Raw genomic sequence first — 57671 nt, forward strand, 5'->3', positions numbered from 1 at the left:
CCCTTACGGCCAGACGTCTGGGTATCAAAGCATCTAAAGAGAACCAGAAGCTCAACCGAATTCTGCTTGCTGTTGCTGCGCGTAGCGGTATTGAGGGGCAAGATCTGAAGCAGCTCTATTATGCCTGGCAACTACGCCAGATCGGAAAACTCAGTTTTAATGATGAGCTTCTGCAAATCCCATTTCTCCAGTTAGAACCAGAAAAACAGCGTGAATTTCAGGTGCACCCCGTTTTAGCGCAAGCGGCATGCCTGATGGTTAAACCGCTCTATCCGGCTGGACAGATCATCCTTCAGCACAAAGAGTACCTTGATGGCAGTGGCTACCCAAAAGGTTTAAAAGCGGATCAGATACAGCGCAGGGCAAAGATCCTTTGTATAGTTAATGACTACGTCGAGTTGATTACCGGTCTTTATGATGTACGCCAGTTTAGTACGCTAGAGGCGATCAACTTTATGCAATCTACTGCACCTGAGCGTTATGACCAGAGCGTGGTGAGTCTGCTGGCGGAGGTGGTCGAGCGTCTCTCAAAAGATGGTGAAACGCTTAAAGATACTCATCTATCCAGTGAACAACTACGTAAAGGGATGAAACTGAGCCGCGATCTGATCAGTGATGAAGGGATTCTATTACTCAGCTCGGAACAGGTACTCGATGAAACATCGATCGAACGAATTCGTGAGATGGAATTCAATCTGGAAGAAACACTAGAGATCTATATCGCGCAGTAATCCCCCCAATCACAAACCGGAGATGATGGATGCAGGTTGATGTGCTGTTAATAGATGATGAAAAGCATATTCTAACCGCTTTGACCCGGGTGATGAGGCAGGCAGATGTAACTGTGTCGTCGGTTTCATCGGGGGAAGAGGCGCTCGTCTGGTTGAATGAAAACAGCGCAACGCTCATTCTTTCAGATTACAAAATGCCGGGTATGACCGGTACGGAACTACTTGCGAAAGTTGAAGCGAGTTGGCCTGATACCGTCAGGATTATTCTTAGTGGACATTCAGATTTTGAGACTGTCTTGCAGGCAGTTCACACCGGTGTCGTACATAAATTTCTGGCAAAACCCTGGTCCAATCAGGAGTTAATTGAGCATATCCGGACCTCTCTTGCGAGTAAGCAGCCTAAGTTAATATCTGATCAAGAGCAGAAACCTGAAGCAGAGGAGATGCCACCCCCCCAATCCGCTGACAGTGACGTACAGCTTCAGGTCGTGCTTGATACACTAATGGATGGGATCGTAACGATCACCCAGCAGGGTGTTATCCTCTCTGTTAACGCCGCTGTAACACGTATATTTGGCTATTCCCCCAATGATCTGATCGGTAAAAATGTTTCACATCTGATGCCTGAGCCTTACAGAAGCCAGCATGACCACTATCTAAGCCAATATCAAAGCCCCGGTGCAAAAGGGATACTCGGGCATCAGAGGCGCTTAGTAGGATTACGCAAAAACGGTGAAGTATTTCCTATCGAATTAAGCGTCAACAGCATGCAGATCGCGGGAGATACACAGTTTCTCGGGGTGATCCGGGATATCAGTCGACGCATCAGTGCAGAACGACAAAATCAGCTATTGCTGGATGCACTTGAGATCGCGCAGGATGGCGTTGCGCTGTTTGGTGTCGGAGATCGGTTGGTCCACTGTAATCAGCAGTTCAGAAACTTATATCTCAGTACGGGTGTTGAGATCGAAGTAGGTGACACTTACCACTGCTTTTTCCGGCGCTGTCTTGAGCATGGATTGTTTCCAGAGGCCGGCACTAACCCTGAAGCCTGGTTGGAAAAGCAGCTTGAGTTACACACCCAGCTTCCTGTAACGCAAGAGTATGAACTTCAGCCTGGTCAATGGATAGAGATCCATGAAACGCAGGCTGAAAATGGATCGGTGATAGTTTCCCACCTTGATATAAGCAAACAGAAACAGACCCAAGCTTCGTTAGAGCAGGCAGTCTCGGATGCTGAACTGGCAAACAGTGCTCGTGGTCGCTTCCTGGCGATGATGAGCCATGAGATCCGTACACCACTGAATGGAGTTTTAGGGCTTTTACAGCTACTCCAGGAAACTCCGCTGTCCTCCGAGCAGAAACAGTTTGTCACCAGCGCTCTCAGCTCAGGGCGCGGTCTGTTAACCATCATCTCTGATATTCTGGACTTCTCCAAGATCGATGCAGACAAGATGCAGTTGAGCCCAGCTCCCTGCGACCTTAAAGCTTTGCTGGCTGAGCTTGAGCAGCTGTTTAAACTGCGGGTTGAGGAGAAATCGATCCAGCTTAACATTGAGTTAGCCGCATCCGTTCCTACATCGGTCTACCTGGACGGCCAACGCTTACGGCAGGTTCTGATCAACCTGATTGGCAATGCGATAAAATTTACGGAGCAGGGGGAAGTGTCGCTACGCCTTTCAACACAGAGTGAGACACTCTGTTTTTCAGTTGCAGATACCGGAATCGGTATTCCGGAAGTAGATCAACCGAAGATCTTCTCTGAATTTACCACGATTGATCAAACCAATGACCGACGCCTCTATGAAGGGACCGGCTTAGGGCTTTCTATCTGCCATAAACTGGTCAACCTGATGGGTGGAGAGATCGAGTTTAGCAGCCAGTTAGGCGTTGGTAGCTGTTTCAGCTTTCAACTACCACTGCAAATAGCGCACCCCGATGAAACGACGAAAAGACAGAGCTTCAGCCAGTTAAAGGGGCGCCTGTTGGTAGTCGATGACAGTACAACCAATCGTCTGGTTGCCAGAACGATGTTGCAAGGGTTTGGATTGCATGTGAGTTGTGCTGCAGATGGCTATGAAGCCCTGAAACTGTATCAATCCAATAATTTTGATCTGATTCTGATGGATATATTGATGCCGGGTTTGAACGGAGTAGAAACCTATCAACGTTTATCTCAACTGCCTGAGTGGCGTAATACACCCGTCATCGCATTTACCGCGTATGCCCAGAATGAGGACAAGCAACGATTCGACCATATCGGGATGCAGGGGTATCTGGAGAAACCACTGGAGAAAACAGTCCTTTTCCAGACAATCGCGCCCTATCTTGCGGAGGTGGGGCATCAGCAGTGTCCTGCATTTACAGAAAGCTGCTCTGACAATGTTTCTGCGCTACATGCACTAATGGATACCCGCAGGATAGATCAGCTTGCACGAGACACCTCAGAGGAGGTTCTGCCAGAACTCGCTGCTGTATTCATCACTGACGCTCATACACGGCTAGCACAAATACAGGCAGGCTCATTGCAGCTCAGTGACACCGAACGACATCTGCATACACTCGGGAGCAGTGCAGCGCTATATGGCTTACAGCCTATGTCAGAGCAGGCAAGGCTGTTGGAGGTCCAATGCCGGAGTGGGGATAGGGTAGATGAGAGTCTGGACTCGTTTTCAGCACTGGTTGATGCCAGCCTGCAGGCGTTGCAGGCTCATATTGAAAGCCGGAGTGGTTGAACACCTAATCCTGCTGTTCCTTCCAACTGTTTCGCTTGCGATAAATGGTAGCAGCACTGATCTGAAGATAGTGTGCGGCTGTAGGAATGTTACCGCCGCACAGGTCTATTGCGCGTTCAATCATCTCACGTTCAACCTCAGCCATCGGTCGAATAATCTGGGATAGCTGATTGCCCATGGTCGCTGATGCCGTGGGTGAGGGTGTGACCGGCTGCTGTACTTGAGCAGACGTTGCCATCGATGTCGTAACATTGGCAGGCTGGCTGAAATTATCGAGTGGTGCAGGGAGCATGTTCTGGGTCACCCACTCACCATTATGTAAAACGACAATATTACGGATCACATTCTGTAATTGACGAACATTACCCGGCCAGTCGTAATTTCCCAGGATCAACTCACAATCAAGGTCGAACCCGTTGAAATCTTTACCTTCCTCTTTTGCATACTGCTGAAGAAAGTTGCGCGCGATCTCGACTACATCATTTTCACGCTCGCGCAACGGGGGCAGATGGATCGGCAGTACATGCAGTCGATAATAGAGATCTTCACGGAAGTTACCCGCCTGAACTTCAGCCAGTGGATCTTTATTACTGGCACAGATAATTCGGACATCTACTTTTTCAGTTTTATCACTGCCGACCTTTTGCAAAGTGCCTGTTTGCAGGAACCTCAATAGCTTCGATTGCAGTGCCAGTTCCATCTCACAGATCTCATCAAGGAAAAGTGTACCTCCCTGAGCGGCACTTGCAGCACCATCACGATCTTTGACGGCACCGGTAAACGACCCTTTAACATGGCCGAAGATCTCGCTTTCAATCAGATCTTTGGGGATAGCACCACAGTTCAGAGCGATAAAAGGGGCTCCGTTACGCTCGCTGCGTTGATGCACCGCTTCAGCACACACCTCCTTACCCGTTCCACTCTCGCCAGTGATAAAGATTGTGGCTTTAGAACTGGCAGCACTATCAATCACCTGATAGACGCGCTGCATCGGCAGAGATGAGCCAATAAAACCACAGAAATTATGTCGGTCAATCTCTTCACGATATGTTTCAACTATCCGCTTTAACTTCTGGTTTTCAAAGGTATTATTGAGTGTGGTTAGCAAGCGATCCTTACTGAAAGGTTTAACCAGATAGTCCCGCGCACCAAGCTGCATGGCTTCAATGGCTGTGGTCATTGAGCAATCACCGGTTGTGACAATCACCTCAACCTGCATCTCCTCACGGTTTACTTTCTCTAAGATCTCCAGACCGTTCATATCAGGTAATGTCAGGTCGAGAAGAATGCCATCAAAAGATTCTCTGTCCAGCGCTGTAAGAGCACCCTGACCGGTTTCTTCATGATGGATCTGATAGGCTAATCCGGTCAAATAGCTACGATAGACAGCTGCCATAGAGACATCATCTTCAATCAGCAGAATTCGGTTTACCGTGGGTACGGCCATAGGACATCCTCTCCAGCCAAAATGCTTCCCTTTAGCCTATGCTACAGGGTAGGGTGTGACAAGTAAGTTGTTAAGAATTAGTCAGTTACAACGGTGGATTTGATGTTGCAGCGTTTAGCCGAATGGCACCTTAAACCGGAACTGAGTGAAGCCAGACGAGTCAGAGAAGCGCTAAGTCAGGCACTTAATAAAGCGGGTGCTGCACACATTAATGCGTTTCAACTGGCATCTGCTGAGCTGATTGTGAATCTTAGCCGCTATCCGGAGCCTAAACCGACCGAGATAATTCTGAGTCTGAGTAAAGACACACAATATTGGTGGTTGGAGCTACGGGATAATGGTCCCAGCTTTAACAACTTTAGCCAGCTGATTAATGATCCAAACCCTTTAGAGGCTGCTGAGAGTGGTATGGGCTTAAAGCTGTTAGCACAGATGTTCCCGGATATTCGTTATGTGCCCGCCTGTTATCGGGAAGATGCCTGTAATCTGATGCTGCTACGCTATCCTGTCAGTGATGCGATACCACTGAAGAAAACCCTGTTAATCGTTGATGATGATCCGAGCTACCGCGCTGTGATATCAGCTTATCTCTGTGACGAATACGCTGTCGTTGAGGCTGACAGCGTGCAGCAGGCGTTCTCTCAGGTCATTAGGTATCACCCCGATCTGGTGATCTGTGATATACAGATGCCCGGTCAGGATGGGCCTGCACTTTTTGATCAGATCGCGCATATCCCTGATGTAGCTGATACTGCTTTTATCTATCTATCAGGCAGTAAGGATCAGCAGAAGATCAGTCGGGCGCTGTCACGCCCGATCGATGATTTCCTTGCGAAGCCTGTCAGCCGTGACCAACTGGTTAATGCAATAGAAAGGGTCATTCAGCGGCGCAGTTACCTTAATCAACAGATCAAACATGAGCTTGAGCAGAAGATTAGCCTGGGTTTGCAACCGAGTCTGCCAGACCGGATTCCTGGCTATAACCTGCAACTGAGGACGATCAATCCCGAACCCGGCGGTGGGGATCTGGTACAACTTCAGCAGCAAGGCGGACAAAGCATGATCCTCATGGCTGATCTGATGGGACATGGACTCAGTGCCAAAGGGTTCAGCTATGCTTTGGCAGGCTATTTAAGGGGCCTAAGTTCCGCAGCCTGCAGTCATCAGTTTGACCTTGAGGCGTTGTTTACGCTGCTCTCTCAGGGGTTTAATCAGGATTCACTGCTTAAAGAGACCTTAGCTACACTCCTGGCTGTACAGCTAACAGAACAGGGAGAGCTGAACTGGGTAAACGCGGGCCAACCTTTCCCGCTAGAGATCACAGAAAACAGTATCAAATCGATCAGGGTGCAGGGTGCACTTCCCGGTTTAGGCGTGGAGAGTTACACAACCCTCAAGACCCACCTGAAATCAGGGCAGCGGGTGTTAATCTATTCAGATGGTTTTCAGGATGCGGCTGAACCTTTAGACCATCCACTGCAGTTGGCACTAGAACAAACTCGCTCGATGCCTCTCTCTGCAGCGGCTGATTTTCTGCTATCAGCCAGGCTCAAAATGGGCAGGGCGGATGATGATCTCACTCTGATACTGATTGAAAAGGATTAAAGCTCCTGATTCAGAAGGACCATCTTCTCTAGCCGGAAACGAAGGTGCCGCATCAGTGTTGGCATAAATCGTTGTAATCGGTAGGTCTCTCGAATCAACTCCTGTTTAAGCCCTGGTGCATAACGATCATTCATGATGACCCCCTTCAGGCTTGCGCCACTTTGAAAGAGAATGTCCCGAGCTTCGTCAACCTGGGATTCAGTGGTTTTTCCGGTTTCTATGTTCAGCAGCGTTGCTTCGCTGGCCGCACAGATTACATCTACCGGCAAGCTATCATCCATCTCCTGATCAAAACAGGCTTTATCTGTCGCTTGTGCCGATAATAGAAGAGGCTCGGTATCACAGATCACCAGATCAAATCGCTCAAGACAGTTGAAAAAAAACAGTTTGAGCGTCTCCTGATCCCGGAACTCAACACAGTGGCTGGATTTCTCCGGACAGTTAAGCACCATCAGACCCGGATTTTCACTCTCCTGGGCAGCATGCTCCCAGTTGCCAGTCAGAGGTAACCACTCATTCGCACTCATTCCAAGATACTGCGCTAATATCGGACTTCTGCGGTTCAATTCAAGTAACAGTACCCGCTTCCCCGACTCGGCAGCCCGTTGCGCCAGAGAGTAGGCGATCGTGCTATTACCCGCTTGATGATGGATACTGCAAATACTGAATTGACGCAGTCCCAGGCGCAATATCCGAGCATAGATCGTTTCTAAGGCTGAACTACTCTTGAGTGATCTCATTGCTAACTCCTTACAGTGTCAAATTACAAGCCAACCAGACGTGCAAACGAGAACACTGTGAGTGATTCCTGCAGTGTATTAACCACGCGGTACCAGGTACTTTGCTCCTTGCCCGGTACGTAAACTGTATCGCCGGCTCGCAAAACGGGTAGGCGGCTAAAATCACCGCTTTTGGCAAAATCGACCAGATCAAACAGACGCGAGTGAGCCTCCCCATCAATACGGTTGATCACCATTATCCGATCCTGCAGGGCAGTGTTTTGTGGTCCTCCTGCTTCTGCTAACAGATCAAGAACAGTCATATGGCTATCAAAGCTGTAACGACCAGGGCGGGCGACTGCCCCCAAAACTCGCACCACAGTCTCTTTCGGTTTCTCCAGCCAGGCACGGTCACGTTTAGGGATAAAGATCACATCTTCATTTCTAACCAGAGGGAGCATCGCCTCGTCACCGGTCTCGAAATAGGTGTGCAGATTCAGATGGCTGACCTCTGTCTTACCCTCCTGACGGTGGGTGATACGTACGCTGGAGAGATCTGCCAGACCTGTAGGCCCTTGTGCAGCTGAAAGGATGTCGAGAAAGTTGAGCTCATTGTTAAATGCATAGCGTCCCGGCGCACCGACCTCACCGAAGATGTAGATAGAGCGTTCGCTAGACTGGCGTACCCACTGAGAGCGGTTATCGTTCGGATCTTTTGGCAGCTCGGGGATCACAACGGTATCACCCGCACGCAGATGTGGAATTTTACGGATATCGCCACCATGATCCAGAAATGCTTTGAGATCAAAACTGACCGAGTCAGTCTGGCCGTTACCCCGCAGCTGGAGTATCTGCAGGTGAGCCGTATCAGCGCTGGCAATAGGCCCCCCGGCATGTGCAATCAGATCCATCAGTGTCATCTCAGATGCCCACTCGTACCGGCCTGGACGATTAACCGCGCCGATAATTCGGATTGCACGATTGGGATGAACCTTAAGCCAGCTTTTTTCATTCATATCGGTTTTTTCCGGGACCAGAATCGCATCACCTGGTTGGATATCCGGCATAGTGCCGCGCCCCTGACTGTCGACATAGCTCTGTAGATCAAAAGGCTGTACCTTGCCATCTGCACGAATGATTCGGATCTGTCGGGTCTCGGCAAAGCGGGTGGGACCACCCGCTGTCGCCAGCAGATCATAGAATCCACTGCCTTCACCCATCTCCATAGCTCCGGGTTTAAAGACCTCACCCATGACATAGACCGTACGCGAACCACTTTTAACCTGTTCGGTAGCCTGCGGAATAAATATCAGATCACCCTGATGAACCTTAGGCATCAGCGCCGGGTTACCTGTATCCAGATATTCACGCATATTGAAGGGAAATGGTTTACCGTTATGGATCACCCGGATCTGCTCGATCCCCGCATAGCGCGTGACACCACCGGCACGCATGATAAGATCCATCACATTGGCATCATCCTTATAGGCAAAGGTACCGGGTCGATGCACCTCACCAAACACCTTCACCGCTTCGCCCCCTTCACCGGCATCTCCCGAGGCCGTGAGCGTCTGCGCATCAAATTCCACCTGTACATTCCCGATCAGTGGAGAGGCGGGAACAAAGATCACATCCATCGGTTGTAGCTTAGGTAAAGAGGAAGGGTTGCCGCTGTCCAGGTAATGTTTGTAATCAAACTCGATCAAACTTGAGTCTCGACGAATCTGAAGTTTATCGAGTTGTGCTCCCTGCGCTAAACCACCGGCACGATTGATCGCCATCTGTACGTTAGCGCGTACCGGTAAGTCAACCGGACCTGGCTGCTTTACATAACCAAGCACGGTGACTGACAAACGACGCTCTTTTAGAAAGAGATCAAATTTACTCAGATCTTTGTAGGCATTGCGCATCTTCGTTTTTAACAGATCACGTGCTTCAGTCAGACTGAGGCCACTCAGACGTACGCTACCGATTTCGGGCAGGGTAATCATCCCCTCATGGTTCAGCTGAAAGCTTTTTTCAAACGCCTGCTCACCAGGGAATTTTATCTGTAAGCGATCACCAGGACGTAGGTTATCTGCCTGTACTAACAGAGGAAGCAGCAACAGACAGAGAATTTGAATGATAGTTTTCATAAGCACACCTCCTGAGAAGGCTTTTGGTGGCAAAGCTGTGATGCGGCTCTCAGATGAAAACCCTGCTGCATCAGATAGAGCAGTTGCTCAACAGGTTCCAATACTAATACTGCTTGCTGGGTGAACTCTGCGTTTAAAAGGCGGCGACTTTCGATCAACTGCATCTCGACCTCCCTGTAGAGAGCTGGATATGACCCACGGCTGCTTTGCAGCTGTAGTTCAGTCAATACTGTTTCAGATCGATCTATCCGTTCAGAAAGTGTGAATGGACGTTCAGGGATCGGAAAACGTTCAGCTACGCCGCCTTTACCTTCAGGTACCAGATAGAAACAACCACCGAGTGAGAGAAGGGGGCAAAGCATAAAGATCCGTATCAGTACCATGGGTATCACCTTAGCTATTCACCTGAATCGACTGATCGATCCGCAGATGCTTGAGTAGCTCTAGGGGTTGCCCATGCACACCGATCAAACTCAGCGTCCGATTTATGCTCCGCAGGCGTTTGAAAAGGAACACGATGGCACCGATACCGGAAGAGTCGATAAATTCAATCAGATGCATATCGATCACCACATCTGATTCATCCTGGATCAGTGCATCAAATCGTGGACGTAAAATCTCCACTGCGAGTGCATCCAGTGAACCCTCAATTTCAAGATAAAGATCTGCTTCAACTTTGGCCGCAATAGACATAACAACACTCCTGTATGGATCATAATTCTATTTAGAAGTGATACAGCAAAGCCTATGCCATTGGATTATCTATCTGAAAATAAAGAAGATTATTATAATTTTCTGTAAGGATGGGGTATGCAAATTTAAACCTGTTCTCATTTTGAGAATCAGGATGAGAGTATAGGGGGCAAATCACGCTGGTTCAGTATAACTCGCATTCACCCCTTAGAATCACGCCATCGGTGCCAAGGCGGGTAAAGAGATCTAACTGCGGTTTGTATGTAACGTCACTACGGTTTTTCCGGTTTGATTTCACTGAGCAAAACATGAACGATCACTTAGCAATTAGATCTTCACGAATTTCTGCGATTGATTAGCCATGATAAAAAGCTGAACAGCACTATTCCGATTAGGCTGGCTGCATAATCGACCAGATCAACTGTACGACTGGGGAAAAATGACTGACTCATCTCCTCCAGGGTCACAAAGACCCATACCGATAGGGTGCCTAAGTAACAGGACCCGTTGTAAATGGCTAAGGTTTTACATCGGGTCGATAAATTTAGCAGCAAGGTAAAAAAACCAAACAGGGTGATATGGCTGATCTTGTCTCCATGAGGCAGGTTACGTGCAAGGCTGAAGAACAGTGTGTCCTGATCCGTATTCGCCATATAAAGTATCCAGGCGATAAAGCCGCCGCAGCTGATAGTCATTGCAATAAGAGCACGGTGCAGGGTTACCCCTGCTGTTTGTTGAACCTTTGACTTAACGATCATCCTATTGCCCACGACCGCAAATCATCACCAAAACGGTTCTCATCATGATGTTCAGATCTGCGCGAATCCAGGTGAGCAAACTGCCTAAACTCAGCGCATAGGCGTGATCAAAACCAACCTTATTGCGTACATCTTCAATATCACGATCATAGCCCTGATTTACCTGTGCAAGTCCGGTAATACCCGGTTTCAATCCCCAGGTACGCTCGGAAAAGTAGGGAATAGCGTGTTCCAGTTTCTGATAAAACCCAGGGCGTTCTGGCCGTGGGCCGATCAGGGACATATCGCCTCGCAGTACATTGAACAGCTGCGGCAACTCGTCTAATCGGGTCTTGCGAAGAAACAACCCGACCCTGGTGATTCGCGGATCGGCTGATTGTGCCCAGACTGCACCCGTTTTCGCTTCGGCATCCAGATGCATGGTACGGAATTTATACATCCAGAAGATATCTGTTTTTTGTAGATCTGCATGTCCGATCCGCATCTGTTTAAACAGAATAGGGCCAGGTGAATTAAGATAGATGGCTGCCGCAATAAAGGGCAATAGACAGAGGCAGAGCATCAGACCTAGCAGAGAGAGCAGGATATCCATGCCACGTTTTGCCAACAGTACCGGTGTAGGGATATAGCTATTCATGATTGTGTACCTCAAAAAATACAGTGGAACGGGTTCAGGATTTAGAGACCGATTGCCAGTGACCACGATCCAACCCTAGTAAGTAGCGAAGGGTTCCTATCAGGCTGCTGTAGTAACCGTTGATCAGATAGAAAACGATCTTGATGGGTTTCAGAAACCTATACCTGTTAAGGAGTCTCTCTGGTAATAAAAGGCTGAGACGAGCAAGCACAATCCCCGTCAATTGCAGAATCGTCAGAATAAGAAATGCTTCTGAATCCAATGCCAGCAGGGCAGAGACGATTAGCTGTGTCAGTAGAATCAGTGGCATCAACGCTCTAAGCGCCTTACCCGAAAGAAAGCTGAATGCAGTGCCTCCCAGCATGGGCGAGAGCAACTTCGGTAATCGCAGCAGTTGCTGGAGGTTTCCAGCTGCAATCCGGGTACGTCGCTGTGAATCCATATTAAGGCTCGCCTTTTCCAGCTCGAGTGCAACCAGATTGCAGTCATAACGTGCCTCATATCCCCGACAGACGATCTCCATCGGTAGGATAAAGTCGTCATTAATCGTATCTGCGGGCATCGGCTGAAAAAGATGACTACGAAATAGGTAGAGCGCGCCATGTACACCAATGGGGCTCCCGATGGCTGCTTCGCCACGCTTGATGTTGATCTGGTAATCCCAGTATCGCTGCTCACCCTCACTGCCGGGGTTAAGCAGTGTGTAGGTGGCGGCAACTACACCCACTTGAGGGTCTTCAAAATGTTGGTGAGCGAGTTTAAGGGCATCAATAGAGATCAGTGCAGATGCGTCGCTCAGGGCGACTATGTCGGCATTAACCTCCGGGATAAGGCGGTTAAGTAACGCCACTTTGCCATGATTCTCTTTAAACTCAATAATCTGGATGTTCAGATGTTCTGCCTGCCACTCTGCAGCAACCTCTCTTGCTAATGCAGCGGTGTTGTCTTTACAACCATCGCAGGCGATCACCAGTTTGAGTTTATCGCTTGGGTAATCGAGGCTGGCTACATTACGGATCTTATCCGCAATCACACCCGCTTCGTTGTAGGCGGGTACCACGATGGTGACCCTCTTTAATGCTGAGTCCGACGGTGTTTGCGGAGCTCTTTCTACTGCGCGTTGTTGCAGACGAAGCATAATGATCGGATAGATCAGATGATGATAGATAATCAGGCACCAGAGCAGTGCCAGTGAGCAGAGCATCCAGGTCGACATGTTACACCTCCTGAGGAAAAGCCAGTAAGTTGAAGTAAGCGTTGGCAGTCTTTTCCAGATTGCCGGTACTAAGCACAAATTTGCGTGGGTTATGACAAAACGGCGAATAGTGCAGCCGCAGAATCGCGTTGAGCAGGGCCTGGCTGCTGCCTGGTTTGACCACCTCACAGGCATGAGGGCAGACGATACTGCGACAACCTCCCACATCAGTGACGATTACCGGCACACCGCATGCCTGAGCTTCCAGAGGCGAGAGCGGCAACCCCTCATTTAACGAAGGCAGGCAGAACATATCGATAGCGTGGTAGAGGGGTAATGTGTCATCGAGGTGCCCCAGGAAAAAGACACGTTCAGCAATGCCAAGGCGGCAGGCTTCATTCTCAAGATGCTTCCGTAGCGTGCCACTGCCCGCAAGCACCAGGCTGATATCGGTATATGAACGGCTTAATGCTTTGAGTAGAAACTCATGGCCTTTCACAGATTCAAGACGGGCTGCACAACCGATCAGGGTTCCGCTGGCAGGTAATTTTAGATGTTTACGGGCATTCAGCTTCTCCTGCGGAGTAGCCGGAATAAAACGGTGGGTATCAATGCCGTTTAGAATTACCTCAGGTCGACTGAAGGGGAAATGGTGTAGCAGTTCACAGGCAACGGCATCACAATCAGCCACCAGTTTTGGCTTTATGACACGTATCAGCAGATTTTGCAGTCTGCGATTGGCCACTGCATTCAGATGCCAGGCATCATGCTCGGTATGTACATGAGGCAGTTTTAGTAAGCGGGCGGCACCTCCACCATATAGCAAGGGGCCGATATGATGAGTATGCACGGCACTGGCATTTACCTGTGTTAATGCGCGTTTCAACTCAGTGATCAGACTAAAACGTATTCCAGGCTGCTTGTTAAAGAAACGCAGTTGGCTTTGCACCGTTTTAAGCCTTGGCCATTGTTTTAGCGTACTCTGCTCTTCGCCCTCTAGGCTAAAGATATAGACTTTGGCTTTGGAACGGAGCTGCAGGAGCAGATCCAGGGCCATAGTTTCAATGCCCCCGGGGCGCAAGTGTTGTACTACCTGTACGATGACGGGTTTCATGATCGTGGCTCCTCTGCAAGGTCAGATTGATTATTCATAGATGGGATTCGGGCCAGAACCGGGACGTTGAGCATCTCACTCAAAGTGTCTTTGCGGCGGATACTGGTATCTAAAAGCTCAGCGACAACAGCCAGCCCCAACCCCAGCCCGATGCCTGCAACCAGTCCAGCCAAAACAAAGATCGGTATTGGTAAATTGATCGGCGCAAGGGGATCAAACGGCGGATCGATCAGTTTGACCCGCTCACTCTCTTCGTTTTTGCCCAGGGAACGGGTCACACGTGCCATCTCATAGCGCTCAGCCAGCTCCTGATAGATCTTCTGGCGAACCTGTATATCTCGCTCCAACTCTTTGAGTCGACGCTCATGCTGTCCATACCCATTAACTTTATTCTGTAGTTTTGCGATCTCGCTGTTGAGTGAGCTGACCTCCTGGCTAAGGCGCTCTATATGGTCATCCGCCTGCTGCAGGCGTTCCAGTTGTGAAATAAGCAGAGGGTGCTGAGTAGGGCCCTGCTCATTTTCCTGTGTGGTAGTTGCGATCGCCCAAAGACGTTCAAGCCGTGCTTTCTTCAAACCGCCCTGATTAAGCTGTTGCATCTGGGCCAGTATCCGGTTTCGCTCCTTCTCAAGGGATTCCAACCTCGCCAGTACGTTCTGAACCTGACTGTGCTGATCGGTATAGCGGGCCCTTAGCTGGGTTAACTCAGCCATCACGTTAATGATCGATTCTTCAATTTTCCCTACAACCGGATTGGTTTGAGAGAGGCGCATAGCGAGACTCGCTTGAGCTGCTTTAGCCCCCTCTAGTTCGATACGACGCTCCGCCATATAGCTCTGGAGTTCAGACAATCGGGCGACGTTGGCACTGTGTAATCCGGGTAGTTCACTGGCGTAGCGATTTTTATACTCTGCCAGCGCCTGCTCTGATGCTTGCAGATCTATCCGGCGACTTTCGAGTTCTTCAGACAGAAAACTCTCAGACTGAATAATCGAGGAGCGTTGTGGTGCCAGTACACGCTCAACAAAACGCATACTGACCATTGTAAGAGTGTCTTTCATCTCCTGTTTATCTTCCGAACGGTAGGTGATTTTGATCAGGTTATCGCCCACCAGGCGAGCATTGAGTGCGCGGGATAACTCCGAGATGATCCACGCTCTCTGTTTCTCATCCATCTCCTCAGAGATCAATTCTCGTTGCAAAGCAACATCAGCAAGAATGTGGCGACTGTGGAGCAGGGCGTTCAGTGCCTCCATACGGTTACGGAGGTTCGTAGCGATCGCCAGATCTTCGAGAAACGGGTTATGTTCAGACGCCTCCTGAAACAGAATCGTCGTGCTGGTTTCATATTTCTTCGGAGATACGAGCCCAACAGCGAAGCCGACAAAAGGCATCAGCAGTGTAGGAAGTACGATTAGATAGCGGCGGCGCCATGCGGCCCACAACAATGAAGCGATATTTTTAACGAATGCGCTTCTGATCATCATTCACTCCTTGGATCATCCACCAGCAGCATCTGAGCGGTAAAGCCGAACCTGATCAGGTAGCAACTGAGGAGAGAGCATGATCTCACTGCTAAATGAGCGTTCACGTAGAAACTGACTGATCTGCTGACAGCGCCGAACACCGATCGTCGCGGCGGTAAACTGGTCAGGACCAGAGGCGGGTGCACAGGCGAGATAAAGTGTTTCTGGATATTTCCGGGAGAAGCTCAGGATCTGCTGTTTTTCTTCAGGATTGAGTTGATGTCGATCACCTTCAAACTGTAGAAAGAGGTCTGAACGAACGGGTGAAGATGAACTCTGCTGCCGGGCATTTAAAAGCAACTGATCAATACTGATCTTTCCAGGCGGTTGAGCGTCAACCTGATCAGACATGCTCAGATTTATCGGTTTGAGATTGGTAACACAGCCGGTCAACGGCAGCATGCCGCTTATTAGAATCAAAGTCCTGATGGTTTTCAGGTTGGGTGTTTTCATAACAATCTCCAGCAGATCACAACCTATAAGTTTATTGCTGTAGATATTGCATCTATTGGGCCAGTCGCGAGACATCCTGAAATATTAAATGCATTTCAATGGGTTACGAGTGCTACATAAAGTCACGCATTGCTATATTTTTTGTTATGCAGGGGAAGAATGCAGTCTGTGTCGCAAATTGAGAATCGTTATGGTGAGGTGGTGGTGTGGCTTGCAGGGCAGGTCAGCGCCTACCCTGCGGGCTGGTTATAACGCTGCTAAGACCTCTTTCAAATCTTCAGCGCGGTTGTACCAGCTCTCTCTGGCAACACGCTTCTGTCTGATATCACGCAGTAATTTAGCGTGATATTTGCAGTGGTACTGGGCCTCGATTGCCTGTACGAAATACGCAGCACTATTACCCACTCTTATCAGATCCCGATAGCCATCAAGCGATGGAAAATCGGTGCTAACCACCGGGCTTCCCGCGGCCAGGTACTCTCTGAGTTTGAGTGGATTACAGGCGTTAATCTGCTTATTTCGCAAAAACGGAAGCAAGCCGACATCCCAGTGCTGGCTATACCGAGGTAGTTCCTGATGGGGGCGCGGACCAAGCCACACTATATTAGGTTCTGCCAACAGAGCACTGATATCGGTATGAGCCGGGCCAATCAATACAAATTTCCAGTGTGGAAGCAGGCGCGCCGTCTCGATCATTAAATGCTGATCAAACCATCCCGCCAGCGCACCATAAAATCCAGCAACAGGGCCGCTAGGGAGATCTTCTGCGACCACCGCCGGGGTCGAGAACAGTTCATAATCAACACCATGTGGCAGCACCATGGTTTTATGCGCAGGGAATTTTTTCGCCAGCGTAGCACTGGCAGTAATAATCAGTTGGCATTTCGCAGCCAACTCCTGCTCCATCTTTTCAACCGGTTCATGATCAACGCCATCCAGCGCTGAGAAGTCGTCCCCACAGTAGTAGATCGCAGCACGTTCTCCGAGGTTACCGACCAGATCAACAGCAGATGGTAGAGAGGTCCAGAGTAGTGGACGTTGCTTATCTCCGCTGCTGAGCAGTGGGCTGAGTTTACGACTTAATAGGCGCTGATTACACCAGCGTGCTATCGAACTCCCTGGAAGAGGTAGTGTTAGCGGGCTAACCAACTGAGGGGTTTGCGGTTCAGCCTGATCTGCTTTACTTTCGGAGATGAAATAGTCGTGTAGTTTAGTCCAGACCCTTTTGAGATCACGCAAGTTGAGCCGGGGGCGACGTAAACCCAGAGAGTTGACCCAAACCACTTCCTGATCAGTGAGCAGGTGTTTGATCAGGTGCTGTGTGCTACTGGGGTGTTTACCCCAGTCTTCACCAAATACGAGCATATCGATATTCATGCTGCACGCTCCTCAGCAACCTTGAGGCTGGATCGGTTGTCACTGTCTGCCTGACAACTCACTGTATTTGGCAGGGGCTTGATCACCTTAGCTGGGACACCAGCAGCGATTACGAATGCTGGCAGGTCCTGAGTCACCACACTGCCTGCAGAAACGATCGTGCCTTCTCCTATGGTGACACCTTTCAACACTGTCACCCCTGAGCCAAGCCAGACATCGTTTTTCAGCACGATCTCTCCAATCTGATCATCAGTATCTGGTAGCCCTTTTGCCCGGGCAGCCGGGTCAACGGGGTGGCCCGGATACCCTGCAAGAAATCCACGACCCGCGATTCGGACATTGTCTCCAATCACAACCTTACTCCCGACCGCAATTGTCGTTTGCCAGGCGATACCCACGTTATTGCCGATGATCAACTGTGGTGTATCACTGCCGCTCCAGCGACCGGAAAAGGTGGTTTGACCTGAGAGCCTGCAGTTGTCCCCCATGCTGATATCCAGAGCGCCCTGAACCAAAGGCATGCCACCGTATAGGTAGAGGCGCTTACAACGTCGACTAAGCCGGGTTTTAAACATCGGGGTCCAGTAGAGTACCCGCGCGATCGTACTCATTCCGCTCATCACACACTGGTGTGTCAGCCTGAGTGGTTTAAAGACCAGGCTGATGGGTGGAATCTCAAAATGACGTAGCTGATCATGACTGGCTTTTAACGCTTTAGCCATGGGATGATCGGCTGTTTTTACCCACTGTTTTAGCTGCTGTAATCTGTTCATTCTACAGTCACCGATTTTGCCAGGTTACGGGGTTGATCCACATCGGTACCGATCGCCAACGCGGCATGATAAGCGATCAGCTGCACCGCGATCGCATAAAGAATAGGGGTAAGCCGGCTATCGCAATCCGGCAGGGTGATGCTTTCAACATTCTCAGGAAGATGGCGGCAGCTCCGCTGGTCGGCAAGTACAATACAGCGACCACCACGAGCCATAACCTCCTCCAGATTGGAGAGTGTTTTCTCCAGCAACGAATCACTTGGTGCAAGCACAAACACCGGCACGCCTGGTTCAATTAGCGCGATAGGACCATGTTTTAACTCTCCCGCACCAAACCCTTCAGCATGCAGATAACTGATCTCTTTGAGCTTTAGTGCACCCTCCAGTGCAAGCGGGTAGCTGATACCCCGACCAATAAAAAATGCATTGCTACAAGCTTTGAGACTCTCACCTATCGTCTTAAACTGATCCTCCACACCCAGCGTCATATTGATCAGGCCGGGCAGGGTAGAGATCTCCTGCATCAGATGACTGGCATCACTGAAACTCATGGCGTTTCGACTATGGCCCGTATGCAGTGCCAGCTTCGCTAACACAGCTAACTGCGCCGTAAACGCTTTGGTTGATGCAACACCCACTTCTGGACCGGCCTGTGTTTGCAGGCTGAAGTGTGATTCTCTGGCAATCGTACTGCCAGCTACGTTGACGATGCTGAGTATCTTCTGCCCCTGATTTTTTGCATAACGCAAGGCGGCGAGGGTATCTGCTGTTTCACCAGATTGTGAGATAAATATCGAAAGCCCATGAGGGGATAACAGCGGGTCGCGATACCTGAATTCCGATGCGACATCGATATCAACCGGAACCTTTGCTATCTGCTCGAACCAGTACTTCGCAACCATGGCTGCGTAATAGGAGGTACCGCAAGCAACGATACTAATCCTATCAAGTTGCTTAAAGTTGATAGGCAGCTCAGGCACCTGACGCTGGGTGTGATAGAAGGTTTCACGAATCGTGTCTGCTTGTTGATGGATCTCCTTATGCATATAAAACTGGTGACTCTGCTTGCTCTGGCTATCTATCTGATGACTGAAAAGCTTCATCTCACGTTTTATAGGTTGTCCATTTGCATCTATGATGCAGAAATGATCCCTGCTCAGACGGGCTTGCTCTCCCTCTTCAAGATAAAGTACCCGGTCAACCGAGGAGGTGAGGGCCATGGTATCCGAGCCCAGACATAAGCCCAGATCACTCTGCCCGAGCACCAACGGGCTTCCCCGGCGAGCCGCATAGAGGTGTTCAGCATCTCTTCTGAAAAGAACCCCAATCGCAAAAGCACCATCCAGATGTTTAAGCGCAATATTCAACGCTTCCTGGGGAGGTAGTCCCTGCTCCAGAAAGAGGCTGATCAGGTGCGGGATCACCTCTGTATCTGTATCACTCTGGAATCTGAAGCCCTCAGCAGTCAACCAGTTCCGCAGATCGAGATAGTTTTCTATGATGCCGTTATGTACGACAGACACATCATGGTTACTGTGTGGATGAGCATTGGTTTCATTTGGCTTGCCATGAGTTGCCCAGCGAGTGTGGCCAATGCCAGCGTGGCTACTTAAGGGTTTTAGTGAAAGCTCCTGCGCAAGATTCCGAAGCTTACCGGAGCGTTTGATCGTGGTGAGTTCATTATTATTGAGAACCGCAATTCCGGCCGAGTCGTAGCCGCGATACTCAATATTACCGAGTCCTTCAAGTAGGTCAGGTACAATATCGTAGTGGTTAATTGATCCAACTATTCCGCACATTTTTGTTCTCCTCAGTTCATCGCCAGGCGAGATACCAAAGAGAGTGCAGCTAACGTGCCATAGGCAATTCCCCTTTATTATCAAATTTTTATAGAAGCTTTATGATATTAGCTGTTAGCCGATTTCTCATTTTGAGAGGCGTTTTGTTTGAGACGTCGGCACTGAGACAGTGCTATCGCCAGAGAGAGAAGGATGTAAACTGGCCAGGTAAAGCCCATCGTCAGAAAGGTTCCTGAGACACAGAAGCCAGCCAAGCCTGCTTGTACTGATTGCGCACATGCATAAAGTGCAGGTGAATAGTGTCTGCCAGCTTGTGGCTTGAAGAAGGAGACGCTCTGAATAGCGATTCGTAGTATCTGTATGATTAAGGTGACAAATACAATAAACCCCAGCAGCCCCGTCTCAGCCAAAATACCAAACCAGGTACTGTGAACCGCATGATTCCTGCCATCCCAATGGGGACTATATTCAAAATAGTTTGAGATGAAATTGTTAATACCAACCCCGGTTAGAGGGTGATGGATCGCCATACCAAGTGCCGCTTGCCACGCATAGATTCTTCCCATGGCCGATTCATCAATCCCTTCCTCATGGGCGCCCCCGGAGGCTCGATCACTCACGCCTGCAACGACAAACAGAACCCCTAAAGCACACATACCCAGAGTGAGCAGCAGCGCCTTGTTTTCTACCCTGCGCCAGGCAAATACACCACCAACCGCACAGATACCCAGCAATCCACCACGGCTCTGTGTGGCGATGATAGCGCAAGCGACCGTAATGAACCCGATCAGGCCGATCAGTTTCCAGATTTTACCGATGTCAGGTGTCAGCATGGTTGCCAGCGCAAAGGCTGCTGGAAACAGCAACACCAGTGAAAGGTCATTAGGATCACCGAGCATCGAGCCAATACTACGACCAATAGTCACCCGTGTACCCTCGACCAGCTCCAGCCCCATACCTTTGTTATACAGTGCAACTAATCCAACCCCGATGCCGCATAGGATCACACTAACAAGAACCGCCTTAAACTGATGCTCTTCCCGCAACAGCCAACTGATAGCTAAAACCATCACAGCAATTTTGATATAGGTACCGGAGAGCGATTGCATGGCAGCTGCCCGATTGGTTGCTAATAAAGCTCCAATAACCACCAACATGAAAAAACAGAGAAATGTTGTGTGCTCGCGACACCAAAACATCTCAATTCTCTGTGTAATCAGGTTAAAAGCTAACGACCCTAGTGTACCTATGGCTAATAGCTGAGGTATTTTGAGCGGGTACAACGCTGGAAACGCCTCATGTAACCGAAAAAATGAGAATGTGATAAATGCCAGACAGAGTACAAATGGCATACGCAATCCCGCAACAAGCATGAGTGGGAGCAGGGCAAGCGCAGCCACGACTGGGTGCGGGATTTTGTACCAGAGAAGCGCGAGTAGCAAAATGCTGATGAGCGCTAACCCGATCTGTTGCCAACGTTTATAGAGTTGCGCCCGAAACATAGTTACCGACCTATGAAACGCTGCAGAAGCCTAACAGAACGTTGCGGTATTGGCAGTGTGCCCAACAGGATACAACTTGAAATAAAGCAGGCTATTAACCCTATGCTATGTAACACAACATTCAGGCTGAGAGGCTCAGTAGGTATCAATGTCATACAGATCAAGCCCGACGCCCCCATAAGAATCAGACGGCGAGGTCGATACGGCAGGGCGAGGGATTTTTGACTCACCCAATAGGTAGCACATAATCGAAGTGTAAGTGCGATGGAGGTTGCAGTAATTGCTCCCCAAGCCTGATAAAGCGGGATCAATATCAGATAAAGCAGCAGTGCGATGGCTGCAGCAAATCCATCTATCATGGCCGGGCGTACCGTTGTACTTTCACTCATGGCCCCAAATCCAAGCGTAGCATTGGCGTTATGGACTGCGGCCAATGCGGCAAGCCAGGGGATATAGGTAATAGAGTCGTGATAGCTCTGAGGTGTCATCCAGCGCACCATCGCCGGACCCGCAGCGGCAATCAAAAGGGCTGACAGAATCGCAATTGCGACACCCAGTGTTGCGATTTTTGCACAGCGCTGAGGCCCATGTTTTTCCTTGAGGCAGCTGAAACGACGAGGGTGCCACCACAGATCGAAAGGCTGTATCAGAACCGCCGTAATCAGACCAAATTTAGCCGCTAACGCATATTGGGCCATCTCCGCTGTGCCGACCGCATCTGCGAGAATCCAGCGATCAAAGCTCCCCAGAATAAAACCTGATATGCCAACAAAAATCAGTGGCCCACCGTATGCAGAGTACGCTTTAAATCGAGTAAATTCGAAACTTATACCCGTATCCAGCCACTGTGTTCTGATCAGCCATAGACAGAGAAGCGTTGCAGATATCAGGGTTGCACACAGCACACCAGTCACACCAAAGCCGAGAAACAACAGTGGTACGGCAATCGATACTTGTAGCGCCACACGGCCCGCAGTGCCAATAAAATAGCGCCAGGGGTTACCCTGCATTCGCAACCAGGCCAGCGGTACCAGAATGGTTCCCACCATAGAGAGGCTTGCCAGAATTAATCGGGCTTCTGTTTCTGCTACATTACCAGGTAACCATCCGCTGATAACCCCTGCGAGAAGTTGTCCCGCAAGCAGTGCTACAACTCCCAAACAGAGTGCGAGCCCAAAAATATTAGCACTGGCCCGGCGTCTCTCCTGATCATCATCTGCACTCCCGGCAAAACGAAACAGTGTTTCAGCCAACCCCATACCGATAACAATACTCAATAGATCTGCCAACGTTTGCAGCACATCCAAGCGACCATAATCTGCTGGTGTAAGGAAGTGGGTGGCAACAGGCACCATAATCAGGGCCAGTGCCTTGGAAAAAGCCAAAGCTGATGCATAAATGAGACTATGCCTGACTGCGGTTGGTAAACGATCCAAGCGGGTAATCATGGCCTTACTCCTTTTTCGGTGATGCTTTGATAGAAGCCATTTATAGACCAGATTTAATATTTCCCTATATATCAATGAGTTAAATTGGGTTTATGTATGACTCGTCTTAACGATAAGGCCTTTTTTTCGCAAAATGAGATGAATATTGATTTATACAGATCGAATCTCCTGAATGATCTGTTGCCACGGAAGGTTACGTACCTCAAGGCAGGTGCTTGTCACACTCACTCCAACAACAAGCGGATCCTCATAAACCAACCCCAAGAGATTCGAAGCGCGAGAATACAGCCTATCCAACCAGAGTCGGTATGCTGGAAATGTACTGTGCAGGCTATTATTCAATAGATAGAAGCTATCCTGACTTTTAAAACCGGGAGGGGATTCTAGTAGCGTTACCGCTTCAGAGTTATCTGGCATCGGTAATAGATACAGCAGACCTTTACAGGCCTTATCATTCGAACGATGCAGGTAAATTTCTGCCGCATAATGGGGGCTGTTAATTAACCTGTGTTGCCCCAAATATAGAAAATCCATATTCATCAGGGTTTCAGACGGACTTGCCACTCTTACTGAAATTCCAGTGTGTGCGTGTGTATTAAGCGTAACTGTTTTCAGCAATAGGCTGACCCCGATAGCCGCAGACAGCACTAGATTCTTCGTAGTGAAAAGCATTGCGCCCCCCAGAAGGATATGAACAAGACGGAGACAAGCATCAAGACAGACTGCAGGGCATGACTCGTTGTGTTATGTATCAATGCGTAGTTAGATTCATTCATAGACATCAGAGCGAGCCGGGTAACATTAAATAGGATGATGCTGGTGATCACTAATAGTAATGACCACGCTCCCTGCACCGTCAGTCTGGGAGCATAGGTTTTGCTGATTGAATACCAGATCAGGAATGCATAAGAGAGATTGGTAAGTGAAGAACACCCCTTAAGAATGATTAGCCTTACACCCTTATCATCCTGAATCAGGTTGCTATTGTGATAGACCGCTTGATCGAATAGTGAGACCAACACTGAGACCATCCATGTATCTAACGCCAGGATCTCTGTGTTGAAAAGCTGTGACAGGTTGGACAGCAGGGGATCTCTCAGCGCCAGTACCACAAGGATAGAGGCCGCCGAACGAAGGGTATGATCGTCGCTCTGTTGCAGTATCCAGCCTGCTAACACAGCAACCAATATCCACGCTACAGTAGCGCTTGGTACCATCAACCCGATCATCACGATCAAAGGGACGATACCGAATTGAATACGTTGGACGGCTTCACCACAACGATTGAGGTTTATGCTGATCAATCCGATAGAGAACCATACCGCTGCATTCACACCAAAAGAATCCAGTAGCGCATTAACAAATCCGTTTTCAAAGATTGACGCTGCAACTGGACGAATCAATGCGTTTGTAAGACCCGCATAAATAAGCGCACAGATTAGATATTTCTCGCTCCAGTTTGCAGACATGCTGGCGTTACTTTTTGAGATATAAAATAATGGCGCTGACCAGTAAAAAACCGATCATGCCTGAACCGATATCAGGCCCCGGCGCAGCGTAATATACGGTCTCAATGTACTCTTTGCATGCATTGGTTACCCACATTGATGTCTCGTTGTAACAGGCTTGAGGCCAGTCATTGGCGGTACTCCTAGATGATGTGCCCAGCCCTGCAATTATTAAGAGTACTATATTGATATTTCTCATATTCAGCTCCTCAACCCAGATTAGCTTTACGATTAACTTCTGGTCAGATATCACTAAAGACCCGCAAGAAGAGCGCCTTTATGCTGTATCGCTTGCTTGTAAAGGGCAATGATCTTTGGGCAGACAGAATCATCGCTATAGTGCCTCGCAATATGGTGATGGGCCGCAACTGCCATCGCAGCTTTATCTGTTGGGCTCTTCAGTGACCATAACTGGATGGTTTTATTTAACGTAGTCTCATCACGTGGAGGGACTAACCAACCGGTACGTTGATCTTCAATCAGCTCTGGTAAGCCTCCAATGGCATAACTAGCGACAGGGATTCCTCTAACCATCGCTTCCAGTGCAACCAGTGGCAGCCCTTCATAGCTACTGGTGATACATAGCAAGCCGATCTCAGGCCAATGTGTTTGCATATCGACATGACCGAAGAAACGGAGGTGCTTATAAGCGCTTTGCAGTTCATCTCTAAGAGGGCCGTCACCATATACATGGCAGGGGGTTTCCAGATTCAGCGTCGCTCTGGCGAAACTCTCCGGCCCTTTCTCTTCAGAGAGTCGACCAACAAAGGCAACTGCTTTTCCGCGCTGATGAGGCAGCTTCTGGCTGCTGATAAAGTTAACAATCTGTTGCGAACTGACTGGAAGTCGGGCCGATATCTCAGCGCTGACGCTGATCACCCGATCAGCAAATAGGGCAGTGATTTCATCGAGCCAGCTATAGATCCTGAGTTTGCCACGCCCACGGTCACCCGAATGGTAGGTCGAGACCACTGGTGTTCGGTTGAAGCGTCCAACTAACCTGCCTAGGATCCCCGCTTTGTAACCATGAGTGCAGAGGAGGCTGGGGGTATGTGTGACCAAATGGCCTAAATCTGAGTAGCGTTCAAGGCAGCGCCAATGTACCCCTTGAGCTGACAACGCATCTTTAAGCGGATGAGCACCGTGATCCTTAAGGAAAATAACCTCATTTCGGTAGCCATGGTCATTGAGCCAGCATGAGAGGTTTAACACATGGGTTTCAATCCCGCCTGGCCCACGACTGTCTAGTAACTGATAGATAACCCAATCATGAACGGACATAGCAGCCTCCAAATCGATCCCGGTACAGGGTAAGCAGAGCAATAAGCTAGCCAAAGATTGAGGAACATCAGGAAATCAATGAGTTAAGGGGGATTGATAATTGAGATACCTATTGAGTTAAGCCTATTGGGGACTTTATTGATCAAAATTATAAGTCTGAGAGTATTTTTCTCATTCTGAGAATCAATATGACAGATCAGAGGAAACGGTATTACCTAATTCATTGAAAAAATTGAATAAATTTATTGGCCGGATATTTGCCACTACTCCTCTAAGTCATTCCGACTAAGGAGAGAGTAATGAAATATTTGATCACAGGCGGTTGCGGATTTATCGGATCGCATCTGACAGATGCATTAATCGAACGTGGCCATACAGTCAGGGTACTGGATGACCTGTCCACGGGGGTAGTGGATTATCTACCCGATTCAGCAGAATTGATCCTGGGAGATGTGGCAGATGCAGGGATCGTTAAAGGAGCGATGCAAGATATGGATGGCTGTTTCCATCTAGCAGCAGTGGCATCGGTAGAGCGCTCTAAAACAGATTGGACAGGAACACACCGTATTAATCAGCAGGGTAGCGTTAACGTGTTCGATGCGGCAAGAAGCTGCAATAAAACACCCGTGCCTGTGGTATATGCTTCCTCAGCTGCTATCTATGGTGATAACGCAACCATACCTCTGGATGAAACCTCTACCCCAAGGCCGATCAGTGCGTATGGCGCAGATAAGCTTGGAAGTGAGCACCATGCCAGGGTTGCCTGGCTGAATCACAAAGTATCAACGGTAGGGCTGCGGTTTTTTAACGTATATGGGCCACGACAAAATCCATCCTCTCCCTATTCCGGGGTTATATCGATCTTTATCGATAGAATTCTTAAAGGCTTACCACTCAAGGTCTATGGGAACGGCGAACAAACTCGCGATTTTATCTATGTCGGTGATGTTGTTGAGCACCTGTTAAGCGCCATGTTTAACCATCAAAAAGAGGCGTCTGTATTCAATGTATGTACAGGCCTGTCGACCTCTATAGAGCAGTTAGCAAAAACCTTATCGATGGTGGCAGGTGTGGAGGTTGATATCCGCTATGAAACTGCACGGACTGGCGATATCGCAATATCACTGGGGGATCCTGGAAAGGCGATGAACCGCTTTCAGTTAAAACAGCGCGTTGCTCTGGGGGATGGGCTTCAGTTCACGGTGGAAGCACTTAAAGATAAGTTGCAAAGGACAGGTTAAGCGAAGAGGAATCTGGATGATAGACTCCCGCTGATAAGCTTTCGTACAGCGGGAGTTAGATGGGATCGGGCGGCGATGACCGCAGCCTGTAGAGCTACAGAAATTTGGTAATATACCGGGCTGTATCCAGCATTCGATTAGAGAATCCCCATTCGTTATCGTACCAGGCAAACACTTTCACAAGATCGCGATCACACAGGGTCTGGGTAGAATCAAAAATACATGACTCCGAATGGTGGTTGAAATCAACCGAAACCAGTGGCTTATCGTTGTAACCGATAATTCCACGATAATCACCCTCTGAAGCCTGCAGTAGCGATGCATTAATCTCATCAACTGTGCAGCTACGCTCAGGAATAAACGCAAGATCAACCAGAGATACATTGCTGGTTGGAACCCTGACAGCCATGCCAGACAGTTTCCCATCGAGTTCAGGTAACACAATACCCACGGCTGCTGCTGCCCCAGTGCGTGTTGGTATCATTGACGTCGCAGCAGCACGAGCTCTGTATAGGTCACCACTGAAAGCATCGGTTAGATGCTGATCATTAGTGTAGGCGTGGATCGTCGTCATCATCCCGGACCGAATCCCGAAAGCTTGATGAAGTACCTGTGCCATCGGGGCAAGGCAATTTGTGGTACAGGAAGCATTTGAGATGACACTGTCATTAGGGGAGATGGTGTGGTGATTTACACCATAAACAACTGTCGCATCAGCTTTAGATGCTGGCGCAGACACCAAGACCCGTTTTGCACCACGCCTGAGATGAACTTCAGCTGCTTTTTTATTCGTGAACAAACCGGTGCACTCAAACACGATATCGATCTCAAGTGACTGCCAGGGGAGGGCCTCAGGATCTTTTTCATGAAATACCCTGATCACATCATCTCGAATGCATAAAGAGCCTTCATCACTGGTAACACTGTATCTGAACTTGCCGTGCACACTGTCATATTCCGTGAGATGAGCATTTACCTTCGGATCACACAGATCATTAATAGCCACAATTTTTAGGTCATCACACCCTGACTCATACAGAGCACGTAAGATGTTACGCCCGATCCGACCATATCCATTAATCGCAATGCGTGTAGTCATTGAACAACTCCTGCTAGACAAAAACAGCTCACTATCAGCGTAGCCCATAAGGTAGTGATTTGTATGGAAATTACCGTAGACAAAAGGTTGCCAAGCCTTACAAATAAACTATGATATGTATCATACGATACATATTGGATATTATAATGAGCGCAAAATCAGACACGCAGCAGCGAGCAAAGGCAACAGCAGATCAGCTCCTTAAAGAGGGAATAAGACCCACTCAGCAGAACGTACGAGAACGGATGGGTTCCGGGTCAATTACAACGATAAACAAGGCGCTTAATAGCTGGTGGCAGGAGCTGGGCGAAAGAATGAAAGCCAACACATCGCACCCAATGATTCCCGATCCGGTTGCAGAGAGCGCAGCAAAGCTATGGCACCAAGCATTGGCATACGCCGAAAACACCCTCACAGAAAGGCGCGCCACCCTTGAGGCCGAGTTCCGAAAGAAAACCAAAGAAGCCACCTCAGTATCGTCCGAGGATAAGCGCGAGCTGAAAGAGCTCAGAGCGCAGTGCCTGAGACTGTTGCAAGACAACGAGCGAATAGCAGCTGAGCGAAACAGTCTGCAGCACAAGCATCTTAAACTTGAAAACGAATTGATGGAGAGCCAGGCAGCCTGCAGCAATCTCAACAGGCAGCTGAAACAGGCTGAGATCGTCACGCAGGGGAGCGGCAATCTGGATCAATACATAGAGATTCAGGTTACCAACCGAACACTTAAAGAGGAAAATAAACGCCTTAATAAACAGATAGATACCCTGATAAAAGAGAAATCAGATCTGCTTATCAGACTGGCGCGCGCAGAAAGCGCAGAGAATTAGCAGCAAATAACGATGATGAGATGCTTTAAGCGGCAATGAATGTTAACCTTGGTGCGCGCTTTTTAAGCGAACCTGGCTTTATGTTAAACGTATAAAAACCCGGATAACACGCTGAAATGGATATAGTTTTAAAAGAATCAGCCAGCAAGGAAGAGATCGTTGCTGTACTCAAGACCTGCAAGGCTGAAGATGCTATCTGTTGCCAGAGCGAAGCGCTATTCCTGAAAGCAAAAGCGATGCTTATTCAGGAAAAACTCAAAAATATTACAATACAGCTCCTGGACAGTGACGGCTATGCTATCAAGCAGGTAACCAGTAAACCTGCCGATAAAAGCAAAACGCAAGACCACCTCAACGCTCGACAGATCAAGGTAATCAAAGCCTTAGAGAAGGTTTTGCAGCACTGTAAGAAAGAGGGTGTCCAGCTTGTAGGCTATAGCGATGAACTGGTAGCGCTTCCGGCGCATATCCCGATGGAGGATATATCCAGCGCCGGCGCGTTAGATATCAACTGTCACGGCGTCTACAAAGGCGCTGATGCAGTAATATCCAGCGAAGACAGGTAAACCTGCTTTGCAAATATCGTTGCTATCTAACTGAAAACAAAAGCTATATTAAATATTTTTTGGCGTACATACAGCAGAACAACAGGATAAGTAATGAGCAAGCCAATTAGAATTTTACTCGTTGACGACCACCCGCTAGTGCGCGCAGGCTTTCAGCGACTTCTGATCTCCGACGAAACCATCGAGATAATTGGTGAAGCTGATAATGGACAATCTGCCTGTGAAATGTACACCCGCCACCACCCTGATGTGGTCATTATGGACCTGAACATGCCATCAGGTACCTGTGCAGAGGAGGCGGGCAACAACCTCAATGGAGGTCTGGAAGCGATTAGACGGATTATCTCCCACGACCCTAAAGCAAAGGTACTGGTCTTAACTGCAATGGAGATAGACCCGTTTCCTGCGCACGTCGTCAATGCCGGTGCCAAAGGCTTCCTCACCAAACGATGCGCTCCTGACGAGCTTCTGGAGGCCGTTAAGGCTATTTATGAGGGTGAAGAGTACATAACCGAAGAGATTCGCTCCAGAATCGCTGGAGGCGGCACCTCTGCAGAAGGCGTATCACTCAATAGCCTAACCAAGCGCGAACTGCAGATTTTCTCACTCCTGGCTGAAGGCCGTACCGTTTCACAAGTGGCGGAATTTATGTTCCTCAGCCCTAAAACCGTGCATGCTCATCGTACAAATATCTTCAGAAAACTAAAGATTTCTAATAATTCTGAACTGGTTCACCTCGCAATTCGGCACGAAATCGTCCAAGCTTAAGGTATATCATCCAGCAAGAGGTCGTTGTCATGGCTGTTTTGGATTTTACCGAACTACACCTGGAAACCGAATTGCTTTGGAATGAAATCTCCGTTGGCGACTGCGTCATGCTGGACGCCGACCTCTACGAATCCAATACCTTCAAGCTCCACAAATACCAACCTTATGAGGTGCTCGCCAAGGTGCATTGCATGGCACCAGAGCCTTCGCGATTGATCGTTGAATCTGATATCACGGGTGAGTTTATTAACCTTCATCCAGCACTACTGTGTAGCTATCAATCGTCACCACATCCAGTTTCACACTCATAACTAAGTAAGCTCTTACTATTGCTATAAGAGCTGTAATGTCGATATCTGGATATTCGCATAATATATGTTATGTTAAATAGGATAATTATCTATCTGTGAAAATTGATAGGTGTATTGACAGCAAAGCGACACCCTACTGTTTAGATCTTTAGGGATTCAACTGCTAAGCAGATCAATAGCATTACACAGGGAGATCAACGTAACGCTCCCGCTAAGAGATGGTTGCCTAGAGCTAAGAAGAATGAATCACGGTTTAGGTAGTTATTACACTCTGCACTACCGTGCGGACAGTGCTCAGAAATATAAATTTGTGGGTAGTACTGCCAACAGGAGAACTCTCCGTGCATCCTTTTTATGGCAGATAGTTGGCCAGCTTCTCTTTTATAAGTGTGATGAGTTCTGGTGCGTTATATTGAAATCTATCCTCTATATTGAGGTTGATGATTTTTCCTGTGTACTCTCCAGCCGTATGCTGCTCAATTCTTTCTGCGTGCATCTTTTCAAAGGTAAATACGATATCTGCCCAATCAAGCAATGCGACGGTACAGAGAGTGCTGTTATTACGACTGCACTCTTTTTTACTGACGCCGGCTGACTTGAATGAATGGCATGGATATAACCGAGCACAGAGATGTTCGGCAGTTAAGGATCGCTGGATGTTTGCAGTGCAGACAAAGAGAATATTCATTATCCGTTTTATTAAGTCCTTACAGATTGATAACAGGTTGCCTGTGATAGCATCTCAATGGCAAATAGATAGAGTATAAACACATACTCTCAATTACCAGTAGTAGACACTACTGGTAATTAATTCTGCCGAATCCTATACTGGCTCTCAGTTTCTAATACTTTCTCAAGGTTTGTTATCTGTGTCGCATAAATCCTTTCCTGGTATTCCCCTGTTTGATTCTGCCAAGTTCTTTAATCAGATACCCAGGAATGCCACATTCCCCGATCAATCACCCGCTGTTGAGGCTTTTGTCCTCAGCCTTGATGTTAAAGGTGCTCTTGATGATTACCGCTACACCAAGGATTTCCTCACCAGTTACAGCAAAAAGAGTCAGGATACCTATGATAAGTTTCGTGGAGACGCTGAGCGCTTGCTGCTTTGGTCCTGGCTGATCAAACATAGATCGGTTACAGACCTGCGGCGTCGTGATCTGGAGGAATATACTGATTTCGTAGCTAAGCCTGATCCTAACTGGCAGGCAGCTAACACAGAACGACGTTTCCTAACGGTTAATGCCATTCGACAACCAAATGAGCGCTGGCGTCCTTTCCGAGCTGCTGGCGCAGGCAAAGGTCGCCTGAATACCAAATCCTGGCAAGGTCTGTTTTCTAATCTGAGTGTGTATTTCAACTATCTGATGGCAGAAGATTACGCACCGGGTAACCATATCCCTATCGTTAAGAAAAACTGCCCTTACCTTCGTCAGGAAACCGGTATCAGTACCGCAAAGCGACTCTCTGAATTGCAGTGGGAATACCTTTTGAGTACTGCAACTTCGATGGCCGATGCAGATCCGCAGCATGAAAGGACGCTGTTTGTTATTGCCACATTGAAGTCACTCAAGTTACGTATCTCTGAGCTGTCTGAACGCCCCAACTGGTTACCGGTTATGTCGCATTTTCACCGAGACCATGAAGGTAACTGGTGGTATCGCACCTATGGTAAAGGCTCCAAGGAGCGGGATGTTTCAATCTCTAACGAATACCTGCAGTTTCTAAAGCGCTATAGAGAGCACAGAGGCCTGGCTCCCCTGCCCTCTAAAGACTCTTCAGAACCCGTCATCCAATCCCGTATACGTAATCGCGGAATCGGTAGTAGGCAGCTGCGCAATATCGTAGAGGCAGCCTTTAACGAAAGCTGTGATTCACTATTAAGGGATGGCTTTGAGGTTGAGGCTTCTGAGCTACGAGCAGCGACAACGCACTGGTTAAGACACACCGGCGCATCGATGGAGGTTGCCAGTGGTCGGGAACTCGCACATGTTCAGGCAGATCTGGGTCATGGCAGTATCAGAACCACCGATGAGCTTTATGTCGATTCAGATAATATGGAGCGGGCATCCAGTGCTAAGAATCAGGAAGTTTAACCTTGCTGTCGAGTGCAACTACGACAACGTCCTATTAATGAACCGGCTGGCCGCAGGCTAATAATCGGCTAAGTTAAAAAGCGAGTAATAGTGTGAACACACTGATTCCGCCGCAACTGTACGCTACCATCGGGTTTAGTCATCAGTGACGATTTCATGTGTCACATTGTCCACTATTACAGGTGTATCCAGGTATTCAACTGAGGGTTCAGAACCGTATTTATCCCGGACAAAACTCTTCCAGCTCTCTGTGTAGATCGCTTCAGCATGAGCACGGGATTCCCAGAGATAAATCCCCCCGACCGTATTTCCATCTTCAGACACGAAATAACTCTTTCGGTAAAGACCAGGTAGATCTTGATATTTCGGTGCCGTACTCAGGAAAATATCTCTCGCTTCGTTCCGAGTGATCGATTCTGAAAGCTTAAACTTTGTAATGGTAGTGATCATTGCGACGCTCCCTAATGCTTAGGCACATAACACCATTTTCTGGCTCACAAAGCTATCCGTAAGAATAACCATCATTAAGAATAAAATTTAAATTACCTAAATAACAATCAGTTACCTTCGATTGTATAACTAAACTATTAGATCACTTTTGCGGTTTTAGAGAGAGCAAAGCTAATGCCCAAAGCGCGAAAACGCGTGGAACATTTACCGATTATGTTGTGTTACCGATACTAACCATTATCCTCATATTCTCTACAGACTAACTCAACTTCGACCTCTGCAAGAGGCTCCTGGGTTAGGTTACAGAAGAACCCTCCATCGCTCAGTTTGGCATTGTATTTACAAGATTTACACACGCCAAACGCCTTCATTTCGTTTATCCGCTGCATTGCGAGCAACAACTTCTGAAGCGCCTCTACAATTTCCTGGTTAGTATGATCACCGAGTTCTTCACAAGCGCTAATCAACTTGGAGGGAGGAACGGATCTTTCGAGTAATGATCGACCATCACCCGTTATCTCCAGGTGTGTCACTCGTTTGTCGTTCTTATCTTGAAGCTTTGATATCAGTCCTTTTTTCTCAAGCACTTTAAGGGTTTGCGAGACAGTTCCCTTTGTCTGCCCCAAATACTCTGTAACCCCCATTGGGGTATCTGAATAACGATTGCAGATGGAAAGATAATACAGTGCTTCAAGCTGAACAGGTTGTAGCCCCCATTCAGCACCATCACTTCGCATCTCATTTCGAATCAAATTGGCCAAACGTTCGATGTATCTAAATATTTTATCTTCTCTCATATCCACATAGTAGCGACTCAATACGTTATTGACAACGGCAATATCTGCTCTTAGGATTATAGTATCGGGTCGATACGGTAGTAATTTTAACTAACTTTAGGATTCACCCATGAAACTTACACTCACAGTTATCAGCATTTGCAGCGCACTTACATTCTCTACGTTAAGTAACGCAGGCAACACCCAAGTACCTTACCCCGATGGCTATCGGAATTGGACGCATATTAAGTCAATGGTGATTGAACCGGGGCATGCACTAGCAACACCCTTCCAAGGTATTCATCATATCTATGGAAATAAGAAAGCTATGCAAGGGCAAATAACAGGCAAGTATCAAGACGGAAGTGTACTCGTATTTGATTTACTTAATTACACTAAGAATGACGACACCATTCAGGAAGCTGATCGAAAACTGATTGGTGTTATGCACAAAGACTCAACCAAGTACACAAATACCGGCGGTTGGGGATTTGAGGGATTTTCAGCCAATAGCAAAACGGAACGCCTGACCTCAGATGGAGGCGCCGGCTGTTTTTCATGTCATATGCCCAAGGAAGAAAATGACTACGTCTACTCTAAATTCAGAAAATAACTATGTCGTGTGAGCTGGTGACAATTTTTACCGGCTCACACTTCGTCAGTTGGTGAAGTATAACGCGGCAGCTTAGTGGCGGAGCCACGCTTTAAGCTCTGTTTGAGCGACACCAGCTCCGTAAGGAAGTAGATCGTACCCCATCCTCTGAAGAGGATAAGCGATAGCATCTAGGCCATTCTTTGGCGTTTTCTTTTTTAGGAATCCGAACATTATTTTCCTTGCGCATAACGCTCAGCTAAGTGGCGCGCAAAGCACGTCATTACTTAAACGCCTTGTTAGGCTTTGCTCCTGCAAACAAAGCTCCTATAAAAATTGAAGGTATGAAAAGAAGCATAGGTAACCATTTATACATGGCCTCCAAATCATACCCTAATGCTAAAACTACTAGTCCGTACGGAATCATTGCAGCACCACTGACTAATGCTGAGCTGAAAAATCCTGCCTGCTCATAAGTACGTGCTGAAAAATAACCGGCGACCAAAGGGGCTAATATGATTATTAACAAATATAAATTTGTAGCGGTCACTTTAAGGCCAAACACAGAAAGCAGCTTATTTGAGTACCAAACTATATATAAAACCATCGGGAGAGCGGGAAAAATCACATAAAAGCCTCGGCCAAACGCTGCAGGACCAGAAGGCAGAACCTTGCTTGAGGATCTTTTCCAGAATTGCCATAGGAATAATGTAAAAAGCACTACAGCGATGCTTTGGAGTATGAAGATTAAAACTGTTTGAAGAAAGAGCTCAAATTGATATGCCAAAGTAACGTTCCATGTTTATTTGATGCCTAACGCCCAACATAAAGGGCCGCAGCGCAGCTGCGGTCCAAGCCCGTAGGGCGACTTTTGATGTTTTTGTTATGTGCTTTCATGTTTTAAGCTACTTCGTACGAGAATGGACAAACCAATTACGCTAAGCACCAATATTATTGATTCAGCAAAACCAGCTAACAAAATGCTCACTCCCCATGTAGCCCACACTCCAAGATAAAGCAGCAATGCTCCGTGAAAAAATATTGAAAACAGCCACGAGCAGGCCCTTCTTTTGACTGATTTCTTAGGTAATGTAGCCACTAAATAAATAGAGAGTATGTAAACAAATGCAATTCCGACTGCTTTCAAGAGGAACGGATTTGATAGGATCTCACCTGACAATATCTCTGGTAGTGAAATAAAAACCAAAACGACAAGGGCCATCACGATATAAGACCCTCCTACAATGTGTGAAATCCATCTTGCTATTTGTGCTTCCATACCTTTAGTTCACATAACGCTTACAGCAGTTGAGCGCATCGCGCGTCAACTGCCTGTTTTTGTTATAACTTTATTTGGTGCAGTTACATTCCCTAGCAATGACTTTGAGGTCATTTATATACTCGCTCATTGCTGTCTGCATAATTGGTTCACTTGCTTCCTGAAAGTGTTTTGAAAAAGAAACCATTGCGTCCTTTGATACACTCACTTCCTTCCTCCCTAAAGGAGATGTGTAGAAGCCTATTAGCTGATCCAATTCTTCATTTGTGAAGCCTGAACCATAATATTTTGCCCATACATCGACGATTTCTTTTGCTCCCCATGGCGCTTCAACCTTCGACATGAAAGTATTAAATGCCGTCAAAAACCTTTTCTTAAACTCTTCGCTTGGGTTTAGCTGCGACATCATTTGGTCAATAGCCTGCTGCCCTATTTGCTCGCTCTGCTGCTTACCCAATTCAATTTGCTGCTCAAACATTTCAAGTAGCCCTTGAGCTTCCATTAATGTTTGAATTTTTTCATTTCTAGAGTCAGCAAGTGCAGAATTAGAAATAAATAATACGAGGATTAGAAAAATCCTTTTCATTGGTACTCTCCTTAGTAGTTATAACGCCTAAGCTGTGCGGCGTGAACGCAGCGCAGCGTAGTGAACGTCCGAACGAGTGCCTTGTTATGTGTTTTATACAAAAATATCCCCATAGCCCCATATCAATGTACCAATTAGCATAGACATTAATGCCACTATAGATATTACAAAATAAGTTGATTTATATGTCTTTGGTAAATCAACTGGGACAAACATGCGCGTATTATTTAGATCGAAGTAATCATTTAATGAATAGAGCTTGAACTCAGTTATGATTGCAATGATGACCATTAATGAACCACTACGTTGAAACCAAGTTGATAATGTTTCGTTTTCTGAGAGGTAGGGCGATACCAAATAGAAAGGCATAGAAATAGCAATAATCGGTGGCATGAATGATGCTGCGCATAACAAGCTATATTTCCATAACTTGGATTTAACTCTATCAATATGCTCATGTTCTTCCATGTATTACCTCATTACACATAACGCCTAAAGCAGCCGCGCAGTATGCGTCGGATGCCTTTTCTTGTTATAAGTTTTTTCACAGCTTTCATTTGTCTTTCAGTTCCTTCCATATGAAAACAGAAAACATATTTTTGGTTGGTTCTTTTAATTCTGGATCATGTTTCGCCATTTGATACATACCTGAGTAGACCAATGAAAGGAATGCACAGAGAATCAAAGCATAGGCCGGGGCAGATACGATAAACGAGAGAAAGAACTTGATAAATCCATTTATCTCCAATGGCTCAACCCACGATTGAACTTCAGGACTCACAAGTAACCAAGGAACCCCGATAAATATAAACATGAAGCATTTTGTTTTGCTCATTACCTGCATCCTTGCTGAAAGGCTGACTACTTATAACATTAAAATATACGACAACATGTCGCATTTAATTACGACAATTTGACGTATATCTGCGGAAGGGAAATTGAGATAAAAGGTGTAACGCGTTGTTTCTCATCTGTTTTCCCTAACTGAGGATCTCTCCACCCTAGAGAGATACGTCAATGTGACGTTATATCTGAAACAGTAGCAAATCCTTTATGTTGGATCTACTGATGAATCAGGCAGTATGGAACTAGTCGTAATCTGAATGTGCACCATGAGGCTTGAGTTCATTCAGTATGTGCCGAAACAGGGGCCACTTCATCTAAACGATGAGAAGGCCCCAATCCTGTAGAACACTTAAGTAAAGTATCCATCGCCGGGCTAAAGCACGCAGATGCTGGATCACTCAAGATCTACGATAAACAAACAATCGAAGAAGATCGGTGTGCCTTCACCGGTAAAAGCTGAAAGGTCGACCATTCCCGAGAGCCGGACCGTACCTTCCTGGCCTGCAAAAACTCCTGTTCCTGATAAGACTGCATTGCCATCAACCGATGCGCCGGTAATGTGGGTGATGGGGTGTCCATCTGGTGTCACAGTCACCTGATTGACAGGCTGTACGGAGGTCAATCCACGTGTAACCAGTGTACCCTGAGGCAGATTAAAGAACGTGGTACCTACCAACATCAGGCCACCCTGCCCGCCACCCTCTACATTTGAGAGACAGTCGGTAGCTGAACCGATTACCTGTCGGTTTTTACCGTTAACCAGATCAACATCAAAGCAGAACGCTTCATCCTCCAGGTTATCGCCATCTATATCGGGAACCATGCCGAGATACATATCATCCGATCCCATCAAGTTGAAAACCAAACGATTTCCCGCCCCGCTATCCTGCCCTGCAAATGCTGCTGGTGCGCTTAACAATGCCATGAGTGCTATCGCCGCCAATGTTTTGAGATTCATAGCAAACCTCCTTAGGAGATTTATTGAGTGTTGTGCAAATTCGCACTGCAGCATTAGTTCAAGCAATATCGACACCACTGTTATATGCCGTTGATTTAAAAGGATTAACAAATTATGGAAACAACAGCGTAAGGGATATGTAAAAGCAGCTTTACAATATGACCTGTGTGGAGAGGGCTCGGTCAGGATTGGCCGGAAAAGAGATGAGCCGGCGCTGACCGGCTCGAAATCGAAGATTCAGGATGATGCTTATAGTTTGCTTTCGAGTTCTGGAACTGCGTCAAACAGGTCGGCAACCAGACCGTAATCGGCTACGGAGAAGATAGGGGCTTCTTCATCTTTATTGATCGCTACGATGATCTTCGAATCTTTCATACCTGCCAGATGCTGGATCGCACCAGAGATACCAACAGCGATATACAACTCAGGCGCAACGATCTTACCGGTCTGACCCACCTGCATATCGTTGGGTACAAAGCCTGCGTCAACCGCTGCACGGGATGCACCGACTGCAGCGCCGAGTTTATCAGCGATTCTTTCCAGCAATTCAAAGTTTTCACCGTTACCCATACCCCGGCCACCCGAGATCACGACCTTCGCAGCCGTTAGTTCAGGTCGGTCTGATACCGCCATCTCTTCACCGACAAAACTGGAGATCTCTGCATCATGCACAGACCCAACCACTTCAACGGCGGCTGAACCCCCTTCGGCTGCAGCTGCATCAAAAGCTGTACCACGTACGGTGATCACTTTGATTGCATCCAGAGACTGCACAGTTGCAATCGCGTTACCTGCATAGATTGGGCGCTGGAACGTATCAGCGGCATCAACGGCAGTGATATCAGACAGCTGAGCAACATCCAACAGCGCTGCAACGCGTGGCATAAAGTTCTTGCCATTTGTTGTCGCGGGGGACACTACGTGACTGTAGTTTTTGCCCAATTCTGCAATCAACCTGGAGATATTTTCTGCCAGTTGGTACTCGTATGCAGCGTTGTCAGCGACCAGTACTTTGCTGACGCACGCCACTTTAGCTGCGGCTTCAGCCACTGCGCCGCAGTCTGCGCCTGCAACCAGAAGGTGAAGGTCATCGCCCATCCGGGTTGCTGCTGTTACAGCGTTTAGTGTTGCACCTTTAAGAGTGCTGTTGTCATGTTCTGCTATAACCAGAATAGCCATTGGATCACCCCTTAAAGTACTTTAGCTTCGTTTTTCAGTTTATCGACCAGCTCATCAATGCTGCCCACTTTAATACCTGCCTGACGCTCTTCCGGCGGGGTAACTTTCAGCAGTTGTGTATGAGCTTTAAGCTCAACGCCCAGATCGGTAGGGTTTTTCACATCCAGCGGTTTGCGTTTCGCTTTCATAATATTAGGTAGCGACGCGTAACGCGGTTCATTCAGACGCAGATCGGTTGTTACGATCGCGGGCAGGTTCAGTGCCACTGTCTGCAGACCACCATCCACTTCACGGGTAACATTCACTTTGCCATCGTCAATCTGCACTTCAGATGCGAAAGTACCTTGTGGCATATCCAGCAGTGCTCCGAGCATCTGACCGGTCTGGTTGTTATCTGTATCGATCGCCTGCTTACCCATAATGATCAGTTCAGGTTTCTCCTCCTCGATCACTTTCGCCAGCAATTTGGCTACATTCAGTGACTCTGGGGAATCTTCTGTTTCAATACGGATACCGCGGTCAACACCCAGTGCCAGTGCAGTACGGATCTGCTCTTCACAAGCCTTTGGGCCAATTGAAACAACAACCACTTCAGTTGCTGTACCGGCTTCTTTCAGTCGGACGGCCTCTTCTACAGCAATTTCACAAAATGGGTTTAGGGCCATTTTTACGTTGGCCAGATCTACATCGGTATTATCCGATTTCACACGCACTTTGACGTTGTAGTCGATCACGCGCTTTACGGTCACTAGTACTTTCATGTTGAATCTCTCTTAAGATCTGCCCGATACAATTCATAGGCAGACCCCTATTTCATTACTGTTCATTCCAGTAGCATCCTCAGCGTGCCGAAATGAGATCACTCGCGCTGAAGACGCTCTAGTGGGATATATCAGGCAAACAGCATGGTGGCCATCCGCCTCTGGGGTTCTTCTCTTTAGAACTGATCTTCGTTCAGTGCCATGATGCTTGCACTACCCGCCTGAATAGAGGCCAGGTTAGCTTTCACCCGTGGCAGCAGGTGCTCACTGAAGAACTGTGCGGTAGCCAGTTTGGCGGTCAGGAATTCCGGATCACCATTACCGGCATCCAGCAGCGCCTGTGCTTTCAGAGCAGATTGCCCCATCACCCAGCCACCGCAGATGTAACCAAACATCATCATGAAGTTAACGCTGATACTGCCAGCAGCGGCAGCATCTTCAGGGGCGTTACGGAGCAGCCATTCACGTGCTGTCTTACCCTCTTCGAGTGCTTCGCGCAGGGCTTTGCCCTGTGATGCGAATTGATCAGACGCTTCCAGCTCACTCACTGTAACTTCAATCTCTGCAATCAGTTCTGCCAGATGCGCGCCATCATTCATCAATGTTTTACGACCAACCAGATCCAGTGCCTGAATGCCGGTGGTGCCTTCATAGATCGTCAGGATGCGGGCATCGCGATAGTGCTGCGCAGACCCCGTTTCCTCGATGAAACCCATCCCGCCGTGAACCTGAGTGCCCAGGTAGGTAACCTCCTGCGCCAACTCAGTTAGCCAGCCTTTAACAATCGGCGTTAGCAGTTCGACTCGTGCGTTATGCTGTTGAGCACTTGAATCATCCTTGGCGTATTGATTACGATCGATCTCAGCTGCGGCGATCAGAGCCAAACCACGCATCGCCTCAATAGAAGCTTTCATCTGCGTTAGCATGCGGCGTACATCCGGGAATTTGATAATGGCGAAGCGGCTGCCATCACGCTTGGTGCCCTGCAGACGCTCTTTCGCATACTCAACCGCTTGCTGGTAGGAGCGCTCTGCAATGGCAAGGCCCTGTAAGCCCACCCCCTGACGCGCGTGGTTCATCATAGTGAACATGTAGGCAAGCCCTTTGTTGGCTTCCCCGACGAGATAACCCACCGCACCTTCATTATCACCAAAACTCATGACACAGGTCGGGCTACCGTGGATCCCTAGCTTATGTTCCAGAGAGACACAGTGCGCGTCATTACGCGCTGAGGGATTACCGTTTTCATCCAGCAGGAATTTTGGCACAACAAAGAGGGAGATCCCTTTGACGCCCGGAGGCGCATCCGGCAGGCGTGCCAGTACAAGATGCACTACATTATCGGTCATCTGGTGATCGCCCCAGGTGATAAAGATCTTCTGGCCGCTAATCAGATAGTGATCACCGTTTGGAACTGCTTTGGTTTTAACCGCTGCCAGATCAGAACCGGCATCCGGCTCCGTGAGGTTCATGGTACCTGTCCACTCACCAGTGACCATCTTCGGCAAAAAGGTCTGCTTCAGCTCATCAGATCCGTGGTGTGCAATCGATTCAATAGCTCCCTGTGTCAGCAATGGGCAGAGCGCAAAAGCGAGATTGGAAGATTGCCAGATCTCATTCACCGCAGTTCCAAGAACATTAGGGAGGTTCTGGCCACCATACTCTTCACTTGGCGTGAGCGAGTTCCATCCACCTTCAACAAACTGCTGATAGGCTTCAGCGAACCCAGCAGTCTGCTGGACACCGGACTCACCTAACTGCGGATGCTGTGTATCCCCCACCTCATTCAGAGGTGCGAGAACATCTGAACCGAGTTTACCTGCTTCCGTCAGGATGACAGAGGCCAGCTCAGCATTGATATCTTCCATGCCTGCATCAGCACAGAGTGCATCAAAATCAACCAACTCATTTAAGATAAACTCTGCATCACGGTACGGATGTTTATATTCGCTCATCGCTTCCTCTCCTGTCGGCATTCCATGTTCTGACTAAGGCAATCTACTGTAATCCCAGCCATTAGAATAAATTGTCGTTATAGAGCTAACTTCAGCATTTAGGTGTTGATTAGTTCTGCTGGATCGCTCAATAAGCTATCTGTTTTTTTAGAACTCTAGTTTCTTATTGATAGGCTCATTCAACAATAGCGAAAAAAGCCGGATAATTAACATTATCGGACATCGAGGTTACACTGCTACTAGGAATAACCTTTATATTGTGATTGTAGAGACCACCACAACCGGTTGTTTATATGAGTACTGCACGCCATTCAGTTTCGATCCATTTTGCCCAAACCATTATTGCTGCAGCAAAACGGCGTCAGGTCGATCATTTTGCATTACTGCACTTTTCCGGACTCAATGAAGAGATGCTTGCAAACCCTAAGCTAAGGATTACACCTGATCAACTAAGCCGAATAATGCAGGAGATGTGGCGGCTATGCGATGATGAGTTTATGGGTATGGCCAGTCACCCTTCCAGGCATGGGGTGTTTACCTTGATGGCAAAACAGGCAGTGCGCTGCGGCAACTTACATGCTGTCTACCATCATCTTACACACTTTTATAATCTGGTGACCGACTCACTTAAACTGAGCTTGAACATTACAGATCACGAAGTTCACCTCTGTATGAAAATGACAGAACCGGACAGAGATCCTGACTGTACACTTCGTGAATTTTTACTCCTGTTATGGCATCGTTTTCCCAGTTGGCTAATCGGTCAACGTATCCACCTGAAACGGGTATGCCTTGATTATTCTGAACCCGCACATAAAGCTGAACACCAACTGATGTACCCTTGTGTCACCCTCTATAATCAGCCTGAATGCTCTCTGGTCTTTTCGAAAGAGCTATTACAAGAAGCCGTGGTCCAGACTCCGCGTACGCTGAGTGCTTATCTTCGACGCGCACCACTAGACTGGTTTAAGCGGCAGGCATATTTTCCAACCTATACCCGGCGTGTTATCGATTACCTTGAAAGAGATGAGGTTTTGGTAATGGCTAATATGGAAGCGATTGCAGAGGAGTTGCATATAACCTCAAGGACACTACGCCGTAAGCTTGCAGATGAAGGCACCAGTTTTAAGGAACTGAAGGATGACGTAAGGCGCGATTCAGCCATTCACTTTCTGAGCCAACCCTCCATACCGATCTCACAGATATCCAGGAAACTTGGTTTTACAGAACCCGGGGCGTTTACCCGGGCATTTAAACAATGGACTGGAGTCCCCCCAAGCATCTACCGGCGTTCTTGATTAAGCCGATCTACCTTATTCTGAAAACTACGGATAAAGGATTGACCCAAATTTACATTGATATCTACTTAAGAGCAGCGCCAGTTGGCGCCACTCTCAATGAGCACTCAATACCTGTAGTGACGGTTTCTTTCACGAAAGTAATGCTTGTCATAATGGCGGGAATCTCTGATCCTTGAGATGCCATTTCCTCTATGCTCTTTTCTCTTATGCGTATAAGCAGGATGCGTGTCTGATGGGTGCCATCTGTAGTGATCACGCTTGTAATGCTTATGTTTGTAGTGCTTATGTTTATAGTGACCCCACTTTAAACCAGGGTGGTATCCGTGGTGCCGGTAGTAACGTTTGTGTGGACGGTGATATCGCTTATAAGAGCGATGCTTGTAGCGATAAGGGTCCGCGTAATGGCTGTACCTATGTACCGGAGCGCCCAGATAGATCTGGTAATCCGAACCCTCTATCACCAACCCACCATGCAACCTGACTGACGTATCCGCCTGCAAGGTTCCAGCGGCTGCCATCAGAACCGCTGCCATGAGGAGTGTTTTGGTATATTTCATGATCAATGACCTCACTTTGGTGAATGATCCTCGTCATCCAAAGCCTGCCTAGCCTATTTTAAGGATAACCTCTTACCACACCCACTGCGCTGATCATTTTTCATACAATGCTTCCGTTTTTTTCAGCCTATATTCAGTCAATCAGGCGTTTTCCTGATGCATCAGTCTGAGATAACAGGGAACAGCCCTGTTCAATTGATCTCAATCAAGTTCTAAGCGACCAATCAGTTTGATAATCAGCTATTGTTATTTGTATGGATTTAACCTGATTGATGAGATCGCCGTAAGCAATCTTAGTCACTATCAGGACAACTAAAGGAATAGGTGTAATTATGAACCAGATCTCTGCCAAGCCGTCGCTAGAGACCATTCATGAGGAGATAACACAACTCCCCATGCTTCCCGGCATTCTGTTTCAGCTTATGAAGTTTGACCCTGAAGACACCGAGTTTTACGACCATATGCTTTTACTGGCAAAGTCAGACCCACCTCTCGCGGCTTTCATCATCGGTTATTCCAACTCTGCCCTATCCTCACCTAATCAGAAAATCGACACTCTTCAGAAAGCACTGACCCGGGTGGGGTCCAGGACAATTATCGAGCTGTTAACAGCATTATCCGTTTCTAAGGTGTTTGTACCGCAGAAGGATGAACATAAAGCGATCTGGCGTCACTCAGTTGAAGTCGCATCATTTTCCGCTTTCCTTGCACGACTCTCTCCTGAAGAACATCTGGAACCTGATAGCGCTTATCTCAGTGGATTGTTACACGATATTGGCCGCTTTGTTCTGTTTCAGATTGCACCTGACGCACTCAATGAAACCGATGCCAAAGGCTGGAGCACACCCGACGAGCTTATCTCAGCTGAGGTTGAAACGGTGGGCTTTACACATGCAAAAGTCGGCTATCTTGCATGTGTAAAGTTAGAGATTCCGAAACTTATCTCAAATATTGTGCGCTACCATCATAATATCGGTATTAGCTATCACCCTAAAGCACCCAAAACACTTCAGGATCACTGCCTGGTTGTTCAGATTGCTGATGCCATCAGTGTCATGCTGGCTAAGAATCCGGACTGGAAAAACTGGTCCGAGGAAAATCTGAAAGAGAATCTGCTCTCATTCTGCATAAATCCCAAATGGGATATACAGAGCATGCCTATTAATTCGATCATTCCCGCGCTACCCATGCTTGTAGAAAATGCCGAAAGAACCTGTGAAAGCATCGGCGTTTAGTCACTGCCTCAGCGGTCGAGATTCTTTAAGTTAAGAATTAAAAACATTACTTAACCTATTGATTTATGGCAATACTTCATCCACACCTATAATCTCCCCGCTGTTATCTGAGCGGTAACCCGCCAGCCCTTTAACGGCAGTGTGGAAGTTCGCTGATTGGATGATGGCGATGAGTCGCTGAAATGCCTCTTGCTCTATTGTCTTTCGATGGCAGACCAGAAGGTAGTTCTCTTCAGCCAGTGGGATAAAGTCCAGCCCGAACTGGTCTGCTGCGGCTTCGACCCCCATACCAACATCAGCCATTCCGGCAGCGACATAGGCTGCAACGGCAGAATGGGTAAACTCCTCATTATCATACCCATTGATATCTGTTTGCCTGATCCCCTCCCGCCGTATCAACTCGTCCATAAGCGCACGCGTCCCCGAATCCTTCTGACGGTTTATATATCTCACATCACCAGCAATATCGGCGAGTGAATGGATTGCCATCGGATTCCCTTTTTTTACCATCAAGCCCTGTCGACGGGTAATGAACTTAATGACTTTATGCACGCGGGGCTTCAGATAACGGCCATAGTTTTCGATAAGCTGACCGCTAATCACATCCGTAGGAAGATGAAAACCTGCTACTTCACAGGCACCACGATTTAAAGAGGCTAGTGCTTCTTCCGCACTTTTGTATTGCAGATCCAGTTGAAGCTCTGTTGCCATTTCTGGTAACAGCGCAACCGCATAGCCATAACTTGCATGCAGGCGCAGCATCGGATTTACCCCCTCTAACGCCCGATGTAGCTCCAGATTTAACTCAGACGCCAGACTATCGAGTTGCGGCTCCAGGCGCGCCACAACCCGCTGCTCAGCCCAGAGCAGTTTCTCTCCAAGCGGGGTCAATTTAGCCCCTTTGCCTTTTTGCATCTCCACCAGCGGCAATCCGAAAAAAGCAGCCCAGGTATTGAGCAGATTCCAGCCATGACGATAAGAAATACTTATCTTTTGAGTAGCTTCAGTTAATTTGCCCGTCTCATAGATTGCGCGTAGCAGTGAAAAAAGCTGTGGATTCAATTTGTTACCGGCTGAATCACGAAAAGACCATGTGGGTACGACCTGTATACGTTTCATATGCACTTTATTTCATATTTTGAATCATTCAATCAAATGCTACCTTAAATTTAATACATATTGATAGATAGAGAACTCCACTCGGTTTTCAAATAAAAAATAAGAAACAATATGAACTCTTGTTCATATTTGATGAGCAATATCACATGACCACATTAAATGAACAGGCGCGGAATCAGATAGCCAAGGTAATTACCGATCTGCAACACAAGCCAGGGGCTCTGTTACCGATCCTTCACGGTATCCAGGATCGACTGGGTTATATACCTCCTGAATCCGTACCCATGATCGCTGAAGCACTGAATCAGTCCCGTGCAGATATCCATGGTGTTATCAGTTTCTATCACCAGTTTCGTAGTACCGCACCGGGGCAGCACACCGTCGAGATCTGTCGCGCTGAAGCGTGTCAGTCTATGGGGGCACGTCAGTTTGAAACACATGTTAAGCACACACTTGGGGTGGATTATCACGGCACCACCACAGATCGTAGCATCACTCTGGAATCTGTTTACTGCCTGGGTAACTGTGCCTGCGCCCCTTCTGTACGGGTCAATGATCAGATCATCGGCCGTGTTACACCGGAGAAGTTTGACGGACTGGTTGATGAGCTACGCTCACAAAAGCTGGAGGTGCAGTAATGTCGGTTAAAGTCTATATACCCCGAGATACGACCTCTCTGGCACTGGGTGCCGATCATCTGGCATCCGAGCTTGCTGCAGCGGTGTTAGAGCGCGGCGAAGAGATTGAGATTATCCGCAATGGCTCCCGTGGCCTGTTCTGGCTGGAACCGATGGTCGAGGTGGAAACCTCTGCTGGGCGGATCGCTTATGGGCCGGTTGAAACAAAAGATATCGATACTTTGCTTGATGCCGGATTGATTAATGGTGAAACCGGTCATCCCCTGTGTCAGGGTCTGACCGAAGAGATCCCGTACCTTAAAAAACAGCAGCGCCTCACCTTTGCCCGTGCCGGTATTACCGATCCGGTGTCGCTCGAAGATTACCAGGCCCATGATGGCTTCAAAGGTCTGAAGAAAGCTCTGCAGATGGATAGCCAGAGCATCGTCAATGAAGTCAAAACCTCCGGTCTGCGCGGCCGTGGTGGTGCAGCCTTCCCTACCGGTATTAAGTGGCAGACTGTATTAGACGCACAACCTACCGACGGCAGCCAGAAATACATAGTCTGCAATGCCGATGAAGGTGACTCCGGTACCTTTGCCGACCGTATGGTGATGGAAGCGGATCCCTATATGCTGATTGAGGGTATGACCATCGCAGGTCTCGCAGTCGGTGCTGACCAGGGTTATATCTACCTACGCTCAGAATACCCGGTTGCTCATCAGATTCTCAATGAAGCGATCGAAAAAGCTGAAGCAGCCGGTTTTCTGGGTGTCGATATCCTGGGTAGCGGTAAGACCTTCAATCTGGAGGTTCGCCTTGGTGCTAAAGCTTATATCTGCGGTGAAGAGACAGCCCTGCTCGAAAGTCTGGAAGGTAAGCGCGGTATGGTGCGTGCCAAGCCACCACTGCCTGCCATTGTAGGCCTGTTTGGTCAGCCGACTATCGTCAATAACGTGCTCTCTTTAGCTGCGATCCCTTACATTCTGGCTGAAGGTGGTCACGCCTATGCTGATTATGGTCAGGGCCGCTCTCTGGGTACCCTGCCATTCCAGTTGGCCGGCAATATCAAACGCGGCGGACTGATCGAGATGGCCTTCGGCCTGACCCTGCGGGAGTTGCTGGAAGATTTTGGGGGCGGAACCTATAGCGGTCGCCCAATGCGGGCCGTACAGGTCGGTGGTCCTCTCTGTGCCTATCTGCCGGAAAGCCAGTGGGATACTGAACTGGATTATGAAGCGTTTCAGGCGATCGGCGCAGGACTTGGCCACGGCGGTGTCGTGGTTTTCGACGATACTGTAGATATGTCCGAACAGGCCCGCTTCTCGATGGAGTTCTGTGTAGAGGAATCCTGTGGCAAATGCACGCCATGCCGGATCGGTTCCACCCGCGGAGTTGAAGTGATCGACAGAATTCGCAATAACGAAAACCGCGATGCCAATATGGATCTGCTGAGCGACCTGTGCGAAACCATGATTGATGGTTCGCTGTGCGCGATGGGGGGTATGACTCCGTTCCCGGTTCAGAGTGCGGTAAAGCACTTCCCTGAAGATTTCCAGAAAGACAATGCCGAGACAGGAGCCTGATCATGTTGCAATATTTTGACCCTGATAAAGATTACGGCACTCCGGCTCAGCTCTCTGAAAATATGATTACCCTTGAGATAAATGGGGTATCCATAACCGTACCCGAAGGTACTTCCGTGCTGCGTGCCGCCGCTCAAGCGGATATCAATATTCCTAAACTGTGTGCTTCCGATAACCTGGAAGCGTTTGGCTCCTGCCGTGTCTGTGCGGTTGAGATTGAAGGGCGTCGCGGTACCCCGGCATCCTGCACAACCCCGGTGGAAACCGGTATGAAGGTAACCACCCAGAATAAACGACTGGGCAAGTTGCGCCGTAATATTATGGAGCTCTATATCTCCGACCACCCGCTGGACTGCCTGACCTGCCCAGCGAACGGTAACTGCGAGCTACAGGATGTAGTGGGTGCAGTGGGCCTGCGCGAAGTGCGCTACGGTTTAGAGGGTAGTTCAGTTGAAACCAGGACCCATCTGGATGCCGAGAAAGATCACTCAAACCCCTACTTCAGCTTTGATCCGAGCAAGTGTATCGCCTGCTCCCGCTGTGTTCGAGCCTGTGGTGAAGTCCAGGGCACCTTTGCCCTGACTATCGATGGCCGAGGTTTTGATTCGACTATCGCTCCTGGCCAGAACCAGCCATTTCTGGATTCAGAGTGCGTCTCCTGTGGTGCCTGTGTGCAAGCCTGCCCGACCTCAACCCTGATGGAAAAATCCGTTATCGAGATGGGCCAGCCGGAACACAGTATTGTTACCACCTGTGCCTACTGCGGTGTCGGTTGCCAGTTCAAAGCGGAGATGAAGGGTGCCGAAGTAGTTCGCATGGTGCCTTACAAGGATGGTCAGGCGAACCATGGCCACTCCTGCGTGAAGGGCCGTTTTGCCTTCGGATACGCCACTCATGAGGACCGAATCACTAAACCGATGATCCGTGATTCCATCGATCAGCCATGGCAGGAAGTCAGTTGGGAGGAAGCCCTGAGCTTTGCCGCAAGCAAACTCAAAGGCCTACAACAACGGTATGGTCGCGAGAGCATCGGTGGTATCACCTCCTCCCGCTGTACCAATGAAGAGACCTATCTGGTGCAGAAACTGATTCGTGCGGCGTTCGGTAACAACAATACCGATACCTGTGCCCGGGTCTGCCACTCACCGACAGGTTACGGACTGAAGACCACCCTGGGTGAGTCAGCCGGTACTCAGACCTTCGATTCGGTGATGTATGCCGATGCGGTGATGGTGATTGGTGCAAATCCAACCGATGCCCACCCAGTGTTCGGATCCCTTTTGAAGAAACGTCTGCGTCAGGGAGCAAAACTGATCGTGGCTGACCCACGCCGGATCGATCTGGTGAAAAGCCCACATGTGGAAACCAACCACCACCTGACCCTGCGCCCAGGCAGTAACGTCGCCTTTATCAACGCGATGACTCATGTTGTGATTACTGAAGGGCTGGAAGACAAAACCTTTATCGCCAATCGCTGTGAAGAGAGCGCCTATCAGGCGTGGCGCGAATTTATCAGTGAGGAGCGACACTCCCCTGAGAACACCGAATCGATCACCGGGATTCCAGCTGAAGAGCTGCGCGGTGCTGCGCGACTCTATGCCGGTGCTAAAAACGCTGCGATCTACTACGGTCTGGGTGTAACTGAGCACAGCCAGGGTTCCAGCATGGTGATGGGTATCGCAAACCTGGCACTGGCAACCGGTAATATCGGTCGTGAAGGTGTCGGCGTTAACCCTCTGCGAGGCCAGAACAACGTACAGGGTTCCTGCGATATGGGATCTTTCCCGCATGAACTGCCGGGTTACCAGCATGTTTCCGATGATCAGATCCGTGGTCGCTTCGAATCGGTTTGGGGCGTGAAACTGGATAATGAGCCGGGCCTGCGTATTCCGAATATGTTCGATGCGGCATTGGATGGCACCTACAAGGGTATGTATGTACAGGGTGAAGATATCGCCCAGTCCGATCCGAACACCAACCATGTTCAGGCGGCCCTACGCTCTCTGGAATGTCTGATTGTGCAGGATATCTTCCTGAATGAGACCGCAAAATTCGCCCATGTCTTCCTGCCGGGTGCATCTTTCCTGGAGAAAGACGGTACTTTCACCAACGCAGAGCGCCGGATCAACCGGGTGCGTAAGGTGATGCCACCTCTTTCTGGCAAGCAGGACTGGGAGGTCACCCAGGCCCTGTCTAACTCACTGGGCTATGAGATGAACTACAACCACCCTTCCGAGATTATGGATGAGATCGCACAGCTCACGCCGACCTTTGCCAGTGTCAGCTATGAGCGCCTGGAAGAGATGGGCAGCATCCAGTGGCCATGTAACGATGAGACACCGGACGGGATGCCGATCATGCACGTGGAAAGTTTCCCAATCGGTAAGGGCCACTTTGCCATCACCGAGTATGTGGCAACCGAAGAGCGCTCCACCCGACGCTTCCCGCTGCTCCTAACCACTGGCCGTATCCTGTCGCAATACAATGTGGGTGCTCAGACCCGCCGTACCGAAAATCAGGTATGGCACGATGAGGATGTTCTGGAACTGCACCCGGTCGATGCGGAAGATCGCGGCCTGCAAGATGGCGACTGGGTCGGTATTACCAGCCGTGCCGGTGGAACCGTGATGCGGGCTAAACTCTCTGACCGGATGCAACCGGGCGTGGTTTATACCACATTCCATCATCCCGGCAGCGGTGCCAATGTGGTCACCACCGATAACTCAGACTGGGCAACCAACTGCCCGGAATACAAGGTCACCGCAGTACAGGCCGTTAAAGTAAGTGAGCCGTCAGAGTGGCAGCAGCGCTATAATGAGTTTAACAATCAGCAGCAAGGCTTACTCAAACAGAGACGCCGGAACAAGGCTGCAGCGCGGGACTAATGAGATGGCTTTGAAAAAGCATGAAACCGGAACCGATACTCTGAAACTGGAGATGGATAACTGCCATAACCCGGTTGTGGTTACCCGCTGGCAGGACAGGCAATCACTGGATGCTCTGGACAACATCGCCGAGGAGATACCGGTAGCGATGGTCTATAACGGTATCTCCCATGTAGTCATGATGGCCAGTCCGGCTGATCTGGAAGATTTCGCATTAGGCTTCAGCCTCAGTGAAGGGATCATCCAGAAGGTGGGAGAGATCTACGGAATCGACCTTGTTCAGGAAGATCCTGAAGACCTGAACGCAGGAATCGAAATACAGATGTCGATCACGAGCCAGCGCTCTGCAGAACTGAAACAGCGTCGCCGGAACCTGACCGGGCGTACCGGTTGTGGACTTTGCGGGGCTGAATCCCTGCAACAGGCGATCCGGCCAGTTAAAGCAGTACCGGCACTCCCCCCGGCCACCCCCGAAGCGGTTGAAAATGCAGTCCGTCAACTGTCGGACAAGCAACCTCTGCAAAACCTCACGGGTGCCTGCCACGGTGCCGCGTGGTGCGACCTTGAAGGTAACATCCAACTGCTACGGGAGGATATCGGTCGCCATAACGCTCTGGATAAACTGCTGGGTGCCTTGAAGGCTGCTGATACAGACCTTGAAGCTGGCTTTGCCCTGGTTTCCAGTCGTGCCAGTTATGAGATGGTCCAGAAAGCCTCCAGCTGTGGCATCAGCACGCTCGTGGCTGTCTCTGCACCCACACGGTTAGCACTGCAACTGGCCAAGCAAGCCGGCCTGAATTTAATTGGCTTTGCCCGACCAGGCAGACATGTTATCTACAATCAGTCTGAACTGACTTCTGAACCAGATTCCAAGGATTAAACAATGGGAAACCATCAACTGACCAGCCTGATCAAAATGGCCAACCAGATCGCCGCTAACAACACCCATATCGGTAATGAAACTGAAGAAGCGACTATGGTGGCAAACCACCTGCGAAAATTCTGGGCGCGATCAATGAAGCAGCAGATCACGGATTACTTAATTGAGGGGGGTGAAGAACTCAGCCCTATCGCTAAAAAAGCCGTTGCAGAGCTTTAATACCCATCGATACACGGGGAAGGTTCTCTTCCCTGGTTGGTTTCCAGATCTCGATAGATGATTCTCACTGATCGCAAATGTCAGTTCAGCAAAATTCTCATCAGCGCAAAGAGATAGAGCGATAGAATGACTCCCATGATCGCCCCCAACACGCCACCGATAAACAGATAACCTGTAATAACAGCTCCTATAAACACCGCTCCAAAAAACCAGCGCTGTAATCGCGCCACCATTTTTGTTTCAGGCTGGGCAAAGAGGAGACTGAGTCCACCCCGGTTTTCAATTGCGAGAACACCACCGATCGAGACAAGGTGCCAACAGAGTATGCTCATCAGGATAAACAACACACCGAATTTCTGTAGAAAACCGGAGATAGTATCCGAGGTTCCAATATGCCGGATACTCTCTCTATCAGGGAAATTGGGTGCATTAAAATCCACCTGAAGTGTCGCAAGATTTCCCTGTTTGTGTACGGGGGGATAGGAGTAGATCGGATATTGATAGCGATAACGCTGCCCATCAGGACTTTCAAACAGATATACCGGAGCAACGGCGTTATCACCTCCTTTCACTAGTTTTTCAACCTCTGCCGACACAGCAGTTGTATTGCTGATAAAGGCTTCTGTCTCGGCTTTCAGATGGTAGGAAATAGCCACCATCACACTCCCTACTATGAGAAACAGAGATAGAAATGCCAGGATCGGCCTATCCTCCCTGCTTAGCGAGAAGGCATTTGAAAACGAAGCGGTATCAGATGAGGGCTGTCCTGTTTCTTTCTGCTCATCTGCCCATTGAACAGATGTTTTCCACGCTGAATCACCATCAAGATAAGCGCTCAGAATACGGAGAACGGTTGCCGTATTGAGTTGAGCATCACTGCTGGTCTTGTGACTCTCGAGTGAACCCTCCTGGTACTCAACAACCCAGCCTGAGTGACAACTCCCTAAAATCTGAATATAGTTCATCTCATCCTGAGCGAGAATGAGATATTGATTATCTGAATCGTTCAGAGAGCTTAGACAACGCCTCACCTCTTTTATTGTGGGGTGATTGATCTGCTCCCCATTTTCAGTTGTTAATTCCATTTAGATGCTCCACAGACCCTGGTTATATGCCATCCTATTTCAGATCCACTGAATACTACATTTTAAAGGCCAACGATGATATTGACTGATTACCAAGAGGAAAGAGCTGAGAAGATCATTCAACTGTTTGAAAACGTGTTCTCAGCATCAGAAGGCCCGGATGAGGGAGCCGTTATTGGTGCTCTGGTGAGAGAGATGATCGAGACTACCTCTCCTGAAGCGCTTAAAGGCTTTATTGCCAAAGAGGGTGAGAAAATCATTGGTGCCATCTTCTTTTCACGCTTCAGCCTGCCAAGCCAAAAAAATGCTTATATCCTCTCCCCTGTTGCGGTTTCAACGCTGCATCAGGGTACGGGTGTTGGACAGCAACTGATCCGCTTTGGCATATCGGCTCTGCAATCTGAGGGCGTTGAGATTCTTCTCACGTATGGTGATCCTAATTACTACTGCAAAACCGGCTTTAAGCCGATCAGTGAAGCGTTGATTCCAGCCCCGCTTAAGCTCAGCATGCCCCAGGGCTGGCTTGCGCAGTCTTTAACTGAACATGAGATCAGCCCGGAAACAGGCCAGACCCAGTGTGTTGCAGCGCTCAATAATCAGGCACTCTGGTAACAACACCGGGTAGATGAGTCTACCAGGGTAGAATATCACCGTTGGAGTGCCAGAATGTTCCTGAGTTTGAAAGATTCAACTCGTCAATGCGTTGAGACAGTCGAGCCGCGGCTTCATCAGGCGTGATATCACCCACACCGCCAATCATCTCTGTCCCGACCAATCCTGGATGAAGAATCGCCACCGCAACTCCACGTGGTTTAAGGTCATGAGCCAAGGATACACTCGCAATATTCAGTGCTGCTTTGGACATGCGATAACCGTAGCGTCCACCACTGGTGTTATCGGTAATCGAGCCCATCCGGCTAGTGATGAGTGCCACCTTCGCTTCAGGGCTGAGATTATCCATTAGGGCCTCAGTCACCAATAACGGTGCCAACGCATTGGTTTCAAACTGCTGCCGGATCGTTGTTTTATTAATCTGCCCCAGCCTTTCATCTCTTAAAATCCCGGCGTTATTGATCAACAGGTCAATACTCTGCCCCTGGAGCGCTGCCGCAAGTGTTGAGATACCCTCCTCCGTTGCAACATCAACGTCCTCAATCACAGTGACGTTTAACGCGGCCAGCTCCACCGATGCATTACGGCAGATAGCGAAAACCCGATAGCCCTGGGAATGATATAAGCGACTGAACGCGAGTCCGATACCACGGCTAGCTCCGGTAATAACAACAGTTTTAGACATTTAAAAACTCCGATGCCCCAACAGGGAATGATCCGGTGGATGATAGACGCTATTCAACGATGAAATCGATCTCATCACAACCTGAAAATAGAGAACAGATTCTAATGAGATGAAGTAAGTAGATGGTTACGGTAGATAAAAGAAAACCGCAAAACGATGAAGGGGGAGGAATCGCTATGCGGTTTTCCGGGGAGCTTCGGCCAGACTTAGAAGTCGTAGTTCATGCCGAAGTTGATAGAGTTGGAATCTTCGTTGCCGTAAAGCACACCATCCCAAGCCCATGCTTCAACCCAAAGCTTAACTTTTGGGTGAATATTGTACTGGTATGCCAGAATAACAGCGTCAAAATCGTTTGTACCGCCTGACTGGTCTTCAAAGCTGGAAACACCGAAAGAGTAAAGGTTTTTACCAGAAGAGATACCACTCATGATATCTGCACCTTTACCTACATCATCTTTATCCATGTACATACCGTTCACGTAGTAGCCATCACCGGAATAGTATGCAGCAACACCAACAGAATCATTATTCTGATCGTCAATGAAACCCGCTGTCAGCTTCAGGCTGTCAGAAACTTTATAAGATGCTGTGAACTGGCTCTCTTCAGTGTCATCGCTGTACAGCGCAGATACCTGAAATCCGCTCATCTCTGGACTGGTGTACATCACAGATTTTTCGATACGGAAGTTGCCATCAAGAGAGTAATAAACCGGTGCAGTGTTCCACCACAGCTGGTCCGGTGCATAACCGACAGCGTTATAGAACGCAGACCACATTTTACCAACCTGCAAGGTACCGAAGTCACCAGACAGGCCAAGTTTAGCAACACGTGCATCAGAGCCAGTATCAGAACCCAGTTCACCTTCTGCCACATCAACTTTAACTTCATATTTGGCAAAAGCTGTTAGCCCTTCACCCAGGTTGTGGCTACCGCTTACACCGATACGGCTCGCAGCATCTTTAAAGTTGTCGCCATTATCATGCTTTGCCGCTTCAACCATCACGCGAAGACTACCGTAGAATGAAAAATTGGTATCATCAGCCTGGGCTGCTGTAAAAGGAAGGAACATTGAGCATGACAGTGCAAGACAGGTTGTCTTAAGTTTCATCTGGGATCTCCACATTTGGCAGATAAAATTATTATTATTGATTGGTTAATTTGTGCATCTGGATACAAAGCAACAAATTCAAATTCATGATACAAACAACAACTCTGCGATTAAAATTAATTAACCTTATTGAAAAATAAATTAACCAAATATAGGGATTTTTAAGCGAAGGGAGGTTATCTGAAATCGGGCGGCGATATAATACAATTTATCGAATGATAAGTATATTAAACATCACTAATTCTATCTTCCTATATAATGGTTATTCCGGCTCTAATCTGATTGATTTCCACCGTTAATGACCACATCGATAGCACTGTTCACCGTGATACTGGCCTCGCTGTTGCAGAGTATTTCTGGGATCGGGCTTGCACTGATTGCAGCCCCTGTTCTGGTACTGATAGACCCCCAGTATCTGCCAGCCCCCATCCTTTCTCTTGGGTTTACATTATCGCTATTAAATAGTTACAAATATCGTAAACATCTTGAGCTAGGAGAAACTGCAGTCGCCCTGTATGGCAGAATTCCTGGTACATTTGGCGGGATTATATTGCTCGCATTACTGCCGCAAAACACACTCTCTATCTGTTTTGCGCTTCTGATCATTAGCTCTGTGCTGTTAACCTATAGACGGATCCAAATAGAACAGAACCGGAGATCACTCTGTATTGCAGGTTTCTTTTCCGGTTTGATGGGGACAGCCACCTCGGTGGGGGGACCACCTATTGCAATGGTGTATCAAAATAGTGATCCATATAAAGCGCGCGCACAGCTGAGTTTTTATTTTCTAATCGGGACTGCTTTTTCAATTTTAATCTTAGTGACAACTCAAAATTTTAATTTTCACCAGCTCAAACTAACCCTCTATCTTTTACCCGCAGTGGTGATCGGTTTTATTTTTAGCCTGTTAATCGGTTCTAAATATCAATCAAAAAACCTTAAACCGCTGATCAGCATAATTTCACTATGCTCTGCTGTGGCAATTTTAATTAAGTCGTCCCTATAAGGGCCTAGTCAGGTGTGCGTGGATCAAGCTCCACCAGCGTGCCGGTTAATGATCCGCCCTGCATTACAAACTGCTCCTGCTCATCCAGGGGTAACGCCTGCCTCATCATCATGCGATAGACGACGAATACAGCCAGGCCAATTTGGCTTAAAGCAAGAAAGTAGAACAACCCATCACTACCGACCACCTTCATCACCACTGACGCGGTATAAGGTCCGGCAATCCCTCCCAGTGCAAATGCCAATACCAAACTACTCATCGCTGAGATCAACTCATGTTTCTCCAGCTTGTCGAAGGTTTCACTAATACTCAGCGGATAGGTACAGGCGATAATTCCACAGCAGATACCTGTAGCAACAAACACAGCAATCAGATGATCCTGCGGCACAATCATCGTGATAAAAAGGCAAGTGAACGCTGACAGGATGGTGATACCCAGTAAAACGGAGCGCCGATCAAAAGTATCTGATAGCCACCCTATCGGATACTGCAACAGAAACGCCCCCAGTATCGCGGCCCCCATATAGAGAGACAACTCAAAGTCCACAATGCCATTATCATTCGCAAACACCGGTAGCAGGTTAAAGATCGCCGCATAGATTGCGCCGGCAACAACACAGGTAACGACCCCCAGAGGTGATACACGGTATAACGCGATCAGTGACATAGAAGCGACATCTTCGATATAGGGACCGGGGTTACGACTCCATGCAATAGGGATGATCGCCATACAGAGCAGAATACCGCTAATCACAAACAACTCAGTGCCCATTGGATCACCGAGGTTGAGAAGGAACTGACCTGTAAATAGTCCAGCTAACATGATTGCGTTATAAACCGCGAGCACCTTTCCACGATTTTTCGATGTGGTACCGTAACTTAACCAGCTTTCCATGGCGGTAAATGCTGAGGCGTTACAAAAACCGATGACAACGCGCATCGCCCCCCAAAGAAGAAGGTTTTCATACAGGCTGCTCACGAGAATACTGATCGCACCAATCGCCACACAGCCCGCAAACATGCGAGTATGTCCGGCACGGATGATCAGT

At 48.3% G+C, this 57671-nt stretch carries 58 protein-coding genes (2 of these 58 running past the window's edge); 19 read left to right on the top strand and 39 right to left on the bottom strand.

The features are described from left to right. On the top strand, positions 1–731 hold the 3' portion of the coding sequence (locus Q0882_RS05010) for an HD domain-containing phosphohydrolase (protein ID WP_299178716.1). 571 nt of this gene lie to the left of the window's left edge; only the last 731 of its 1302 coding nucleotides appear in the window; the start codon falls outside the window, past its left edge; its stop codon occupies positions 729–731. 29 nt (positions 732–760) lie between these two features. Then, positions 761–3466, top strand: a complete 2706-nt coding sequence (locus tag Q0882_RS05015) for a response regulator (RefSeq protein ID WP_299178717.1) — start codon at positions 761–763, stop codon at positions 3464–3466. A gap of 4 nt (positions 3467–3470) precedes the next feature. Here the strand turns inward: Q0882_RS05015 and Q0882_RS05020 are convergent, their stop codons facing one another. Further along, entirely contained in the window at positions 3471–4913 is a 1443-nt protein-coding gene (locus Q0882_RS05020; RefSeq protein ID WP_299178719.1) for a sigma-54 dependent transcriptional regulator, read from the bottom strand. Between the two features lie 102 nt (positions 4914–5015). Here Q0882_RS05020 and Q0882_RS05025 point away from each other — a divergent pair, with 102 nt between their 5' ends. Next, complete coding sequence (locus tag Q0882_RS05025) at positions 5016–6518, top strand: response regulator (RefSeq protein WP_299178721.1); 1503 nt, start codon at positions 5016–5018, stop codon at positions 6516–6518. Here Q0882_RS05025 and Q0882_RS05030 read toward each other — a convergent pair. From Q0882_RS05030 to Q0882_RS05120, 19 genes are all read right to left on the bottom strand, one after another. Beyond that, complete coding sequence (locus Q0882_RS05030; protein WP_299178723.1) at positions 6515–7258, bottom strand: hypothetical protein; 744 nt, start codon at positions 7256–7258, stop codon at positions 6515–6517. The genes Q0882_RS05025 and Q0882_RS05030 overlap by 4 nt on opposite strands. A 23-nt stretch (positions 7259–7281) precedes the next feature. After that, entirely contained in the window at positions 7282–9372 is a 2091-nt protein-coding gene (locus tag Q0882_RS05035) for an SLBB domain-containing protein (protein ID WP_299178725.1), read from the bottom strand. Next, positions 9369–9755 carry a hypothetical protein gene (locus Q0882_RS05040; protein ID WP_299178727.1) on the bottom strand — a complete coding sequence of 129 codons (387 nt, stop codon included), beginning with the start codon at positions 9753–9755 and terminating at the stop codon, positions 9369–9371. Before Q0882_RS05040 ends, Q0882_RS05035 begins: the two co-directional genes overlap by 4 nt. A 10-nt stretch (positions 9756–9765) precedes the next feature. Continuing rightward, positions 9766–10065, bottom strand: a complete 300-nt coding sequence (locus Q0882_RS05045; RefSeq protein ID WP_299178729.1) for an STAS domain-containing protein — start codon at positions 10063–10065, stop codon at positions 9766–9768. 335 nt (positions 10066–10400) lie between these two features. Beyond that, positions 10401–10823: a VanZ family protein gene (locus Q0882_RS05050; protein WP_299178731.1), complete on the bottom strand. Its 423-nt coding sequence runs from the start codon at positions 10821–10823 to the stop codon at positions 10401–10403. Position 10824: 1 nt separating this feature from the next. Then, a complete protein-coding gene (locus Q0882_RS05055; RefSeq protein WP_299178733.1) occupies positions 10825–11460 on the bottom strand; it encodes a sugar transferase in 636 nt (211 codons plus the stop codon). Positions 11461–11494: 34 nt separating this feature from the next. Beyond that, entirely contained in the window at positions 11495–12676 is a 1182-nt protein-coding gene (locus Q0882_RS05060; RefSeq protein WP_299178735.1) for a glycosyltransferase family 2 protein, read from the bottom strand. A gap of 1 nt (position 12677) precedes the next feature. Further along, entirely contained in the window at positions 12678–13769 is a 1092-nt protein-coding gene (locus Q0882_RS05065) for a glycosyltransferase (RefSeq protein WP_299178737.1), read from the bottom strand. Next, complete coding sequence (locus Q0882_RS05070) at positions 13766–15256, bottom strand: Wzz/FepE/Etk N-terminal domain-containing protein (protein ID WP_299178739.1); 1491 nt, start codon at positions 15254–15256, stop codon at positions 13766–13768. Before Q0882_RS05070 ends, Q0882_RS05065 begins: the two co-directional genes overlap by 4 nt. 12 nt (positions 15257–15268) lie before the next feature. Further along, the gene (locus tag Q0882_RS05075) at positions 15269–15748 is read right to left on the bottom strand and encodes a hypothetical protein (RefSeq protein WP_299178741.1); all 480 of its coding nucleotides are present in this window, start codon (positions 15746–15748) and stop codon (positions 15269–15271) included. Positions 15749–15994: 246 nt separating this feature from the next. Further along, positions 15995–17125 carry a glycosyltransferase gene (locus Q0882_RS05080; protein WP_299178743.1) on the bottom strand — a complete coding sequence of 377 codons (1131 nt, stop codon included), beginning with the start codon at positions 17123–17125 and terminating at the stop codon, positions 15995–15997. Then, on the bottom strand, positions 17122–17898 hold the full coding sequence (locus tag Q0882_RS05085; RefSeq protein ID WP_299178745.1) for an acyltransferase: 777 nt from the start codon (positions 17896–17898) through the stop codon (positions 17122–17124). Before Q0882_RS05085 ends, Q0882_RS05080 begins: the two co-directional genes overlap by 4 nt. Further along, on the bottom strand, positions 17895–19697 hold the full coding sequence (glmS, locus tag Q0882_RS05090; RefSeq protein WP_299178747.1) for a glutamine--fructose-6-phosphate transaminase (isomerizing): 1803 nt from the start codon (positions 19695–19697) through the stop codon (positions 17895–17897). Before glmS ends, Q0882_RS05085 begins: the two co-directional genes overlap by 4 nt. 107 nt (positions 19698–19804) lie before the next feature. Beyond that, the gene (locus tag Q0882_RS05095) at positions 19805–21199 is read right to left on the bottom strand and encodes an O-antigen ligase family protein (protein ID WP_299178749.1); all 1395 of its coding nucleotides are present in this window, start codon (positions 21197–21199) and stop codon (positions 19805–19807) included. A gap of 2 nt (positions 21200–21201) precedes the next feature. After that, positions 21202–22647 carry a lipopolysaccharide biosynthesis protein gene (locus Q0882_RS05100; RefSeq protein ID WP_299178751.1) on the bottom strand — a complete coding sequence of 482 codons (1446 nt, stop codon included), beginning with the start codon at positions 22645–22647 and terminating at the stop codon, positions 21202–21204. Between the two features lie 150 nt (positions 22648–22797). Further along, on the bottom strand, positions 22798–23319 hold the full coding sequence (locus Q0882_RS05105) for a hypothetical protein (protein ID WP_299178753.1): 522 nt from the start codon (positions 23317–23319) through the stop codon (positions 22798–22800). Beyond that, entirely contained in the window at positions 23295–24116 is an 822-nt protein-coding gene (locus tag Q0882_RS05110) for a hypothetical protein (protein WP_299178755.1), read from the bottom strand. The genes Q0882_RS05105 and Q0882_RS05110 overlap by 25 nt, the downstream gene beginning before the upstream one ends. A 7-nt stretch (positions 24117–24123) precedes the next feature. Beyond that, a complete protein-coding gene (locus tag Q0882_RS05115) occupies positions 24124–24354 on the bottom strand; it encodes a hypothetical protein (RefSeq protein ID WP_299178757.1) in 231 nt (76 codons plus the stop codon). A gap of 53 nt (positions 24355–24407) precedes the next feature. Further along, entirely contained in the window at positions 24408–25436 is a 1029-nt protein-coding gene (locus tag Q0882_RS05120) for a glycosyltransferase family 4 protein (protein ID WP_299178759.1), read from the bottom strand. Positions 25437–25735: 299 nt separating this feature from the next. Here Q0882_RS05120 and Q0882_RS05125 point away from each other — a divergent pair, with 299 nt between their 5' ends. Continuing rightward, complete coding sequence (locus Q0882_RS05125; protein WP_299178761.1) at positions 25736–26677, top strand: NAD-dependent epimerase/dehydratase family protein; 942 nt, start codon at positions 25736–25738, stop codon at positions 26675–26677. A gap of 94 nt (positions 26678–26771) precedes the next feature. On the opposite strand, the gene gap is transcribed toward Q0882_RS05125, so the two are convergent. Beyond that, a complete protein-coding gene (gene gap, locus Q0882_RS05130; RefSeq protein WP_299178763.1) occupies positions 26772–27776 on the bottom strand; it encodes a type I glyceraldehyde-3-phosphate dehydrogenase in 1005 nt (334 codons plus the stop codon). 146 nt (positions 27777–27922) lie between these two features. Here gap and Q0882_RS05135 point away from each other — a divergent pair, with 146 nt between their 5' ends. The 4 genes from Q0882_RS05135 to Q0882_RS05150 all read left to right on the top strand — a co-directional run bounded on the left by Q0882_RS05135 (position 27923) and on the right by Q0882_RS05150 (position 30248). Further along, positions 27923–28603: a DNA-binding protein gene (locus Q0882_RS05135; RefSeq protein ID WP_299178765.1), complete on the top strand. Its 681-nt coding sequence runs from the start codon at positions 27923–27925 to the stop codon at positions 28601–28603. Positions 28604–28719: 116 nt separating this feature from the next. Then, positions 28720–29169, top strand: coding sequence for a response regulator (locus tag Q0882_RS05140; protein WP_299178767.1), 450 nt, complete (start codon positions 28720–28722; stop codon positions 29167–29169). Positions 29170–29262: 93 nt separating this feature from the next. Beyond that, positions 29263–29937, top strand: coding sequence for a response regulator transcription factor (locus Q0882_RS05145; RefSeq protein WP_299178769.1), 675 nt, complete (start codon positions 29263–29265; stop codon positions 29935–29937). Between the two features lie 71 nt (positions 29938–30008). Further along, complete coding sequence (locus tag Q0882_RS05150) at positions 30009–30248, top strand: hypothetical protein (RefSeq protein ID WP_299178771.1); 240 nt, start codon at positions 30009–30011, stop codon at positions 30246–30248. A gap of 352 nt (positions 30249–30600) precedes the next feature. Here the strand turns inward: Q0882_RS05150 and Q0882_RS05155 are convergent, their stop codons facing one another. After that, positions 30601–30936 carry a hypothetical protein gene (locus tag Q0882_RS05155; RefSeq protein ID WP_299178773.1) on the bottom strand — a complete coding sequence of 112 codons (336 nt, stop codon included), beginning with the start codon at positions 30934–30936 and terminating at the stop codon, positions 30601–30603. Between the two features lie 181 nt (positions 30937–31117). On the opposite strand from Q0882_RS05155, the gene Q0882_RS05160 reads away from it, so the two are divergent. Continuing rightward, complete coding sequence (locus tag Q0882_RS05160) at positions 31118–32344, top strand: site-specific integrase (protein ID WP_299178775.1); 1227 nt, start codon at positions 31118–31120, stop codon at positions 32342–32344. Between the two features lie 135 nt (positions 32345–32479). On the opposite strand, the gene Q0882_RS05165 is transcribed toward Q0882_RS05160, so the two are convergent. Further along, positions 32480–32794 (bottom strand): YdhR family protein, encoded by a 315-nt coding sequence (locus Q0882_RS05165; RefSeq protein WP_299178777.1) that lies wholly within the window; start codon positions 32792–32794, stop codon positions 32480–32482. A 230-nt stretch (positions 32795–33024) separates the two neighbouring features. Beyond that, the gene (locus Q0882_RS05170) at positions 33025–33591 is read right to left on the bottom strand and encodes a MarR family winged helix-turn-helix transcriptional regulator (RefSeq protein WP_299178779.1); all 567 of its coding nucleotides are present in this window, start codon (positions 33589–33591) and stop codon (positions 33025–33027) included. Between the two features lie 109 nt (positions 33592–33700). On the opposite strand from Q0882_RS05170, the gene Q0882_RS05175 reads away from it, so the two are divergent. After that, positions 33701–34183 carry a cytochrome P460 family protein gene (locus Q0882_RS05175; RefSeq protein WP_299178781.1) on the top strand — a complete coding sequence of 161 codons (483 nt, stop codon included), beginning with the start codon at positions 33701–33703 and terminating at the stop codon, positions 34181–34183. 262 nt (positions 34184–34445) lie between these two features. Here the strand turns inward: Q0882_RS05175 and Q0882_RS05180 are convergent, their stop codons facing one another. The 9 genes from Q0882_RS05180 to Q0882_RS05220 form a co-directional block, all read right to left on the bottom strand. Then, the gene (locus tag Q0882_RS05180) at positions 34446–34949 is read right to left on the bottom strand and encodes a hypothetical protein (protein WP_299178784.1); all 504 of its coding nucleotides are present in this window, start codon (positions 34947–34949) and stop codon (positions 34446–34448) included. A gap of 96 nt (positions 34950–35045) precedes the next feature. Further along, positions 35046–35441 (bottom strand): hypothetical protein, encoded by a 396-nt coding sequence (locus tag Q0882_RS05185; protein WP_299178786.1) that lies wholly within the window; start codon positions 35439–35441, stop codon positions 35046–35048. A gap of 70 nt (positions 35442–35511) precedes the next feature. Continuing rightward, a complete protein-coding gene (locus tag Q0882_RS05190; protein ID WP_299178788.1) occupies positions 35512–36027 on the bottom strand; it encodes a DUF2059 domain-containing protein in 516 nt (171 codons plus the stop codon). 93 nt (positions 36028–36120) lie between these two features. Then, positions 36121–36495: a hypothetical protein gene (locus tag Q0882_RS05195; RefSeq protein WP_299178790.1), complete on the bottom strand. Its 375-nt coding sequence runs from the start codon at positions 36493–36495 to the stop codon at positions 36121–36123. 85 nt (positions 36496–36580) lie between these two features. Beyond that, positions 36581–36862: a hypothetical protein gene (locus tag Q0882_RS05200; protein ID WP_299178792.1), complete on the bottom strand. Its 282-nt coding sequence runs from the start codon at positions 36860–36862 to the stop codon at positions 36581–36583. Between the two features lie 405 nt (positions 36863–37267). Further along, positions 37268–37831, bottom strand: a complete 564-nt coding sequence (locus Q0882_RS05205) for a hypothetical protein (protein WP_299178794.1) — start codon at positions 37829–37831, stop codon at positions 37268–37270. 249 nt (positions 37832–38080) lie between these two features. Further along, a complete protein-coding gene (locus Q0882_RS05210; protein ID WP_299178796.1) occupies positions 38081–39010 on the bottom strand; it encodes an FAD-binding protein in 930 nt (309 codons plus the stop codon). An 11-nt stretch (positions 39011–39021) separates the two neighbouring features. Beyond that, complete coding sequence (locus tag Q0882_RS05215; protein ID WP_299178798.1) at positions 39022–39771, bottom strand: electron transfer flavoprotein subunit beta/FixA family protein; 750 nt, start codon at positions 39769–39771, stop codon at positions 39022–39024. A gap of 176 nt (positions 39772–39947) precedes the next feature. Then, the gene (locus Q0882_RS05220) at positions 39948–41726 is read right to left on the bottom strand and encodes an acyl-CoA dehydrogenase C-terminal domain-containing protein (protein WP_299178800.1); all 1779 of its coding nucleotides are present in this window, start codon (positions 41724–41726) and stop codon (positions 39948–39950) included. Positions 41727–42019: 293 nt separating this feature from the next. Here Q0882_RS05220 and Q0882_RS05225 point away from each other — a divergent pair, with 293 nt between their 5' ends. Continuing rightward, entirely contained in the window at positions 42020–43024 is a 1005-nt protein-coding gene (locus tag Q0882_RS05225) for an AraC family transcriptional regulator (RefSeq protein WP_299178802.1), read from the top strand. A gap of 107 nt (positions 43025–43131) precedes the next feature. Here the strand turns inward: Q0882_RS05225 and Q0882_RS05230 are convergent, their stop codons facing one another. Continuing rightward, the gene (locus Q0882_RS05230) at positions 43132–43584 is read right to left on the bottom strand and encodes a hypothetical protein (RefSeq protein WP_299178804.1); all 453 of its coding nucleotides are present in this window, start codon (positions 43582–43584) and stop codon (positions 43132–43134) included. Positions 43585–43916: 332 nt separating this feature from the next. Here Q0882_RS05230 and Q0882_RS05235 point away from each other — a divergent pair, with 332 nt between their 5' ends. Continuing rightward, positions 43917–44819, top strand: coding sequence for an HDOD domain-containing protein (locus Q0882_RS05235; RefSeq protein WP_299178806.1), 903 nt, complete (start codon positions 43917–43919; stop codon positions 44817–44819). Between the two features lie 63 nt (positions 44820–44882). On the opposite strand, the gene Q0882_RS05240 is transcribed toward Q0882_RS05235, so the two are convergent. Continuing rightward, complete coding sequence (locus Q0882_RS05240) at positions 44883–45938, bottom strand: substrate-binding domain-containing protein (RefSeq protein ID WP_299178808.1); 1056 nt, start codon at positions 45936–45938, stop codon at positions 44883–44885. A 146-nt stretch (positions 45939–46084) separates the two neighbouring features. Between Q0882_RS05240 and Q0882_RS05245 the strand changes: the two genes are divergently transcribed. From Q0882_RS05245 to Q0882_RS05265, 5 genes are read left to right on the top strand one after another with little or no spacing between them, the layout of a single operon-like run. Continuing rightward, positions 46085–46576 carry a formate dehydrogenase subunit gamma gene (locus Q0882_RS05245; protein ID WP_299178810.1) on the top strand — a complete coding sequence of 164 codons (492 nt, stop codon included), beginning with the start codon at positions 46085–46087 and terminating at the stop codon, positions 46574–46576. After that, positions 46576–48141: an NADH-quinone oxidoreductase subunit NuoF gene (locus Q0882_RS05250; protein WP_299178812.1), complete on the top strand. Its 1566-nt coding sequence runs from the start codon at positions 46576–46578 to the stop codon at positions 48139–48141. The genes Q0882_RS05245 and Q0882_RS05250 overlap by 1 nt, the downstream gene beginning before the upstream one ends. A gap of 2 nt (positions 48142–48143) precedes the next feature. Next, on the top strand, positions 48144–51026 hold the full coding sequence (fdhF, locus tag Q0882_RS05255) for a formate dehydrogenase subunit alpha (RefSeq protein ID WP_299178814.1): 2883 nt from the start codon (positions 48144–48146) through the stop codon (positions 51024–51026). A 4-nt stretch (positions 51027–51030) separates the two neighbouring features. Further along, positions 51031–51906, top strand: a complete 876-nt coding sequence (fdhD, locus tag Q0882_RS05260; protein ID WP_299178816.1) for a formate dehydrogenase accessory sulfurtransferase FdhD — start codon at positions 51031–51033, stop codon at positions 51904–51906. A 3-nt stretch (positions 51907–51909) separates the two neighbouring features. Further along, positions 51910–52125: a formate dehydrogenase subunit delta gene (locus Q0882_RS05265; protein ID WP_299178818.1), complete on the top strand. Its 216-nt coding sequence runs from the start codon at positions 51910–51912 to the stop codon at positions 52123–52125. Positions 52126–52205: 80 nt separating this feature from the next. On the opposite strand, the gene Q0882_RS05270 is transcribed toward Q0882_RS05265, so the two are convergent. Beyond that, the gene (locus tag Q0882_RS05270; protein ID WP_299178820.1) at positions 52206–53210 is read right to left on the bottom strand and encodes a DUF3592 domain-containing protein; all 1005 of its coding nucleotides are present in this window, start codon (positions 53208–53210) and stop codon (positions 52206–52208) included. Between the two features lie 75 nt (positions 53211–53285). Between Q0882_RS05270 and Q0882_RS05275 the strand changes: the two genes are divergently transcribed. Further along, positions 53286–53822, top strand: a complete 537-nt coding sequence (locus Q0882_RS05275) for a GNAT family N-acetyltransferase (protein ID WP_299178821.1) — start codon at positions 53286–53288, stop codon at positions 53820–53822. Positions 53823–53841: 19 nt separating this feature from the next. Here Q0882_RS05275 and Q0882_RS05280 read toward each other — a convergent pair whose 3' ends face one another. Next, positions 53842–54507: an SDR family oxidoreductase gene (locus tag Q0882_RS05280; protein ID WP_299178822.1), complete on the bottom strand. Its 666-nt coding sequence runs from the start codon at positions 54505–54507 to the stop codon at positions 53842–53844. A gap of 206 nt (positions 54508–54713) precedes the next feature. Next, positions 54714–55616, bottom strand: a complete 903-nt coding sequence (locus Q0882_RS05285) for a porin (RefSeq protein ID WP_299178823.1) — start codon at positions 55614–55616, stop codon at positions 54714–54716. A 298-nt stretch (positions 55617–55914) separates the two neighbouring features. Between Q0882_RS05285 and Q0882_RS05290 the strand changes: the two genes are divergently transcribed. Continuing rightward, the gene (locus tag Q0882_RS05290; RefSeq protein WP_299178825.1) at positions 55915–56622 is read left to right on the top strand and encodes a sulfite exporter TauE/SafE family protein; all 708 of its coding nucleotides are present in this window, start codon (positions 55915–55917) and stop codon (positions 56620–56622) included. Between the two features lie 4 nt (positions 56623–56626). Here the strand turns inward: Q0882_RS05290 and Q0882_RS05295 are convergent, their stop codons facing one another. After that, on the bottom strand, positions 56627–57671 hold the 3' portion of the coding sequence (locus tag Q0882_RS05295) for an MFS transporter (RefSeq protein WP_299178827.1). The gene runs 188 nt beyond the window's last position; only the last 1045 of its 1233 coding nucleotides appear in the window; the start codon falls outside the window, past its right edge; its stop codon occupies positions 56627–56629.

It is taken from the genome of uncultured Neptuniibacter sp. (assembly GCF_947498015.1).
GTDB lineage: Bacteria > Pseudomonadota > Gammaproteobacteria > Pseudomonadales > Balneatricaceae > Neptuniibacter.

What these genes read in the sequence shown, in the direction of transcription:
- Q0882_RS05015 (WP_299178717.1), top strand. Translation starts at nt 761, where the DNA reads ATGCAGGTTGATGTGCTGTTAATAGATGATGAAAAGCATATTCTAACC.
- Q0882_RS05020 (WP_299178719.1), bottom strand. Translation starts at nt 4,913, where the DNA reads ATGGCCGTACCCACGGTAAACCGAATTCTGCTGATTGAAGATGATGTC.
- Q0882_RS05025 (WP_299178721.1), top strand. Translation starts at nt 5,016, where the DNA reads ATGTTGCAGCGTTTAGCCGAATGGCACCTTAAACCGGAACTGAGTGAA.
- Q0882_RS05030 (WP_299178723.1), bottom strand. Translation starts at nt 7,258, where the DNA reads ATGAGATCACTCAAGAGTAGTTCAGCCTTAGAAACGATCTATGCTCGG.
- Q0882_RS05035 (WP_299178725.1), bottom strand. Translation starts at nt 9,372, where the DNA reads ATGAAAACTATCATTCAAATTCTCTGTCTGTTGCTGCTTCCTCTGTTA.
- Q0882_RS05040 (WP_299178727.1), bottom strand. Translation starts at nt 9,755, where the DNA reads ATGGTACTGATACGGATCTTTATGCTTTGCCCCCTTCTCTCACTCGGT.
- Q0882_RS05045 (WP_299178729.1), bottom strand. Translation starts at nt 10,065, where the DNA reads ATGTCTATTGCGGCCAAAGTTGAAGCAGATCTTTATCTTGAAATTGAG.
- Q0882_RS05050 (WP_299178731.1), bottom strand. Translation starts at nt 10,823, where the DNA reads ATGATCGTTAAGTCAAAGGTTCAACAAACAGCAGGGGTAACCCTGCAC.
- Q0882_RS05055 (WP_299178733.1), bottom strand. Translation starts at nt 11,460, where the DNA reads ATGAATAGCTATATCCCTACACCGGTACTGTTGGCAAAACGTGGCATG.
- Q0882_RS05060 (WP_299178735.1), bottom strand. Translation starts at nt 12,676, where the DNA reads ATGTCGACCTGGATGCTCTGCTCACTGGCACTGCTCTGGTGCCTGATT.
- Q0882_RS05065 (WP_299178737.1), bottom strand. Translation starts at nt 13,769, where the DNA reads ATGAAACCCGTCATCGTACAGGTAGTACAACACTTGCGCCCCGGGGGC.
- Q0882_RS05070 (WP_299178739.1), bottom strand. Translation starts at nt 15,256, where the DNA reads ATGATGATCAGAAGCGCATTCGTTAAAAATATCGCTTCATTGTTGTGG.
- Q0882_RS05075 (WP_299178741.1), bottom strand. Translation starts at nt 15,748, where the DNA reads ATGAAAACACCCAACCTGAAAACCATCAGGACTTTGATTCTAATAAGC.
- Q0882_RS05080 (WP_299178743.1), bottom strand. Translation starts at nt 17,125, where the DNA reads ATGAATATCGATATGCTCGTATTTGGTGAAGACTGGGGTAAACACCCC.
- Q0882_RS05085 (WP_299178745.1), bottom strand. Translation starts at nt 17,898, where the DNA reads ATGAACAGATTACAGCAGCTAAAACAGTGGGTAAAAACAGCCGATCAT.
- glmS (WP_299178747.1), bottom strand. Translation starts at nt 19,697, where the DNA reads ATGTGCGGAATAGTTGGATCAATTAACCACTACGATATTGTACCTGAC.
- Q0882_RS05095 (WP_299178749.1), bottom strand. Translation starts at nt 21,199, where the DNA reads ATGTTTCGGGCGCAACTCTATAAACGTTGGCAACAGATCGGGTTAGCG.
- Q0882_RS05100 (WP_299178751.1), bottom strand. Translation starts at nt 22,647, where the DNA reads ATGATTACCCGCTTGGATCGTTTACCAACCGCAGTCAGGCATAGTCTC.
- Q0882_RS05105 (WP_299178753.1), bottom strand. Translation starts at nt 23,319, where the DNA reads ATGCTTTTCACTACGAAGAATCTAGTGCTGTCTGCGGCTATCGGGGTC.
- Q0882_RS05110 (WP_299178755.1), bottom strand. Translation starts at nt 24,116, where the DNA reads ATGTCTGCAAACTGGAGCGAGAAATATCTAATCTGTGCGCTTATTTAT.
- Q0882_RS05115 (WP_299178757.1), bottom strand. Translation starts at nt 24,354, where the DNA reads ATGAGAAATATCAATATAGTACTCTTAATAATTGCAGGGCTGGGCACA.
- Q0882_RS05120 (WP_299178759.1), bottom strand. Translation starts at nt 25,436, where the DNA reads ATGTCCGTTCATGATTGGGTTATCTATCAGTTACTAGACAGTCGTGGG.
- Q0882_RS05125 (WP_299178761.1), top strand. Translation starts at nt 25,736, where the DNA reads ATGAAATATTTGATCACAGGCGGTTGCGGATTTATCGGATCGCATCTG.
- gap (WP_299178763.1), bottom strand. Translation starts at nt 27,776, where the DNA reads ATGACTACACGCATTGCGATTAATGGATATGGTCGGATCGGGCGTAAC.
- Q0882_RS05135 (WP_299178765.1), top strand. Translation starts at nt 27,923, where the DNA reads ATGAGCGCAAAATCAGACACGCAGCAGCGAGCAAAGGCAACAGCAGAT.
- Q0882_RS05140 (WP_299178767.1), top strand. Translation starts at nt 28,720, where the DNA reads ATGGATATAGTTTTAAAAGAATCAGCCAGCAAGGAAGAGATCGTTGCT.
- Q0882_RS05145 (WP_299178769.1), top strand. Translation starts at nt 29,263, where the DNA reads ATGAGCAAGCCAATTAGAATTTTACTCGTTGACGACCACCCGCTAGTG.
- Q0882_RS05155 (WP_299178773.1), bottom strand. Translation starts at nt 30,936, where the DNA reads ATGAATATTCTCTTTGTCTGCACTGCAAACATCCAGCGATCCTTAACT.
- Q0882_RS05165 (WP_299178777.1), bottom strand. Translation starts at nt 32,794, where the DNA reads ATGATCACTACCATTACAAAGTTTAAGCTTTCAGAATCGATCACTCGG.
- Q0882_RS05170 (WP_299178779.1), bottom strand. Translation starts at nt 33,591, where the DNA reads ATGAGAGAAGATAAAATATTTAGATACATCGAACGTTTGGCCAATTTG.
- Q0882_RS05175 (WP_299178781.1), top strand. Translation starts at nt 33,701, where the DNA reads ATGAAACTTACACTCACAGTTATCAGCATTTGCAGCGCACTTACATTC.
- Q0882_RS05185 (WP_299178786.1), bottom strand. Translation starts at nt 35,441, where the DNA reads ATGGAAGCACAAATAGCAAGATGGATTTCACACATTGTAGGAGGGTCT.
- Q0882_RS05190 (WP_299178788.1), bottom strand. Translation starts at nt 36,027, where the DNA reads ATGAAAAGGATTTTTCTAATCCTCGTATTATTTATTTCTAATTCTGCA.
- Q0882_RS05195 (WP_299178790.1), bottom strand. Translation starts at nt 36,495, where the DNA reads ATGGAAGAACATGAGCATATTGATAGAGTTAAATCCAAGTTATGGAAA.
- Q0882_RS05200 (WP_299178792.1), bottom strand. Translation starts at nt 36,862, where the DNA reads ATGAGCAAAACAAAATGCTTCATGTTTATATTTATCGGGGTTCCTTGG.
- Q0882_RS05205 (WP_299178794.1), bottom strand. Translation starts at nt 37,831, where the DNA reads ATGAATCTCAAAACATTGGCGGCGATAGCACTCATGGCATTGTTAAGC.
- Q0882_RS05210 (WP_299178796.1), bottom strand. Translation starts at nt 39,010, where the DNA reads ATGGCTATTCTGGTTATAGCAGAACATGACAACAGCACTCTTAAAGGT.
- Q0882_RS05215 (WP_299178798.1), bottom strand. Translation starts at nt 39,771, where the DNA reads ATGAAAGTACTAGTGACCGTAAAGCGCGTGATCGACTACAACGTCAAA.
- Q0882_RS05220 (WP_299178800.1), bottom strand. Translation starts at nt 41,726, where the DNA reads ATGAGCGAATATAAACATCCGTACCGTGATGCAGAGTTTATCTTAAAT.
- Q0882_RS05225 (WP_299178802.1), top strand. Translation starts at nt 42,020, where the DNA reads ATGAGTACTGCACGCCATTCAGTTTCGATCCATTTTGCCCAAACCATT.
- Q0882_RS05230 (WP_299178804.1), bottom strand. Translation starts at nt 43,584, where the DNA reads ATGAAATATACCAAAACACTCCTCATGGCAGCGGTTCTGATGGCAGCC.
- Q0882_RS05235 (WP_299178806.1), top strand. Translation starts at nt 43,917, where the DNA reads ATGAACCAGATCTCTGCCAAGCCGTCGCTAGAGACCATTCATGAGGAG.
- Q0882_RS05240 (WP_299178808.1), bottom strand. Translation starts at nt 45,938, where the DNA reads ATGAAACGTATACAGGTCGTACCCACATGGTCTTTTCGTGATTCAGCC.
- Q0882_RS05245 (WP_299178810.1), top strand. Translation starts at nt 46,085, where the DNA reads ATGACCACATTAAATGAACAGGCGCGGAATCAGATAGCCAAGGTAATT.
- Q0882_RS05250 (WP_299178812.1), top strand. Translation starts at nt 46,576, where the DNA reads ATGTCGGTTAAAGTCTATATACCCCGAGATACGACCTCTCTGGCACTG.
- fdhF (WP_299178814.1), top strand. Translation starts at nt 48,144, where the DNA reads ATGTTGCAATATTTTGACCCTGATAAAGATTACGGCACTCCGGCTCAG.
- fdhD (WP_299178816.1), top strand. Translation starts at nt 51,031, where the DNA reads ATGGCTTTGAAAAAGCATGAAACCGGAACCGATACTCTGAAACTGGAG.
- Q0882_RS05265 (WP_299178818.1), top strand. Translation starts at nt 51,910, where the DNA reads ATGGGAAACCATCAACTGACCAGCCTGATCAAAATGGCCAACCAGATC.
- Q0882_RS05270 (WP_299178820.1), bottom strand. Translation starts at nt 53,210, where the DNA reads ATGGAATTAACAACTGAAAATGGGGAGCAGATCAATCACCCCACAATA.
- Q0882_RS05275 (WP_299178821.1), top strand. Translation starts at nt 53,286, where the DNA reads ATGATATTGACTGATTACCAAGAGGAAAGAGCTGAGAAGATCATTCAA.
- Q0882_RS05280 (WP_299178822.1), bottom strand. Translation starts at nt 54,507, where the DNA reads ATGTCTAAAACTGTTGTTATTACCGGAGCTAGCCGTGGTATCGGACTC.
- Q0882_RS05285 (WP_299178823.1), bottom strand. Translation starts at nt 55,616, where the DNA reads ATGAAACTTAAGACAACCTGTCTTGCACTGTCATGCTCAATGTTCCTT.
- Q0882_RS05290 (WP_299178825.1), top strand. Translation starts at nt 55,915, where the DNA reads ATGACCACATCGATAGCACTGTTCACCGTGATACTGGCCTCGCTGTTG.